Source organism: Pseudomonas sp. P4_C8 (genome assembly GCF_056401975.1).
On the sequence record NZ_JBFUIH010000067.1, the window covers coordinates 1 to 50,717 of the forward strand.

50 protein-coding genes and 2 pseudogenes are annotated in these 50,717 nt (G+C 57.5%); 27 read left to right on the plus strand and 25 right to left on the minus strand.

Features of this window, described 5'->3' with window-relative positions:
• Window positions 1-321 precede the first annotated feature (321 nt).
• From AC1DWM_RS27775 to AC1DWM_RS27795, 5 genes are all read right to left on the minus strand, one after another.
• Window positions 322-864 (minus strand): MepB family protein, encoded by a 543-nt coding sequence (locus tag AC1DWM_RS27775; RefSeq protein WP_223516253.1) that lies wholly within the window; start codon window positions 862-864, stop codon window positions 322-324.
• Complete coding sequence (locus AC1DWM_RS27780; RefSeq protein ID WP_223516245.1) at window positions 861-2,327, minus strand: S41 family peptidase; 1,467 nt, start codon at window positions 2,325-2,327, stop codon at window positions 861-863. The genes AC1DWM_RS27775 and AC1DWM_RS27780 overlap by 4 nt, the downstream gene beginning before the upstream one ends.
• An 84-nt stretch (window positions 2,328-2,411) precedes the next feature.
• Window positions 2,412-3,278, minus strand: coding sequence for a carboxylate/amino acid/amine transporter (locus AC1DWM_RS27785; protein WP_223516243.1), 867 nt, complete (start codon window positions 3,276-3,278; stop codon window positions 2,412-2,414).
• Window positions 3,279-3,600: 322 nt separating this feature from the next.
• Window positions 3,601-4,200 (minus strand): FMN-dependent NADH-azoreductase, encoded by a 600-nt coding sequence (locus AC1DWM_RS27790; RefSeq protein WP_223516241.1) that lies wholly within the window; start codon window positions 4,198-4,200, stop codon window positions 3,601-3,603.
• A gap of 231 nt (window positions 4,201-4,431) precedes the next feature.
• Window positions 4,432-4,746, minus strand: a complete 315-nt coding sequence (locus AC1DWM_RS27795) for a 3-phosphoglycerate kinase (RefSeq protein WP_223516232.1) — start codon at window positions 4,744-4,746, stop codon at window positions 4,432-4,434.
• A gap of 49 nt (window positions 4,747-4,795) precedes the next feature.
• Between AC1DWM_RS27795 and AC1DWM_RS27800 the strand changes: the two genes are divergently transcribed.
• The 5 genes and pseudogenes from AC1DWM_RS27800 (at window position 4,796) to aqpZ (ending at window position 10,002) form a co-directional block, all read left to right on the plus strand.
• Window positions 4,796-5,719 (plus strand): PA3225 family LysR-type transcriptional regulator, encoded by a 924-nt coding sequence (locus tag AC1DWM_RS27800; RefSeq protein ID WP_150713769.1) that lies wholly within the window; start codon window positions 4,796-4,798, stop codon window positions 5,717-5,719.
• A gap of 14 nt (window positions 5,720-5,733) precedes the next feature.
• Window positions 5,734-6,539 (plus strand): annotated as a pseudogene (locus tag AC1DWM_RS27805) (alpha/beta fold hydrolase).
• 3 nt (window positions 6,540-6,542) lie between these two features.
• On the plus strand, window positions 6,543-7,100 hold the full coding sequence (locus tag AC1DWM_RS27810; RefSeq protein WP_223516228.1) for a peptidylprolyl isomerase: 558 nt from the start codon (window positions 6,543-6,545) through the stop codon (window positions 7,098-7,100).
• 85 nt (window positions 7,101-7,185) lie between these two features.
• Window positions 7,186-9,018: an ABC transporter ATP-binding protein gene (locus AC1DWM_RS27815; protein ID WP_223516226.1), complete on the plus strand. Its 1,833-nt coding sequence runs from the start codon at window positions 7,186-7,188 to the stop codon at window positions 9,016-9,018.
• Between the two features lie 285 nt (window positions 9,019-9,303).
• The gene (aqpZ, locus tag AC1DWM_RS27820) at window positions 9,304-10,002 is read left to right on the plus strand and encodes an aquaporin Z (RefSeq protein ID WP_223516217.1); all 699 of its coding nucleotides are present in this window, start codon (window positions 9,304-9,306) and stop codon (window positions 10,000-10,002) included.
• Between the two features lie 15 nt (window positions 10,003-10,017).
• Here the strand turns inward: aqpZ and AC1DWM_RS27825 are convergent, their stop codons facing one another.
• A complete protein-coding gene (locus AC1DWM_RS27825) occupies window positions 10,018-11,142 on the minus strand; it encodes a GNAT family N-acetyltransferase (RefSeq protein ID WP_477796649.1) in 1,125 nt (374 codons plus the stop codon).
• Window positions 11,143-11,445: 303 nt separating this feature from the next.
• Here AC1DWM_RS27825 and AC1DWM_RS27830 point away from each other — a divergent pair, with 303 nt between their 5' ends.
• Window positions 11,446-12,777, plus strand: a complete 1,332-nt coding sequence (locus tag AC1DWM_RS27830) for a putative porin (protein WP_477796650.1) — start codon at window positions 11,446-11,448, stop codon at window positions 12,775-12,777.
• A gap of 131 nt (window positions 12,778-12,908) precedes the next feature.
• On the opposite strand, the gene AC1DWM_RS27835 is transcribed toward AC1DWM_RS27830, so the two are convergent.
• The 5 genes from AC1DWM_RS27835 to aceK all read right to left on the minus strand — a co-directional run bounded on the left by AC1DWM_RS27835 (window position 12,909) and on the right by aceK (window position 20,998).
• A complete protein-coding gene (locus AC1DWM_RS27835) occupies window positions 12,909-13,145 on the minus strand; it encodes an anti-sigma factor family protein (protein ID WP_477796651.1) in 237 nt (78 codons plus the stop codon).
• On the minus strand, window positions 13,139-13,753 hold the full coding sequence (locus AC1DWM_RS27840; protein ID WP_452627754.1) for an RNA polymerase sigma factor: 615 nt from the start codon (window positions 13,751-13,753) through the stop codon (window positions 13,139-13,141). The genes AC1DWM_RS27835 and AC1DWM_RS27840 overlap by 7 nt, the downstream gene beginning before the upstream one ends.
• A 21-nt stretch (window positions 13,754-13,774) precedes the next feature.
• On the minus strand, window positions 13,775-14,896 hold the full coding sequence (locus tag AC1DWM_RS27845; RefSeq protein ID WP_223516209.1) for a beta-ketoacyl-ACP synthase III: 1,122 nt from the start codon (window positions 14,894-14,896) through the stop codon (window positions 13,775-13,777).
• Window positions 14,897-15,177: 281 nt separating this feature from the next.
• Window positions 15,178-19,089 (minus strand): ATP-dependent RNA helicase HrpA, encoded by a 3,912-nt coding sequence (gene hrpA / locus AC1DWM_RS27850; RefSeq protein ID WP_477796652.1) that lies wholly within the window; start codon window positions 19,087-19,089, stop codon window positions 15,178-15,180.
• Window positions 19,090-19,279: 190 nt separating this feature from the next.
• On the minus strand, window positions 19,280-20,998 hold the full coding sequence (gene aceK, locus AC1DWM_RS27855; RefSeq protein ID WP_477796653.1) for a bifunctional isocitrate dehydrogenase kinase/phosphatase: 1,719 nt from the start codon (window positions 20,996-20,998) through the stop codon (window positions 19,280-19,282).
• Window positions 20,999-21,156: 158 nt separating this feature from the next.
• Here aceK and AC1DWM_RS27860 point away from each other — a divergent pair, with 158 nt between their 5' ends.
• Window positions 21,157-22,062, plus strand: coding sequence for a DMT family transporter (locus AC1DWM_RS27860; protein WP_223516194.1), 906 nt, complete (start codon window positions 21,157-21,159; stop codon window positions 22,060-22,062).
• Window positions 22,063-22,320: 258 nt separating this feature from the next.
• On the opposite strand, the gene flgE is transcribed toward AC1DWM_RS27860, so the two are convergent.
• The 4 genes from flgE to flgB are packed head-to-tail and all read right to left on the minus strand — an operon-like array spanning window position 22,321 to window position 25,276.
• Entirely contained in the window at window positions 22,321-23,649 is a 1,329-nt protein-coding gene (gene flgE, locus AC1DWM_RS27865; protein WP_223516192.1) for a flagellar hook protein FlgE, read from the minus strand.
• A gap of 31 nt (window positions 23,650-23,680) precedes the next feature.
• Complete coding sequence (gene flgD / locus AC1DWM_RS27870; RefSeq protein WP_477796654.1) at window positions 23,681-24,406, minus strand: flagellar hook assembly protein FlgD; 726 nt, start codon at window positions 24,404-24,406, stop codon at window positions 23,681-23,683.
• A gap of 15 nt (window positions 24,407-24,421) precedes the next feature.
• On the minus strand, window positions 24,422-24,865 hold the full coding sequence (gene flgC / locus AC1DWM_RS27875) for a flagellar basal body rod protein FlgC (protein ID WP_123432836.1): 444 nt from the start codon (window positions 24,863-24,865) through the stop codon (window positions 24,422-24,424).
• A gap of 3 nt (window positions 24,866-24,868) precedes the next feature.
• A complete protein-coding gene (gene flgB / locus AC1DWM_RS27880; RefSeq protein ID WP_223516188.1) occupies window positions 24,869-25,276 on the minus strand; it encodes a flagellar basal body rod protein FlgB in 408 nt (135 codons plus the stop codon).
• 359 nt (window positions 25,277-25,635) lie between these two features.
• On the opposite strand from flgB, the gene AC1DWM_RS27885 reads away from it, so the two are divergent.
• Window positions 25,636-27,348: an S-type pyocin domain-containing protein gene (locus AC1DWM_RS27885; protein WP_223516186.1), complete on the plus strand. Its 1,713-nt coding sequence runs from the start codon at window positions 25,636-25,638 to the stop codon at window positions 27,346-27,348.
• Window positions 27,345-27,617: a hypothetical protein gene (locus AC1DWM_RS27890; RefSeq protein WP_223516184.1), complete on the plus strand. Its 273-nt coding sequence runs from the start codon at window positions 27,345-27,347 to the stop codon at window positions 27,615-27,617. Before AC1DWM_RS27885 ends, AC1DWM_RS27890 begins: the two co-directional genes overlap by 4 nt.
• A 228-nt stretch (window positions 27,618-27,845) precedes the next feature.
• On the opposite strand, the gene cheR is transcribed toward AC1DWM_RS27890, so the two are convergent.
• Both cheR and AC1DWM_RS27900 read right to left on the minus strand, forming a co-directional pair.
• Window positions 27,846-28,673 carry a protein-glutamate O-methyltransferase CheR gene (cheR, locus tag AC1DWM_RS27895; protein ID WP_223516182.1) on the minus strand — a complete coding sequence of 276 codons (828 nt, stop codon included), beginning with the start codon at window positions 28,671-28,673 and terminating at the stop codon, window positions 27,846-27,848.
• 46 nt (window positions 28,674-28,719) lie between these two features.
• Window positions 28,720-29,652 (minus strand): chemotaxis protein CheV, encoded by a 933-nt coding sequence (locus AC1DWM_RS27900; protein ID WP_223516180.1) that lies wholly within the window; start codon window positions 29,650-29,652, stop codon window positions 28,720-28,722.
• 81 nt (window positions 29,653-29,733) lie between these two features.
• On the opposite strand from AC1DWM_RS27900, the gene flgA reads away from it, so the two are divergent.
• The 4 genes from flgA (at window position 29,734) to AC1DWM_RS27920 (ending at window position 32,343) form a co-directional block, all read left to right on the plus strand.
• Entirely contained in the window at window positions 29,734-30,495 is a 762-nt protein-coding gene (gene flgA / locus AC1DWM_RS27905; protein ID WP_477796655.1) for a flagellar basal body P-ring formation chaperone FlgA, read from the plus strand.
• A gap of 166 nt (window positions 30,496-30,661) precedes the next feature.
• Window positions 30,662-30,988, plus strand: coding sequence for a flagellar biosynthesis anti-sigma factor FlgM (flgM, locus tag AC1DWM_RS27910; RefSeq protein ID WP_027923951.1), 327 nt, complete (start codon window positions 30,662-30,664; stop codon window positions 30,986-30,988).
• Between the two features lie 48 nt (window positions 30,989-31,036).
• Window positions 31,037-31,504: a flagella synthesis protein FlgN gene (locus AC1DWM_RS27915; protein ID WP_223516176.1), complete on the plus strand. Its 468-nt coding sequence runs from the start codon at window positions 31,037-31,039 to the stop codon at window positions 31,502-31,504.
• Between the two features lie 92 nt (window positions 31,505-31,596).
• The gene (locus tag AC1DWM_RS27920; RefSeq protein WP_223516174.1) at window positions 31,597-32,343 is read left to right on the plus strand and encodes a flagellar brake protein; all 747 of its coding nucleotides are present in this window, start codon (window positions 31,597-31,599) and stop codon (window positions 32,341-32,343) included.
• Between the two features lie 67 nt (window positions 32,344-32,410).
• Here the strand turns inward: AC1DWM_RS27920 and AC1DWM_RS27925 are convergent, their stop codons facing one another.
• The 5 genes from AC1DWM_RS27925 to chrA all read right to left on the minus strand — a co-directional run bounded on the left by AC1DWM_RS27925 (window position 32,411) and on the right by chrA (window position 39,071).
• On the minus strand, window positions 32,411-33,778 hold the full coding sequence (locus AC1DWM_RS27925; RefSeq protein WP_477796656.1) for an MFS transporter: 1,368 nt from the start codon (window positions 33,776-33,778) through the stop codon (window positions 32,411-32,413).
• A 69-nt stretch (window positions 33,779-33,847) separates the two neighbouring features.
• A complete protein-coding gene (locus tag AC1DWM_RS27930) occupies window positions 33,848-35,089 on the minus strand; it encodes a glutamine synthetase family protein (protein WP_477796673.1) in 1,242 nt (413 codons plus the stop codon).
• Between the two features lie 199 nt (window positions 35,090-35,288).
• A complete protein-coding gene (locus AC1DWM_RS27935) occupies window positions 35,289-35,981 on the minus strand; it encodes a sensor histidine kinase (RefSeq protein ID WP_477796657.1) in 693 nt (230 codons plus the stop codon).
• Window positions 35,978-37,582, minus strand: coding sequence for a tetratricopeptide repeat-containing response regulator (locus tag AC1DWM_RS27940; RefSeq protein ID WP_223516169.1), 1,605 nt, complete (start codon window positions 37,580-37,582; stop codon window positions 35,978-35,980). The genes AC1DWM_RS27935 and AC1DWM_RS27940 overlap by 4 nt, the downstream gene beginning before the upstream one ends.
• A 151-nt stretch (window positions 37,583-37,733) precedes the next feature.
• Window positions 37,734-39,071, minus strand: coding sequence for a chromate efflux transporter (gene chrA, locus AC1DWM_RS27945; RefSeq protein WP_223516167.1), 1,338 nt, complete (start codon window positions 39,069-39,071; stop codon window positions 37,734-37,736).
• A gap of 310 nt (window positions 39,072-39,381) precedes the next feature.
• On the opposite strand from chrA, the gene AC1DWM_RS27950 reads away from it, so the two are divergent.
• Entirely contained in the window at window positions 39,382-40,608 is a 1,227-nt protein-coding gene (locus AC1DWM_RS27950) for a tyrosine-type recombinase/integrase (RefSeq protein ID WP_477796658.1), read from the plus strand.
• Here the strand turns inward: AC1DWM_RS27950 and AC1DWM_RS27955 are convergent.
• Entirely contained in the window at window positions 40,588-41,121 is a 534-nt protein-coding gene (locus AC1DWM_RS27955) for a hypothetical protein (protein ID WP_477796659.1), read from the minus strand. The genes AC1DWM_RS27950 and AC1DWM_RS27955 overlap by 21 nt on opposite strands.
• 157 nt (window positions 41,122-41,278) lie before the next feature.
• On the opposite strand from AC1DWM_RS27955, the gene AC1DWM_RS27960 reads away from it, so the two are divergent.
• From AC1DWM_RS27960 to AC1DWM_RS28010, 11 genes are all read left to right on the plus strand, one after another.
• A complete protein-coding gene (locus tag AC1DWM_RS27960; protein WP_477796660.1) occupies window positions 41,279-41,479 on the plus strand; it encodes a helix-turn-helix domain-containing protein in 201 nt (66 codons plus the stop codon).
• Window positions 41,476-41,703: a hypothetical protein gene (locus AC1DWM_RS27965; protein WP_477796661.1), complete on the plus strand. Its 228-nt coding sequence runs from the start codon at window positions 41,476-41,478 to the stop codon at window positions 41,701-41,703. The genes AC1DWM_RS27960 and AC1DWM_RS27965 overlap by 4 nt, the downstream gene beginning before the upstream one ends.
• Window positions 41,700-41,828 (plus strand): hypothetical protein, encoded by a 129-nt coding sequence (locus tag AC1DWM_RS27970; protein WP_477796662.1) that lies wholly within the window; start codon window positions 41,700-41,702, stop codon window positions 41,826-41,828. The genes AC1DWM_RS27965 and AC1DWM_RS27970 overlap by 4 nt, the downstream gene beginning before the upstream one ends.
• Window positions 41,825-42,085, plus strand: a complete 261-nt coding sequence (locus AC1DWM_RS27975; RefSeq protein ID WP_477796663.1) for a hypothetical protein — start codon at window positions 41,825-41,827, stop codon at window positions 42,083-42,085. The genes AC1DWM_RS27970 and AC1DWM_RS27975 overlap by 4 nt, the downstream gene beginning before the upstream one ends.
• Window positions 42,086-42,170: 85 nt before the next feature.
• Window positions 42,171-42,500 (plus strand): hypothetical protein, encoded by a 330-nt coding sequence (locus tag AC1DWM_RS27980; protein ID WP_477796664.1) that lies wholly within the window; start codon window positions 42,171-42,173, stop codon window positions 42,498-42,500.
• Window positions 42,500-42,808 (plus strand): hypothetical protein, encoded by a 309-nt coding sequence (locus AC1DWM_RS27985; protein ID WP_477796665.1) that lies wholly within the window; start codon window positions 42,500-42,502, stop codon window positions 42,806-42,808. The genes AC1DWM_RS27980 and AC1DWM_RS27985 overlap by 1 nt, the downstream gene beginning before the upstream one ends.
• 3 nt (window positions 42,809-42,811) lie before the next feature.
• Window positions 42,812-43,300: a hypothetical protein gene (locus tag AC1DWM_RS27990; RefSeq protein WP_477796666.1), complete on the plus strand. Its 489-nt coding sequence runs from the start codon at window positions 42,812-42,814 to the stop codon at window positions 43,298-43,300.
• Entirely contained in the window at window positions 43,297-43,524 is a 228-nt protein-coding gene (locus AC1DWM_RS27995; RefSeq protein ID WP_477796667.1) for a hypothetical protein, read from the plus strand. The genes AC1DWM_RS27990 and AC1DWM_RS27995 overlap by 4 nt, the downstream gene beginning before the upstream one ends.
• Window positions 43,517-43,648 (plus strand): hypothetical protein, encoded by a 132-nt coding sequence (locus AC1DWM_RS28000; RefSeq protein WP_477796668.1) that lies wholly within the window; start codon window positions 43,517-43,519, stop codon window positions 43,646-43,648. Before AC1DWM_RS27995 ends, AC1DWM_RS28000 begins: the two co-directional genes overlap by 8 nt.
• On the plus strand, window positions 43,636-44,511 hold the full coding sequence (locus tag AC1DWM_RS28005; protein ID WP_477796669.1) for a toprim domain-containing protein: 876 nt from the start codon (window positions 43,636-43,638) through the stop codon (window positions 44,509-44,511). The genes AC1DWM_RS28000 and AC1DWM_RS28005 overlap by 13 nt, the downstream gene beginning before the upstream one ends.
• Window positions 44,498-46,303 (plus strand): DUF927 domain-containing protein, encoded by a 1,806-nt coding sequence (locus AC1DWM_RS28010; RefSeq protein WP_477796670.1) that lies wholly within the window; start codon window positions 44,498-44,500, stop codon window positions 46,301-46,303. The genes AC1DWM_RS28005 and AC1DWM_RS28010 overlap by 14 nt, the downstream gene beginning before the upstream one ends.
• 550 nt (window positions 46,304-46,853) lie before the next feature.
• On the opposite strand, the gene AC1DWM_RS28015 is transcribed toward AC1DWM_RS28010, so the two are convergent.
• Both AC1DWM_RS28015 and AC1DWM_RS28020 read right to left on the minus strand, forming a co-directional pair.
• On the minus strand, window positions 46,854-47,933 hold the full coding sequence (locus AC1DWM_RS28015; RefSeq protein ID WP_477796671.1) for an AI-2E family transporter: 1,080 nt from the start codon (window positions 47,931-47,933) through the stop codon (window positions 46,854-46,856).
• Between the two features lie 177 nt (window positions 47,934-48,110).
• The gene (locus tag AC1DWM_RS28020) at window positions 48,111-48,452 is read right to left on the minus strand and encodes a potassium channel family protein (protein ID WP_452627776.1); all 342 of its coding nucleotides are present in this window, start codon (window positions 48,450-48,452) and stop codon (window positions 48,111-48,113) included.
• 394 nt (window positions 48,453-48,846) lie between these two features.
• Between AC1DWM_RS28020 and AC1DWM_RS28025 the strand changes: the two genes are divergently transcribed.
• Together AC1DWM_RS28025 and AC1DWM_RS28030 are read left to right on the plus strand one after the other, a co-directional pair.
• Window positions 48,847-50,403: an efflux transporter outer membrane subunit gene (locus tag AC1DWM_RS28025; protein WP_477796672.1), complete on the plus strand. Its 1,557-nt coding sequence runs from the start codon at window positions 48,847-48,849 to the stop codon at window positions 50,401-50,403.
• A pseudogene (locus AC1DWM_RS28030) lies at window positions 50,396-50,717 on the plus strand (HlyD family secretion protein); the annotation flags it as partial. The gene AC1DWM_RS28025 and the pseudogene AC1DWM_RS28030, both read left to right, overlap by 8 nt.

The following is a 50,717-nucleotide window of genomic DNA, read 5'->3' on the forward strand; positions in this document are numbered from 1 at the left end:
CGCTCCAGCCCCTGCTAGAAAACATTGACCCCAGGTCAGACCGTCGCGGATTGATGCCTGCGCTCCTACCGGCCTTCGAGGCCTGAATGTAATCGGCATACCGTGAGCTCAACCAATGTTGGCCAGAAGCCAAAGATGGCTTCCTCGAATAGGCCTTATACATAGATGCAACCGGGTAGCAGTGTTTGAAAAGCAGGTAGACAGTGGGGGCGAGTCCATACATAGGAGCGAGCTTGCTCGCGAAGGCGGAGTGTCAGTCGATATGGATGTTGGCTGCTACATCGCTATCGCGAGCAGGCTCACTCCTACAGGGTCAGGTGTCTATTTTCCGAAGAGTCGGCACACCTGATCCACGTCTGCGCCGCCGTCCTGTTCAAGCGCGAGGAAATACTTCAGCTGCCATTGCTGCGTCTTGATCGCCTGTTTTGCGACAGGTCTGGCCCACGGCGGATAGACGCGAATTGCGCGCTTGCCACCGTCACCGTCAATCGACATGACCCCTTTGGCGGCCAGTATTTTTTGATCAAAAACAAACTGTCCGCGGTGCGTGTCATCAGCAACGCTCACCACCACAAAGGCGACGCCATCGCCGGTGTCGAACGGGGCAATCTCGCTGGTCGACGTCGGCCGCTTCCATAGCGTAACGAACTGGCCAATCTTGGTCGGCGTGGTCTTCGCCACACGGAAGACCACTTCCTGGTCATCGAGGCCAAGACGGCAGGCTTCGTACTCGGCACTCTCCGGCTCGCGTTGAGCCTCCTGCGTCAATGTCAGGCCTGCTGGTTTGTACACCTGCTCGATGGCGGTGAGCAGTTCGTGTGGAAGGTTATCGTTGTGCTTGAGGAATGGCGCTGATCGGATCATAAGTTATTAAGTACCCACTTTTGGACTGCCGCTGTGTCATTTATATCGCCATCAAAAACAAATGACGGATCATAACTTTGATTATTCCCCCGCGCTCGCCCCCGCCATACTTTTAACGGTATCCAGAACTGTGCACCACTCGGCAGCACTTGAGAGCCTATATCAATATAATCTGTATCRCCGCTCGTTGACGCCCCTAAATGGACAACCCCCGGAATGGAAAGTACGACGTCCACAAAGTCTAGACAGGCACTCGCGCAAAATGAGTCAGTCACCAGTGCAAGCTTACCTTTAAAACCTCGGGCATTGAATCCTCTCGAACCCTCTTGATCGACAGAGGAAGTGCTCGGTTGTCGCAACCAGTCTTTTTTCTCCTGAAGCGCTAGTTCCATCGACCTGGTTAAACTAAAAACAAAATTATAAGCTTCACTATTGCCTCCGTAGTCACGCCCCATGGTAGTGAGAGCATTATTGAGCGTTGTGAGTGCAAAAGGAGAAACCCGCCACATTGCATACGCAGATGACTCATCCAGGCTTTTTACCATTTGCGAGCCTAGCAAAGCAGAAAGTATTTCAGTACCAACTAAACTGTTACCGCCGCGATTGCCTCGTGTATCAAGCACAACCAGTTTGGCATCATCAATACTCTTGATGACGTCGAGCATTTTATCGAGGGAAGCGTTCTCGGCTGCTGACGGCATAAAGTTTGATACATGTATCCAATATCTCCCGCCCCCTAAATTCTGGAGCGATTGGAGTGGTTGAGGCTGGCGCAAAAAAGCGTCCAATTGCCCGCGATCTTCTTGCCACAATAAATTAAAATTTTGTCTTACTCCATTAGGCAGAACAACCAGACAGCTTTTGGATAAGACCCTCGCCAGCACGGGATAGTTGGCATCATCGACAGTTAGCTGCTTAGCCAAATGCAACCAAGTCGATTTCAGATCAAGGCGACGATCAACATAAGGAGATATTTCACTCTGGAGTATCTCGCGAACTGACTTGTTATCACACGATATAACCTTGGAACCAATCGGCGGCAACGGTACAGACCAATTTTTAGCGAGCTGTTTTACAACGAAATTCTGCCCCTGCATCTCCAAAATGAAACCCGCCCAAGAAGAGTTTCCTTGATCGGGTTGATTCAGCCCTACGTGTCCATCCTTGAAGCCCGCAATGTAAAAATTCAGCACGGCTTGAGAGTCTTTCCTTGAGTTGACGCGTTCAGACAGCTGACTTGCTTCCAAATAACCCCGTTCAACCCAATCTGTAAAAACCTCATTATTACTATCAATAGCGCCTGGATGAGAAGTCACTATCCGTTGCCGCATGACAGAAAGATCATTGATAGTTAGATTCTTCCAATCTTTTGTAGGTGGTGGCTCTTCGGCTTCAACGTCCGGCCCCGTCAAGCCAGCACACAGGCAGACAGCCAACGCTATTTTTTTGTACGCAGTTTTCATGCAGGCATTCCCTTAGTTCACTTCTCCATGGCTGACCAGCTGAACCTCTGCCTGCTGGCCCATCCGCTGCAACTGCGGCAGCACCTACACGAATTTGGCTGCGCGCCTGATCCCCAAACGACTGATCCACACCGCCATCAAAATCACCGACCCACCGAGGAACAACCGCCCCAATTCCTCATGCTGATTCCAGATCAGCAGATTGATCAGCAACCCCACGGGCACATGCAGGTTGTTCATCACCGCCAGCGTTCCGCCGTTGACCATGCAGGCGCCTTTGTTCCACCAGTACAACCCCAATGCAGTCGAGACCAGGCCGAGGAATACCAGCACGCCCCATTGCAGTGGCGCTTCGGGCAGGAAGTTCTGTTTGCCGAACAGCAGAAACGCCGGCAAGGCCACCGCCAATGCACCTAAATAGAAGTAACCGAATCGGCGGTAGTGCGGCAGATCGCTCGGATGGCGCGCCACCAGATGTTTATAAAGCACTTGCCCGGCGGCGTAGGTGAAGTTGGCCAGTTGCAGCAGCAGGAAACCCATGAAGAAATCCGGGTTGATCCGGTCGTAGCGAATCACCGCCGCCCCCATCACCGCCACCAGCGCAGCAATCAATGCCCACGGATTGAAACGCCGGTTCAGCGCATCTTCGATCAGGGTCACATGCAACGGCGTGAGGATGGTGAACAACAACACTTCCGGCACTGTCAGCACGCGGAAGCTGAGGTACAGGCAAACGTACGTCACGCCGAACTGCAACGCGCCGATCAACAGCATGCCGCGCATGAATGCCGGCTCCACCGAACGCCAACGCGTCAGCGGAATGAACACCAGCCCCGCCAGCACCACGCGCACCAGGACCGCGAAATAACTGTCGACGTGACCGGCCAGGTATTCGCCGATCAAACTGAAGGAAAACGCCTGGATCAGCGTGACAAAAAGTAGATAGCCCATGCTCGCCTCGTTTTGAATGGCGGCGACGATAGCGGGTTTTACCGATCACTGCGAATCGTCAGGCGACACACAACCCTGTAGGAGCTGAGCTTGCTCGCGATAGCGGTGTACCAGCCCTCATCGCGAGCAAGCTCAGCTCCTACAGGGTTATGTGCGCGCCCATCAAATCGTGGGCGAAAAAAAGCCCGATCTCGCTAAAGCGTTCAATCGGGCAACAGCACTCAGGAGCAATAAGTGCAAAGGGAGGTTCGATGCGCGTAAAGCCTTGAAGGGGTTGCGCCAGGTCACTTGAACATCAAGGGATTATCTGGCGATTAAAGCCTCATGCCACCTGGGAAAGCTTGGCGTTGGCCTGGTTCAGGCCCTTCTCGTGGAAGTCGCCGCCCAGGTTCATGCCTTCGGCGTGAATAAAGGTCACATCATGGATACCGATGAAAGCCATGACCTGACGCAAGTACGGTTCCTGGTGATCCGCGGTGCTGCCGGCGTAGATCCCGCCGCGAGCGGTCAACACGTAGGCACGTTTGCCGCTGAGCAGACCTTGCGGGCCGGTGTCGGTGTATTTGAAGGTCACGCCCGCACGCAGCACATGGTCGAGCCAGGCTTTAAGCGTGCTGGGGATGGCGAAGTTGTACATCGGGGCAGCCATGACCAGCACGTCGGCGGCCAGCAGCTCATCGGTCAACTGGTTGGAGCGCTCCAGCGAAGCCTGTTCGAGGTCACTGCGTTGCTCGGCAGGTTTCATCCAGCCGCCCAGCAGATTGATATCCAGGTGCGGCACCGGCTTGACGGCCAGGTCACGCACGGTGATCTGGTCGGCCGGATGAGCCGTTTTCCACTGGCTGATGAAGGTCTGGGTCAGTTGACGGGAAACCGAGTCTTGCTGACGGGCGCTGCTTTCGATGATCAGAACGCGTGACATGGGATGTAGGCTCCATCTGAGAATGCTGTAAGGCGATGGAGTGAAGATTAAACAGAGTCATATCGATGAAAAAGCGCAAAAAACTGCTATAACCCATCAATTAATTCGTTTATAAGCTGAGCATACCCCTGTAGGAGCTGAGCTTGCTCGCGATAGCGGTGTGTCAGCCGACATCAAATTAAATGACACACCGCTATCGCGAGCAAGCTCAGCTCCTACAAGGGATTGAAGTCATTTAGGTGTGCAGGTCAGCTCAATGCGCAGCTTGATAATGCTACGGGTGAACTTGGCGGTGGCGTCTTTGTGTTTTCCCGCCGGCACATCGATCTTGCGAGTACGCGGTGCTTCCGGGCCATTGCTGAAAACCGCTTTGCAGCTCGCATCAACGTCGCCGTAGTTAGCCACCCGGATGGAGCCCATGTCGTTATCCGTGTCGTAGGTGGTGTAGTCGATCTTCATGCCGTTGAGGTTTTTCTGCACATCAATCGGATAAGCAAACGCCGTCAGCGGCAGCATCGCCAGCAGCACACAACAAAGCTTTTTCATTCAGCAGTCTCCATAAAGGGCTGCCAGCTTAGGACAAGAGGAGCCATTCATGAAAGCGCCCCGCGTGACCCTTGATCAATGGCGAACGTTGCAGGCCGTGGTCGACCACGGTGGTTTCGCCCAGGCCGCCGAAGCGCTGCACCGCTCGCAATCGTCGGTGAGCTACACCGTGGCACGCATGCAGGACCAACTCGGTGTGCCGCTGTTGCGCATCGACGGGCGCAAAGCCGTATTGACCGAAGCCGGTGGCGTGTTGCTGCGTCGCTCGCGGCAACTAGTGAAACAGGCCAGTCAGCTGGAAGACCTGGCCCATCACATGGAACAAGGTTGGGAAGCCGAAGTGCGGCTTGTGGTCGACGCGGCGTACCCGAGCGCTCGCCTCGTCCGCGCCTTGACCGCGTTCATGCCACAAAGTCGCGGCTGCCGGGTTCGTCTGCGCGAGGAGGTGCTGTCGGGCGTAGAGGAAGTCCTGCTCGAAGGCGTAGCCGATCTGGCGATCACTGGTTTCAGCATCCCGGGTTACCTGGGGGCGGAGTTGAGCGATGTCGAATTCGTCGCAGTGGCCCACCCCGAACATGCGCTGCACCGCCTCAACCGAGAATTGAACTTCCAGGACCTGGAAAGCCAGATGCAAGTGGTGATCCGCGACTCCGGGCGGCAGCAGCCGCGCGATGTCGGCTGGCTCGGTGCCGAACAGCGCTGGACCGTCGGCAGCCTGGCCACCGCCGCAACGTTTGTCAGCAGCGGACTGGGGTTCGCCTGGCTGCCCAGGCACATGATTGAACGGGAACTCAAAGAAGGCACGCTCAAGCTGCTACCGTTGGATCAGGGCGGCAGTCGTAACCCGAGCTTTTATCTGTACTCGAACAAGGACAAACCCCTGGGACCGGCGACGCAGATTCTCATTGAACTACTGCGCACCTTCGACACCGCACCGCTGGACGCGCCTTTCGCCGCCCCTGAACAAGCCTGACAAGGAGTGAATGCATGGCCTATTTCGAACACGAAGGTTGCAATCTGCACTACGAGGAATACGGCCATGGCACGCCGTTGCTACTGATCCACGGCTTAGGGTCCAGCACGCTGGACTGGGAAATGCAGATCCCGGCACTGTCCGCACGCTACCGGGTGATCGTCCCGGATGTACGCGGCCACGGTCGTTCCGATAAACCCCGCGAGCGCTACAGCATCGCCGGCTTCAGCGCCGACGTGGTCGCGCTGATCGAGCATCTGAACCTCGGCCCGGTGCACTACGTGGGGCTGTCGATGGGCGGCATGATCGGTTTTCAACTGGCCGTGGATCAACCGCAATTGCTCAAGAGCCTGACCATCGTCAACAGTGCGCCAGAGGTCAAACTGCGCAGTCGAGACGATTACTGGCAGTGGTTCAAACGCTGGAGCCTGATGCGCGCCCTCAGCCTCGGCACCATCGGCAAGGCCCTCGGCGGCAAGTTGTTCCCGAAACCGGAACAGGCGGATCTGCGACGAAAGATGGCTGAACGCTGGGCAAAAAACGACAAACATGCTTATCTCGCCAGCTTCGATGCCATCGTTGGTTGGGGTGTTCAGGAACGACTTTCGAAGGTCACCTGCCCAACCCTCATCGTCAGCGCCGACCGTGATTACACGCCGGTCGCGCTGAAGGAATCCTATGTAAAACTACTGCCCGATGCACGGCTGGTAGTGATTGCCGATTCGCGCCACGCCACCCCGCTGGACCAGCCCGAACACTTCAACCACACACTGCTCGAGTTTCTCACCGCAGTCGACACCACCTCACTCAGGATCACTGACCCATGCTAAAGAAAATCGCCCTCGTCGCCGGCTCCGTACTGTTTGCTGCCAACCTGATGGCTGCAACGCCCGCCAAGGCGCCGCACGTTCTGCTGGAAACTACCAACGGCCAGATCGAAATCGAACTGGACCCGGTCAAGGCGCCGATCAGTACCAAGAACTTCCTTGATTACGTGAACAGCGGCTTCTACAACAACACGATTTTCCACCGTGTGATTCCTGGGTTCATGGTCCAGGGCGGCGGCTTCACCCAACAAATGGAACAAAAGGTGACCAAGGACGCGATCAAGAACGAACACAAGAATGGCCTGGTTAACGTTCGTGGCACCTTGTCCATGGCACGCACCTCGGCGCCTGATTCGGCCACCAGCCAGTTCTTTATCAACGTCAAGGACAACGATTTCCTCGACAACGGTGATGGTTATGCCGTGTTCGGTAAAGTCGTGAAAGGGATGGACGTGGTGGACGTCATCGTCAACTCGCCAACCACTACCCGTGGCGGCATGAAGGACGTGCCCGCCGATCCAGTGTTCATCAAGTCAGCCAAAGTCATCGACTAAGCTTCACAGGAAGTCTTGAGCGGCTGCCGGCCACCGGCGCCGCTCACATTGTTCAAAGGAGAGCCCGTGCGCGGGCGGAGAACTGATGCTTTATCGCCGTTTTGAAAAACTGATCGACGTATTCCGCGATGCACCGACGGCAGCCCCTCCGGATCGGGTTTTCCCTTTCTATACCTATTACCTGAAGCAGGTCTGGCCGAGTTTCGCCGCCCTGCTGATCGTCGGCCTGTTTGGCGCGCTGATCGAAGTGGCGCTGTTCAGCTACCTGAGCCGCATCATCGACCTCGCCCAGGGCACGCCCAACGTCAATTTCTTCAAGGAACACGGCATCGAACTGGCCTGGATGGCGGTGGTGGCGCTGATCCTGCGTCCGGTGTTCGTCGGCCTGCATGACCTGCTGGTGCACCAGACCCTGAGCCCCAGCATGACCAGCATGATTCGCTGGCAGAACCACAGTTACGTGCTCAAACAGAGCCTCAATTTCTTCCAGAACGACTTCGCCGGGCGCATCGCCCAGCGCATCATGCAGACCGGCAACTCGTTGCGCGATTCGGCGGTGCAAGCAGTGGACGCGCTATGGCACGTGCTGATCTACGCGATCAGTTCGCTGGTGTTGTTTGCCGAAGCCGACTGGCGCCTGATGATCCCGCTGCTGAGCTGGATCGCAGCCTACATGGGTGCGCTCTATTACTTCGTGCCACGGGTCAAAGAGCGTTCGGTGGTGTCTTCCGATGCGCGTTCCAAACTGATGGGGCGGATCGTCGATGGCTACACCAACATCACCACGCTGAAACTGTTCGCCCACACCAATTTCGAACAGCAGTACGCCAAGGAAGCCATCGAAGAACAGACGGTCAAGGCGCAACTGGCCGGCCGTGTGGTCACCAGCATGGACGTGGTCATCACCAGCATGAACGGCTTGCTGATCGTCACCACCACTGGCCTGGCCCTGTGGCTGTGGACGCAGTCGCTGATCACCGTGGGTGCAATTGCCCTGGCCACGGGCCTGGTGATTCGCATCGTCAACATGTCCGGCTGGATCATGTGGGTGGTGACCGGCATCTTCGAAAACATCGGCATGGTTCAGGACGGCTTGCAGACCATCTCTCAACCGGTCAGCGTGATGGATCGAGACGAGGCCAAACCATTGGCCGTCGCCCGTGGCGAGGTGCGTTTCGAGCACGTGGATTTCCACTACGGCAAGAAGAGCGGGATCATCGGCGACCTCAATCTCAACATCAAAGCGGGTGAAAAGATCGGCTTGATTGGACCGTCCGGCGCCGGTAAATCAACCTTGGTCAACCTGCTGTTGCGCCTGTATGACGTAGAGGGAGGACGAATCCTCATCGACGGCCAGAACATCGCTGAAGTCGGCCAGGAGAGCCTGCGAGAACGTATCGGCATGATCACTCAGGACACGTCGCTGCTGCACCGCTCGATCCGCGACAATTTGCTGTACGGCAAACCCGACGCCACCGATGCCGAACTCTGGGAAGCGGTGCACAAGGCTCGCGCCGACGAGTTCATCCCGTTGCTCTCGGATGCCGAAGGTCGCACTGGTTTTGATGCGCATGTGGGTGAGCGTGGGGTGAAACTGTCTGGCGGTCAGCGTCAGCGGATAGCGATTGCCCGCGTGCTGCTCAAGGATGCGCCGATCCTGATCATGGACGAGGCCACATCGGCCCTCGATTCGGAAGTGGAAGCGGCAATCCAGGAAAGTCTGGAAACCCTGATGCAGGGCAAAACCGTGATCGCCATCGCCCACCGTCTCTCGACCATTGCCCGGATGGACCGCTTGGTGGTGCTGGAAAACGGCAAGATCGCCGAAACCGGAACACACGCAGAACTGCTGGCCCATGGCGGGTTGTATTCACGGTTGTGGCAGCACCAGACCGGGGGCTTTGTCGGAATCGATTAATTCGCGATCCCCCTATCCCCTGTGGGAGCGAGCCTGCTCGCGATAGCGGTGGGTCAGTCAACAGGGATGTTGAATGTGCCGGCCCCTTCGCTGGCAAGCCAGCTCCTACAGGGGACCGTCTTCATGCAAAAAACCGCCGCAGCCTATCAACCACGGGCTCTGGCGGTTTTTTATGGCACTGGAATTCTGAAAAAACCCTGCTGTACTCAGCCAAGGTTCTGGTGATGGTTCTGCAGTCCATCTGCTGGATGCGATAGGCAGTAAAACCTCGAAAGGGCACGCTCTATGTCTCTATTCAAACGTTCAGCGACAGAGTTGGTAGGTACGTTCTGGCTGGTGTTGGGGGGGTGTGGCAGTGCGGTGCTGGCCGCCGCCTTCCCGGATGTAGGAATCGGTTTACTGGGGGTGGCCCTGGCGTTTGGGTTGACGGTGCTGACCATGGCGTTTGCTATCGGCCATATCTCCGGTTGCCACCTCAACCCGGCAGTGTCGCTGGGGCTGGTGGTCGGCGGACGGTTCCCGGCCAAGGAGCTGCCGGCTTACATCATTGCTCAGGTGATTGGCGGGGTGATTGCAGCGGCTTTGCTGTACTTCATTGCCAGCGGCAAACCCGGTTTCGACCTGGCCGGCGGCCTGGCATCCAACGGCTATGGCGAACACTCCCCCGGCGGCTATTCCATGGTGGCAGGGTTTGTCTGTGAACTGGTGATGACGGCGATGTTCATCCTGATCATCCTCGGCGCCACCGACAAGCGCGCCCCGGCAGGACTTGCGCCCATCGCCATCGGCCTGGGGCTGACCCTGATCCACCTGATCTCGATCCCGGTCACCAATACCTCGGTCAACCCGGCGCGCAGCACCGGCCCGGCACTGATTGTCGGTGGCTGGGCCATTCAACAGCTGTGGATGTTCTGGGTCGCACCGCTGCTGGGCGCGGTGATCGGCGGCATAACCTATCGCTGGCTGGGCAAAGAAGGTACCTAAAGCCTCGGACGAGGATCAGTCTTGCCGGTAGGGCAAGGCGGTCCTCGCCTCTTCTGCATACGCCAGCACCCCAACGCGCTCTTGTTGCAGGAAGTCTTTGACCGCCGCTTTCAGACCCGCGTGACGCAGGTAATGCCAGGAATGCGTGATCACCGGTTCAAACCCGCGAATCAATTTGTGCTCGCCTTGGGCACCGGCGTCAAAACGTTGAAAGCCATTGGCAATCGCATAATCCATGCCCTGATAGAAACAGGTTTCAAAGTGCAGTCGATCAAACTCCGCCAGACAGCCCCAGTAGCGACCGTAAAAACTGTCACCCCCCACCAGACTGAAGGCCATGGCCACCGGCCGTGAGCCTTGTTTGGCCAGCACCACACGAATCGATTCCGGCATGCGTTCGGCCAACAGGCTGAAAAACTCGCGCGTCAAATAAGGCCTTTGCCGCCGCACCGCGTAGGTATTGGCGTAGCACGCGTAGACAAAATCCCACTGCACCTGATCCAGCTGCCGACCTTCAAGCCATTCGAAATCAATGCCCTGCCCCGCGACTTGCTCACGCTCTTTGCGCATCTGCTTGCGTTTACGTGAACTCAGGACGTCGAGGAAGTCCTGAAAATCCCGATAGCCGCGATTCTGCCAGTGATACTGACAGCCAATTCGCTGCAACCAGCCGGGCTGTTCGGCCAGTGCCGCGTCGGTGAACGGGTCGGTGAAGTTGATGTGCGCGCTGGAAAGCTCCTCGATCTCAAGGTAGCCCGGCAGGCTTTTGAGTAGCTCGAAACCGTCCTCGACGCTGGACGCCAGCAAGCGCGGGCCGCTGACGGGACTGAAGGGCACGGCGGTCAATAATTTGGGGTAATAGTCGATGCCGGCCCGCGCACAGGCATCCGCCCAGGCATGATCGAACACGTACTCGCCATAGGAATGCCACTTGCGGTAACTGGGCAGTGCGGCGATCAGTCGATCACCCTCGACGTGCAACAGATGCTCGGGTTGCCAGCCGGAATGCGGACCGACACTGCCGCTGTCTTCAAGGGCACTGAGAAAGGCATGGCGCAGAAATGGCTGACGCTCAGGTACGAGCGCATCCCAGGTATACGGTGCTATTGCCGAAAGTTTTTCTAAACGTTGCAGCGGCATCAACTTCCTCTCCACTTCTTGCGTAAAAGCTTCGCGAGTATCGCTTAACGAAACCCAATCCACACGCACTCCACAGCCAATCCACACCCGCGCTTCGCCATCAGGCCTCTGAAGAGAGTGTCCAGACAGACTTTTTATCGTCATCTGGGCGCCATTACTTTGACGCTGATTTGTAATAATCAATCGCAATACTTGCGCATGTTTTTATAGCGCCTAGTTATATATGGCGATTGTTTACCGTCCATCAATGGTCGGTTGTGCCCTGGATGGCTCAGTCATCCACTCTCATCTTCGGAGATTGATATGCGTCTTGCTTCCACGAAAACTGCGGCCGGCCTGTTTGGCGGGCTAATGCTGGCCATGAGCGTTCCGGCCAGCGCCGCAGTCGACGCCAAACTGCTCGACATGCTCAAGGCCAACGGCTCGATTACTAACGCCCAATACAGCGAACTGCAAGCCGAGCTGACCAAGGAACAGAAGGACCAGCAAATCGCTCGACAGGCTCAGCAAGAGACCAACGAGCAAATCGCAGCGACGGCGAAGAAAACCACTGAACTGAGTACCTTCGACCAGAAACTCGCGTGGGCTGCCAAGACCCAATTCAAGGGCGACATGCGTTTCCGTCAGGAAACTATCCAGAACGATGACGCGCCTAACAACAAAGACAAGAACCGTCAGCGCATTCGTGCCCGCTTGGGTGCCTACAGCGAAATCAACCCGCAAGTCGACACCGGTATTCGTATTGCCACCGGCAACAACGACGACGCTCGTTCCACCAATCAGGACTTGGACAACTACTTTGACAAGAAGCAGATTTGGCTGGACCTGGGTTACATCGACTACCACCCCGACGCCATCAAGAACCTGCACCTCGTTGGCGGCAAGATGCCGCAGCAATGGGTGAGCATGGGCGACGTCATCTGGGATAGCGACGTCAACCCGGAAGGCCTGGCAGTGACTTACAAGTACCCGCTGAGCGGCAGCACCGAGCTGTTCGGTAGCGCCGGTCACTACACCCTCAAGGACAACGTCGACGGCGAAGGCGTGCAATTCAAAAACGATCTGCGTCTGTACGCAGGCCAATTGGGTGGGCGCTTCGCTATCACTGACAACCTGAAAATGACCCTGGGCGGCAGTCTCTACGCCTACGATAACGATGAAGACAGCGCTTGCCCTACCTCCGGCACCACCACTGCACCGTGTGCACTGGCCGTCAATGGCAACAGCCCGGGCGAAGAATTCAACCTGTACGAAGGTTTCGGTCAGCTGGACATTGGCGGTCTGCCAATGCCGTTGTCGCTATACGGTCAGTACGTCAATAACACCGAAGCCAGCAATGACCAGGACACTGCCTGGTTGGCCGGCGTCAAGACCAAGTTCTACGGCGTTGCAGTGGACTACAACTACCGTGATGTACAGAGTAACTCGGTGGTCGGCGCCTTCACCGACTCCGACTTCGCCTACGGTTACACCGGTTCGCGCGGCAGCAAGTTGAAAGTGAGCTACGAGCTGGACAAGAACTTCACCCTCGGCGCCACGTACTTCTTGGCTAACTCTGACCAAATCAACGCCAGCACCAACAAGAAAGATTCGGACATCAACACCCTGCAACTGGATGCTGAAGCGAAGTTCTGATTTACCCCGCTATATGACTCGGGCAAGGAAGCCGGTTGCTTTTACAGTCTGGCGTGGATGGATTGATCCCCATCATCCGTTCGATACATCCACGCAAGGCTGTTTCTTGATCCCCGCAATGAATCCCTCTGCTACGGAATGTCCTTGCGACGTTCGGCAGTGAGACGTTCGGCCAGCGCATCGGCGTCCGGCACCGTTTCTTCGGGCATGGCGCGCAATGTCGCCTGCATCAGCCGCATCTGACGAATGAAGCGCCGGCAATTAGGGCAGAACATCAGGTGATGACGCACCATCAGCCGCTCACGAAAACTCAACTGACCGTCAAGATAATCGCTGGAGCATGCCACTTGTTCCTTGCAGGTCAACATTCCCCGGTCTCCTCAAAATGTTCCACCGTCGCAAACACCTTCAACCGCGCCCTGTGCAGCAGCACGCGAACATTGGAGAGCGAGATTTCCAGAAGATTACAGATTTCTTCCAGCTCCAGCCCCTGACGCTCGCGCAATAACAACACGCTGCTTTGCAGTTCCGACAGACTGAGCAGCGTGCGTTCCAGGCATTCACGCAGCTCGTTTTCGGTCAGCAGCGCTTCCGGGGTGTCCTGGTGCCAGGCAAACGGCGCCACCAGCCAATGACCATCGCCCGGAGAGAAACGATCGTCATCGATGGTGCCGTGGGGCGACGGAAGGTCATCAAGCAAAACCTCGCGGCGGTTTTGCTTGTAGCGACCTTTGGCCGAGTTGGCGGTAATGGTCAGCAACCAGGTCTTGAGACTCGAACGCCCCTCGAATCCTTTGAGATTGCGCACGACCGACAACCAGGCGTCCTGCACCACTTCGTCGGCATGCCGGTTGCCGACAATCGCATAGGCCACCGCACGCATCGCACTCTGGTAAGTGCTGACCAATTCCTTATAAGCCTTCTGCTCGCCCGCCAACAGACGGTCGAGCAATCGGGTGTCGTCAGCGACAGCCATGTATACCTCTCATCCGTGAGCTCAACGCTTGCGCAGAATCACGCTACCAATCGAATAACCGGCGCCAAACGAACTGAGCACGGCCAGCGAACCGGCGGCCAGATCATCCTGATTCTTGTGAAACGCAATCACCGAACCTGCGGAGCTGGTGTTGGCGTAGGTGTCGAGAATCACCGGTGCTTCTTCTTCGGTGGCCTCGCGACCCAGCAGTTTCTTGACGATCAGGTGGTTCATGCTGAGGTTGGCCTGGTGCAGCCAGAAGCGCTTCACGTCGCTGATGTTCAGCGCATTCTCTTCCAGGTGCGTCGCGATCAGTTCGGCAACCATCGGGCACACGTCGCGGAACACCTTGCGGCCTTCCTGCACGAACAGTTTGTCCTTGGCACCGATGCCCTCTTCCGCTGTGCGGTTGAGGAAGCCGAAGTTGTTGCGGATGTTGTTGGAGAACTTGGTCAGCAGCTTGGTGCTGACGATGTCGAACTGGTACTTGGACGTCGCCAGGTCAGCACGTTCGATGATCACGGCCGTGGCAGCGTCGCCGAAGATGAAGTGGCTGTCGCGGTCGCGGAAGTTCAGGTGACCGGTGCAGACTTCCGGGTTGACCATCAGGATGGCCCGGGCCTGGCCCAGTTGCACGCTGTTGGTGGCCGCTTGAATGCCGAAGGTTGCCGAGGAGCAGGCAACGTTCATGTCGAAACCGAAACCCTGGATGCCCAGCGCTTCCTGGACTTCGATGGCGATGGCCGGGTAGGCGCGTTGCAGGTTGGAGCAGGCGACGATCACGCCGTCGATGTCCGCGGCGGTCTTGCCGGCGCGCTGCAAGGCTTGTTCGGCGGCGCCGATAGCCATTTGGCAGAGTACCGACCATTCGTCGTTCGAACGTTCCGGCAGGCGTGGCGCCATGCGTTGCGGGTCGAGAATGCCGTCCTTGTCCATGACAAAGCGGCTTTTGATACCGGAGGCTTTCTCGATAAACGCCGCGTTGGATTCGATCAACGCTTCGACTTCGCCACGGGCGATGGCCTCGGCGTTGTCGGCGTTGAATTGAGCAACGTAGGCGTTGAAAGACTGCACCAGCTCTTCGTTGGAGATGCTATTGGCCGGGGTGTACAGGCCAGTGCCGCTGATGACGACGTTATGCATGGTTGTTTCTCTAATCTGTTCAGGCAGAAAGCATTGGCACCGACGTACCAACACACAAGGGGTCTGTTCCCGTCATGGGAAGCCAACCAGGCATCGCTTTATTCCGATCCCCCGAACCTTGAAGGGCTCAAAACCGCGGAACCGGCGTTTATAGGCGCGAAGTTTGCCATAAACATTGGGTTTTGGCGCCTTTTGCGAGATGAAGTACCTCCCCCAACTGTAGGAGCACGGCTTGCCGGCGATGGCGTCTTTGATGCCGCCATCGCGAGCAAGCTCGGCTCCTACAGTTCGACCTGGGTCCACTGTTTGTTCAGGCGCTTGTCGGAGATCGGCACCTTGGTCCCCAATTGCTGGGCAAACAGCGAAACCCGGTATTCCTCCAGCCACCAGCGATAGAGTTCCAGCTGCGGATCACGCTTGCCTTCCTGGGCGTGTTTACTGGCGCGGGCCTGGTATTGGGTCCAGAGGCCGGACAATTCGCCGCTCCACACCCGATCCCGTTGCACCTGAGCACCGATTTTCTCGAAACGCTGCTCGACCGCTTTCAGGTAACGCGGCAATTCCTTGAGCCACACCATCGGCGTTTCACGGACAAAGCCTGGATACACCAGATGACTGAGCTGCTGCTTGATGTCGTTCAGGGCCACGGCTTGCGCCAGGTCGATCTTGCCCTTGAAGCGTTTTTGCAGACCATGCCAGAGCTTGAGGATTTCCAGCGTCAGCTTCGCCAGACGCTCGGCGTGGTCAGTCCAGCCACCGCGCTTGCGCTCGGCCAACGCCGCCAACCCGGCGCCATCGCGCGGCAACGGTTCTTCACCCTCGAGAATGCAGCTGTCGAGACTGGCCAGCAGAATGTCTTCCACCAGACTATCGATACGCCCCATGTCGCGGTACATCAGGCCCAGTTCCGTGAGCCCCGGCAATTTGCCGCGCAGGAACTTCGCCGGTTCCGCCAGTTGCTGCATCAGCAAACGTTGCAAGGCGCGGCGATGCTGGAACTCGGCTTCAGCCGGCGTCGAGAAACGCCCTTCCTTGACCGTGCCACCTTCTTCCACCAGCGCCGGGTAGACCGTCATCGACAGCCCGGCGATCTTCTGCTGGGTTTTCTCGGCAACCGCGGCAAAGACTTTCGCTTCTACCGGCTGCTGGCTTTTCGCGGATTGCGGTACAGCCAACGCCGCCTGACTCGCTTCAGCAAAACGCGCGGTCAGTTCGGCCAGATCACGCCCTTCGCCAAGGAACTTGCCCTGGCCGTCGACGATTTCCAGGTTCATGCGCAAATGGCTGTCGACCTGCTGCGACGCCTCGGCCCACGCTTCATCGCTGACCCGCGCGCCGGTCATGCGCAGCAACTCGCGGCCCAACGCCTGAGGCAACGAACCTTCGGCGAACGTCATGCGCTGCAACGCCGCTTTGACGAAGTCCGGCACCGGCACAAAATTCTTGCGCAGTGCCTTGGGCAGGTTGCGCACCAGCGCGATGCATTTGGCTTCGATCACACCCGGTACCAGCCACTCCAGACGTTCCGGTGGCAGCATCGGCAGCAACGGTGCCGGTACGCGTAAGGTCACACCGTCGCGTGGATGATTGGGTTCGAAGTGATAACTCAGCGCCAGTTCCAGATCGCCGATGTGCAAGGTGTCCGGGTAATGCATGGCGGTGACTTCGCTGGCCTCGCGGGCCAGCACGTCTTCTTCGCGCATGATCAGCAGCTGTGGGTCTTTCTGGCTGTTGACCCGATACCAGCTGTCGAAGGTCGCGGTCTGGTGGATCTCCGCCGGCAATCGCGCATCGTAAAAGGCGAACAGGGTTTCTTCGTCGGCCAGAATGTCGCGACGGCGGGCCTTGGCTTCCAGTTCGTCAAGTTGTTCCAGCAGTTGCGCGTTGGCCGTCAGGCATTTGGCCCTGGATTGAATTTCGCCACGCACCAGGCCTTCACGAATGAAAAACTCACGGGACACCACCGGGTCAATCGGCCCGTAATGCACTGGCCGACGGCCGACCACGATCAGCCCGAACAAGGTGATCTGCTCGAAGGCCACGACCTGACCGCGCTTCTTCTCCCAATGCGGTTCGAAGTGGTTTTTCTTGATCAGGTGCCCGGCCAGCGGCTCGATCCAGTCGGCGTCGATCTTGGCGACCATGCGCGCATAGAGTTTGGTGGTTTCCACCAGCTCAGCAGTCATCAGCCATTGCGGGCGTTTTTTACCCAGCCCGGATGACGGGTGAATCCAGAAACGCCGCTGACGGGCCCCCAGGTAATCGCCTTCATCGGTTTTCTGACCAATCTGACTGAGCAGGCCCGAAAGCACGGCTTTGTGCAGTTTCGGGTAGTCCGCCGGCTCTTTGTTGATGCTCAGCTGCATGTCGCGGCAGATCAGGCTCAACTGGCGGTGCGAGTCGCGCCATTCGCGCAGACGCAGGTAATTCAGGAAGTTCTTGCGACACCAATTGCGCAACGGGCTCGCCGTCAACGCCTGGCGTTGTTCTTCAAAACCGCGCCACAGATTGACCAGCCCGGCGAAGTCCGAGTCCACGTCTTTCCATTGTGCGTGGGCCTGATCCGCCGCTTGCTGACGCTCCGGCGGACGCTCGCGCGGGTCTTGAATCGACATGGCGCTGGCGACGATCAGCACTTCCTGCAAGCTGCCGAGTTTCGCCGCTTCCAGAAGCATGCGGCCCATGCGCGGGTCCACCGGCAAGCGCGCCAGATTGCGTCCCAGCGGGGTCAGCTGGCTGTTGCGGTCCACCGCCGAGAGTTCTTGCAGCAGGTTGAAACCGTCGCTGATCGCCTTACCGTCCGGCGGTTCGATAAACGGGAAATCGGTGATCTCGCCGAGGCGCAGGTGCAGCATCTGCAAGATCACGGCGGCAAGGTTGGTGCGCAGGATTTCCGGGTCGGTAAATTCCGGACGGCCAATGAAATCGTCTTCACCGTAAAGGCGAATGCAGATACCGGGCTCGACCCGACCACAGCGACCTTTACGCTGGTTGGCGCTGGCCTGGGAAATCGCTTCGATGGGCAGGCGCTGGACCTTGGCGCGGTAGCTGTAACGGCTGATGCGCGCGGTACCGCTGTCGATCACGTAACGAATGCCCGGCACCGTCAGCGAGGTTTCCGCGACGTTGGTCGCCAGGACGACGCGGCGGCCTGGGTGCGACTGGAAAATCCGCTGCTGCTCGGCCGGCGACAGGCGTGCGTACAACGGCAGGATTTCAGTGTGCTTGAGCTGGGCCTTGCGCAGCATGTCGGCCGCGTCACGAATCTCGCGCTCGCCGGGCAGGAACACCAGCACATCACCGGGGCTCTTGCGCTCGCTGCGTTCGAATGCGGCTATTTCGTCCAGGGTGGCGAGGATTGCCTGGTCCACGGTCAAGTCATCCTCGACGCGGTTGCCCTCTTCGTCCTGCTCCAGGGTCAGCGGGCGATACCAGGTTTCTACCGGGAAGGTGCGGCCGGAGACTTCGACAATCGGCGCGTCATCGAAATGTTTGGAGAAGCGCTCCAGGTCGATGGTTGCCGAGGTGATGATGACTTTCAGGTCAGGGCGACGCGGCAGCAGGGTTTTCAGGTAACCGAGCAGGAAGTCGATGTTCAGGCTGCGTTCGTGGGCTTCGTCGACGATGATCGTGTCATAGCGTTCGAGGTAGCGGTCGTTCTGGGTTTCCGCCAGCAGGATGCCGTCGGTCATCAGTTTGATCAGGGTGTTGGAATCGCTCTGATCCTCGAATCGCACCTGATAACCGACCAGCGCGCCCAGTGGCGTCGCCAGTTCTTCGGCCACGCGGCTGGCCACGCTGCGGGCGGCGATTCGACGGGGCTGGGTGTGGCCGATCAGGCCATGCTGGCCGCGACCGATTTCCAGGCAGATCTTCGGCAACTGGGTGGTTTTACCCGAGCCGGTTTCGCCGGCGATGATCAGCACCTGATGCTTGAGCAGCGCTTCTTTGATTTCGTCGCGCTTGGCGGCAATCGGCAAACTGTCGTCGTACCGAATCACCGGCAGGCTGGCCCGCCGCGCCAACACCTGATCACAGGATGCCTGCATCCGCGTCACCCACAGGGCCAGCTTGGCCTCGTCAGGTTTCTTGCGCAGCTCAAGCAACTGCCGCCGCAGCCGGTGGCGGTCGGCAAGCATGGCGTGATCGAGGTTTTTCAGCAGTTTGTCGATGGAGGGCGATTCGTCGGTCATCGGGTACGCAATTCAGTCGTCTAGTGGCGCAGGGGGGCGATTGTCGCAGATTTGGCGGTACAAATGAGYGCGGCGATTTTTCGAATGGCCACTGTTCCCTGTAGGAGCCCGGCTTGCCGGCGATTGCGATCTTACGGACGCCATCGCCGGCAAGCCGGGCTCCTACAGGTTTGTGGTYGCCCAAACGAGGTTATTCGTTATCGAGGCCCTTGCGCCGATACGGGAACACGTCGATCACTTTGCCGGYGCGAATCGCYTCTTGMAGGCTTTTCCAGTAATCGGCGTTGTACAACTCACCATGCAACTGATCAAACAGCCGCCGCTGCCCCGAATCGGCAAACAGAAACGGCGGAAACTCTTCAGGAAACACATCCAGCGGCCCGATCGAATACCAGGGCTCCGACGCCATCTCGTCTTCCGGCGTGCGCGGCTGCGGGATGTGCCGGAAGTTGGCCTCGGTCAGGAAGCAAATCTCGTCATAGTCATAAAACACCACGCGACCGTGGCGGGTGACGCCGAAGTTTTTCAGCAACATGTCGCCGGGAAAGATGTTCGCCGCCGCCAGTTGCTTGATCGCCAGGCCGTAATCTTCCAGCGCCTCGTGCACCTGCGCCTCGTTGGCGTTTTCCAGGTACAGGTTCAACGGCGTCATCCGCCGTTCGGTCCAGCAGTGGCGGATCAGCACGGTGTCACCTTCCACCGACACCGTGGACGCGGCGACTTCGAGCAATTCCTCCAGGCACGCCGGGTCGAATTTGCTCAACGGGAAACGGAAATCGGCGAACTCCTGGGTGTCGGCCATGCGCCCGACGCGGTCGACGCTTTTTACCAAGCGGTATTTCTCGATCACTGTGGCGCGGTCGACGTTTTTCGACGGCGAGAAACGGTCCTTGATGATTTTGAACACGGTGTTGAAACCCGGCAGGGTAAACACGCTCATGACCATGCCGCGCACACCGGGGGCCATGATGAACTGGTCGTCGGTGTTGGCCAGGTGATTGATCAACGCCCGGTAGAACTCGGACTTGCCGTGTTTGTAGAAACCGATCGAGGTGTACAGCTCGGCGATGTGCTTGCCCGGCAGAATACGCTTGAGGAAACCAATGAACTCCGCCGGTACCGGCACGTCGACCATGAAGTACGAACGGGTGAACGAGAAGATAATCGACACGTCCGCTTCATCGGTAATCAGCGCATCGATCTGAATCCCGCGACCTTCGCGGTGCAGCAGCGGAATCACCAACGGCCACTGTTCGTCGTGGGTGTAAATGCGCCCAACCAGATACGCCCCTTTATTGCGATAAAGCACCGAGGAAAACAGTTCGACGCTCAACTCCGGGTCTTTGCACACCCAGTCCGGCAGGTTCTCGCGCAGTTGCGCTTCGAGGCGGCTCAAGTCACCGGCCAGGTCGGCGTAATCCTCGCTGAAGCGGTAGTCGGCAAATATGCTCGCCAGCATGCCGGACAATTGACCCTGAGGTTTGTAGGTGCGGGTTTGTGCAGCGCGGGCCCGACGCAGGCTCGGGCGGGTGGTGTGGATGAACATGCAGCCGTCGCTGATCAGGTCATGGCTGAACAAACCGCAGAAAATCGAGTTGTACCAGGTCTCGGAGAGTTCATCGTCGAAGCGCAGGTCGATCAATGTGATGTACGCGCTTTTGACCAGCGGCCAGCAGCTGACATCCAGCGTGTCGGCGTCAAACGCGATGCGCAGCCGTTCCACCGTTTCGCTGACTTTTTCTTCATAGAGATTGATCCGCGCAGCTGACGCGACTTGCGTCTCCTGCCATTTGGCCTGCTCGAAACGGGCCCGTGCGCCGTCGGTGATCTGACGGAAATGCTCGCGGTAATCGTCAAAGCCATCGAGGATCATTCGGGCGATATCGGCGGCTGGCCATTGCTGCGGCATGGGTGAGACCTCTGCGGGAATTCGTGAGCCCTGAGCTTAGCCAGTGAACCGGGTGCAGGAGAAGCGTAATTTTTCGCTCGGATTATTTGCCCGTTTTTCGGTTGCCATCGATCTGGCGCTCAGCAACACTCTCGTCCCCATCAAGGAAGGAGAGCACCGTGAACCCCGTCGATATCGTCCGTTTACTGTCACTGGCGGCCATTTGGGGTGCGAGCTTTCTGTTCATGCGCATCATCGCCCCAGTGATTGGCACAATCCCCACTGCGTTTTTCCGCGTGTCGATTGCCGCTGCCGGCTTGTTGGTGATTCTCGGGTTGATGCGCATCAGCTGGGATTTCAAAGGCAAACTCAAGACAGTGATGCTACTCGGGGTGATCAACTCCGGAATTCCGGCGACGCTCTATTCCGTGGCCGCCCAAGTGCTGCCGGCCGGGTATTCGGCCATTTTCAACGCCACCACACCGCTGATGGGCGTGCTGATCGGCGGGTTGTTCTTTCATGAACGACTCACCGCCGCCAAGCTCGGCGGAGTATTCCTCGGATTGTTCGGTGTTGGCGTGCTGACTCGCGCGGGCCCGGTCGCGTTCGACATGCAATTGCTGATGGGCGCCCTCGCCTGCCTGCTCGCCACCACCTGTTATGGCTTTGCCGGTTTCCTCGCCCGCCGCTGGCTGGATCAGGCCGGCGGACTCGACAGCCGTTTGTCTGCGGTAGGCAGCATGCTGGGGGCGACGCTGTTTCTGTTGCCGCTGTTCGGGTACAGCGTGATCAGCCATCCTCCAGCGAGCTGGGGTGGCTGGAATGTCTGGTTGTCGTTGCTTGGGTTGGGGCTGGTGTGTACCGCGCTTGCGTACATCATTTACTTCCGTTTGCTCAGCTCGGTCGGGCCGGTGAAGTCGATGACCACGACCTTCCTGATCCCGCCGTTCGGGGTGTTGTGGGGAGCATTGTTGCTGGATGAGCCGTTGTCCATGGCGCATATCTATGGCGGGGTATTGATTGCAGCGGCGTTGTGGTTGGTGTTGAAGCCTTCGGTGAAAGTGGCTGAGGTGGCTGCCAGGTAGTTTTGTGGTGCTGACGATGACGCCATCGCGGGCAAGCCTTGCTCCTACAGAGTTTATGTCTGCCGCGTTTGTTGGACACGGCACCAATCTTGTAGGAGCAAGGCTTGCCCGCGATGGCGTCAGCTCGAACAACTACAAAGCTGAGAGCCGGCTCGCGATAAGGCCAATACAGACAACCAGGATGTCAGGACCCGAGACAAATCCCGCCCATAAAAAAACCCCTCTTACGAGGGGTTCTTCAAGTAGCGCTATCAGGCATCAAGCCATTTGAATGATGGTCTGCATGATGGTGCTTTCGGTGGAGATAGTCTTGGCGTTCGCCTGGTAGTTGCTCTGCGCCTTGATCAAATCAACCAGTTCGTTGGTCAGGTTGACGTTGGACTCTTCCAGCGAGTTGGACACGATTGAACCCAGCGTACCGGTTTTCGGTGCATCGACGCCGGCCACGCCCGAAGAGTAGGTTTCTTTCCAGCGGGTACCACCAATTGGCTGCAAGCCTTGTTCGTTGGCGAAGCTGGCCACGGCTACCTGGCCGACGGCCTTGGTTTGCCCGTTGCTGAAATTGGCGGTCATGACACCGCTTTCGTCGATGGTCAGACTGGAAATCTGGCCAGTGGCATAGCCGTCCTGGTACTGCGCAGTACGTGCGGTCGGTGAAGCGTACGAAGTGGTTTTACCCATGTCGAACGCAACACCGCCAGCAGCGGCGTCCGAGCCGTTCAGGGCCCAGGTTGGCGGGTTGGCGTTGGCGTCAACCACCACGCCCGGCTTCCAGCCTGTCATGGTCAGCGTGGTACCGGTCAGCGTCCATCCCGTGGCTGGAGGTGGAGGGGTCGTCAGCGTATTGATGCTGCCATCCGGATTGAAGGTGATGTCCGCTATCATCGGCTCCGGTGGGTTTTGCGTCGGGTCGCTTGGGCTGCGGCCGTCCATGTAGGTGTAAACAGTCCAGGAGTTGGCCCCCGGATTTTTTACGTAGTACTGGTCCATCGAGTGCTTGTTACCCTGCGTGTCGTACACAGGGGTGGAAATGGTTTTGTTGTAGCTGTTGGTGTCTTTGACGTTGAACGGCGTCACGGTTGGAAGTGCGTCCGAGGAGTTCAGGTTCATCGTCTGATCGACACGAGTGGTCGCATGCGGTGTCAGGTTCGACGTATCGATTTTCAAGTCGGTCAGCACGCCGTTGATGATCTTGCCGTTGGCGTCTACGCCATAACCCTGCAAACGGTTGCCGTTGTTATCGACCACGTAATTTTCGGCGTCAGTCTTGAACGTGCCGGCACGGGTGTAGCTCATCGAACCGTTGTCGCTGAGGATGAAGAAACCGTTGCCCTGGATACCCATGTCCAACACGTTGCCGGTGTTGCTCACGTCGCCCTGGCTGAACTGCTGGGAAACGTTGGCCAGGCGCACGCCGTTGCCGATGGTCTTGCTGCCGGTGCCCAGGCGGGTGGCCGAGTACACGTCTTCGAATTCTGCACGGGAGGATTTGAAACCGGTGGTCGCGACGTTGGCGATGTTGTTGCCGGTTACGTCCAGTTGTTTGTTGGCGGCATAGAGACCGCTAAGGCCGATATTGAAAGACATATTCCACTCCTTTGTGCCGTGTTAGTCGGCTCTATATACCGATGGTTTGTACTTTGGACAGGGCAACACTGCCCAGGCCGGCCAGGTTCAGCATCAACTCACCGCCGGTCTGGCTGATGGTCACGCTGTTGACGGTTGCCGGCAGGTAAGTCACCAGCGAAGTCGCCTGGCTGTCGTAAGTCGCGGTGGCGGCGAACTTGTACGTTCCGGCCGCGGCCACTTCGCCCGCATCGTTCTTGCCGTCCCAGATAAAACTGGCGTTGCCGGCTGGCTGGCTGCCCAGGTCGATGGTGCGAACGACTTTGCCATCGGCATCGGTGATCTTGACCGTCACCGGGTCCGTCGATGCCGGCACGACTGCCGTACCGTTGAAACTCTTGGAGGTATCAACCACTGCGGTGTCGGTCTGGGCGATAACCGAGCGGCCTACCAGCGAAGAGGCTTGCAACGCTTGCGAGGAGTTGTAATTGCCGGCAATGCCGCTGACCGTATCGTTCAGCGTGGTGATGCCTTCCAGACTGCTGAACTGCGCCAACTGAGCGACGAACGCGCCGTTGTCCTGCGGTTCAAGCGGGTTCTGGTTTTTCAGCTGGGTCACCAGCAATTGCAGGAACGCGTCTTTGCCCAACTCTTTTTTACCAGCGGCACTTTGGGTCGCTGAAGCCAGACCATCACTGCTGGTATTGTTGGTCTTGACCGAAGAATTGGCCAAAACATCATTGAGGCTCAAGCCACTGGTCGTATCGATAACACTCATCAGAGTCGCCCCTTATCACTGACCGAGAGTCAGGACCTTCTGCATCATGGTTTTGGCGGTGTTCATCATTTCGGCGTTGGTCTGGAACGAACGGCTCGCGGAAATCATGTCGGCCATTTCTTCGACGACGTTGACGTTCGGGTAGTAGACGTAGCCCTTGGCATCAGCAGCCGGATGGTTCGGCTCGTAGCGCGCTTCAAGGTTGCTCTGGTCTTCGACCACGCCCAGTACTTGCACGCCTTGACCGGCAGCGTCCTGGCTCTGGAACAGCGAATCGCTACCGCCGTTCTGGCCGCCCTGGAACATGGTGGCGAACACCGGGTGACGGGCGCGATAGGTCTGGTCGATGCTCGACGAAACGGTTTCGGCGTTGGCGATGTTCGAGGCCACGGTATTCAAGCGAGTGGTTTGAGCACTCATGCCGCTACCGGCAATGTTGAAAACACTGGATAGGGACATGACTTACTCTCCGCGCAGGGCTGATACCAGCCCTTTGAATTTGCTGTTGAGCAGGGTGAAGCTGGCCTGGAAGCCGACGGCGTTTTCCGCGTAGTTCGACTGTTCCAGCTGGGCGTCCACGGTGTTCTGGTCGATCGACGGTTGCATCGGCGTGCGATACAGCAGCGACTCGTCGCCATTGCCCAGGCCTTCAGCTTCGATGTGACGGCTGTTGGTCATGTTCAAGGCAAAAGTACCGCTCTTGGTTTTCTCGTTTTGTGCGGCGAGCACTTTCGAGAAGTCCAGATCCCGAGCCTTGTAGTTCGGGGTGTCGGCGTTGGCGATGTTGTTGGCCAGGACTTCGGCACGCTGAGCGCGAAAGCCCAGGGCTTGTTCGTGGATACCGAGCGCTTTATCGAAGCTGATGCTCATGTCGGGAAACCTTCGGGTGACCTGATTTTTCGTAACAGAGACAAAGCAAGCGGCGTGCCAAATAAAAAAAGCCCATAAACCGGGGCTTTGCGGGGAGTGGCAAGGCGGCAATGCCAGAAAAGCGGCAACCGGTCTCCGCCATCTGCCGCTTTTCTGCCGCTTTCTCGAATCGTGCGCCGGTCGTTGTAGGAGCTGGCGATGACTGCTACGCAGCCAAATACAGCCCGCTCACATTGTAATTACCCAATCTTCAATCACGACATCAACAGTAAATATTCTACTGTTGATGTGGCGCCCTTGTTGCGGCATAACTAGGCGCTTCTGCTAATTGGAATTCAAATCATGGCAAGGAATGCCGCATGCAAAAATCTATCGATATATCAAATTTTGACAGCGCTCTGAATTGGAATGGAGCTATTCCGACGATTACTGTGGCTCACAAAATTGAAACCATCAACCAAGAGCGCGACGCATATGCACAGTTGGTAGCCATAGCACATTCGGTGCAAGATCAGATAGGAAGTGTTTTTTCGAATGGCACGTCGGGCGTGCGAAATGAAATAGAGGGGCGCATAGGCTCGTCTACTGATACCCACCCATTCAATAAACTGGAGGACGCCTTAAAAAAGAAAGCCATTATTGTCAAGCTCCTGCAACAAATTAGAATGAGTAGCAGCTGGTATGAAGCAGATAGTTTTTTTGGCATAGATGCATTGTCATTGGACAGTATGGAAAGTGCCGAGTTATTCGCGGCTTATTTGGATACAGTAGAACACGAGGAGGAGCGCCGAGCCTATTACGAAAACTTTCTGAAATCTCTGACAGCCGCCTACATTAAACGAATCCTTGTCGAGGCTGTTTCCATTTTAGAGGACGCTTCTCCAGCTATAGATGCTGCGATCCATTCTGCCTTGGCTAGAGGTGAAACTGCCTACAGTTTCAATTTAACCCTTAGTCAATCCGCGCAGGTGGTCACTGTGGCGGGTGCCGCTACTCTCCAAAACGCGGACGGTTGGACCTTCGAGGCAGCCATCCGTAAAAGCATTTTGTTGTTGACAGGGCTGGGGGACGTACTTCTCAGTCGAGCGACGGCGATTGGGATCGGGGCTTTGCTCTATTCACCCGCTCTGGGTAACGGCGAGCGTTATCCTCAAACGGCTCTCAAACTATCTGGCAGTACAGTCTTGCCAGATGCACCGTCTAACCTGAATGAAATCGCCGCTACCGAAGGAACCATCGATCTTCCCTACCGGATTTATGGTGACCTTGGCCAATACACCCTCGTTGCAACACCGGCGGGAGGGAGCATTTCATCAGCGGTGCCAGTTCGGGCGCTGGAGTTCGACCAGAAGACTAACAGCTACAGTTTCACCTCCGCCGACACACCGCCCATCACCCTCGGTTTTCCAATTATCCACTGGGAAAGCAGTTCGACAACTTCACCTGCTAGACCAGTGGAAGTACCGCATTACAGTGGCGTTGAACTGTTGCCACTACTCGTGCGGCCCGAACCATTGCCTGCGTTCGAGTTACCCGACTTCAGGGATTGTATTTACTGCTTTCCGGTCAACAGCGGCTTGCCGCCGATTTACATTGTTTTCAATAGTCCTTATGAAGGGGCTACCACGAGAGGGAAGTACAGCGGTCGATTTTTCAATCCTGCCAAAGCTGGAGGCCCAATTCTGGATTTGGATTGGACCAATGCTACCGTGACGAAAGCGGGTATTGACCTTGTCAAATTGCATACGGGCCGCTTCGACCCTTCGGACGCCAATGCCATCATGGTTGACCGATTGGAAAAAAATCTGCGAGGTGAATTGATAACTACGGCTATCGACAAACGTTTCTATACTCATGAGCTGAGAGAGCTTGAACGTTTCAGAGCATTAGGTGTGGCGGATGGTGTAAAGCCGAATGATGGCGGTGTCATTTGGAATAATACTCACGCCGCAACACTAGAAGACTACAAACTAAAGGGTGAGTTTGAGTTGCTCTACACGCCTGAAGCTATAGAAGCAGATAACAAGCAGACAGAGAGAGAATACAAACAGTTGGGAGGGGCAAAGCAATGAGTGTCATAACAACCATCGTGCTCAACGAGAAACCTGAAGAGGTAATTCTATTTCTTACCAAAAATGAACTAGGTATCGATCTTCCTCGGCTTGACGGGCTTTATAATCGGGCTAGTTGGGCGCATGTGGGAGACAACATGGGATTATTGCATCTTGTTTGGAAAATGCGTGACGCTGGATTTGTAAAAATGGATGGAACCGGGATTAGGAGGGGCCCTAACTGGAGAGAACCGATATTCATGGTAGAGGGGAAATATACTTTTGATTGATATTGCCAAGCGCCTGTCATCTTCATGGGAGGGCGACAAGCAATATCTATTGTTCAAGGATGTCCGGACCCCTGATCTGATGACGGGCTTGAACTGCACATGAAAAAAATCCGATGCCGATACAGGCATCGGATTTTGATTTCTTGCGGCCAAAGGTCAAGCGAAAGGGCTTAACTGATCGGCATTAGCCCCTGAGGACTCCCGTTTTTTTGTATTGCCGGTGAACAATCACTTCGCCTGGTAAATGATCCCCGGGCTGCACTGGACCATCTGGTAATGATCCGGCAAACCGTTCAGCGCTTCGGAAGCGCCGAGGAACAAATAGCCACCTGGCTTGAGCGTGCTGTGAATGCGCAACAGGATGTCTTTCTTCACCTCGGCGGAGAAGTAGATCAGCACGTTGCGGCAGAACACGATGTCGAATTTGCCCAGAGCTGCGTAGCTGTCCAGCAAGTTGAACGAGCGAAACTCCACCCGGCTCTTGATCGGCGCCTTGATCGCCCAGCGCCCTGGCCCTTTCGGGTCGAAGTAACGCTGAAGGCGCTCGGGCGACAGACCACGGCCAATCGCCAGGCTGTCGTACTCGCCGGTCTTGCAGTTGGCCAGCATGGTGCCGGACAGATCGGTGGCCACAATCTGCGCGCCCATCTTCAATTGGCCCAGGTTGACGCGTTCGAACTCATCGATGGACATCGACAGCGAGTAGGGCTCCTGACCCGACGAACAGGCCGCCGACCAGATCCGCAAGCGCTGACCGGGTGCGGCTTTGATCGCTTCCGGCAACACCTTGTTCTTCAACACTTCGAAGGGATAGGTGTCACGAAACCACAACGTTTCGTTGGTGGTCATGGCATCCACCACCATCTCGCGCAAACCGCTGCGTGGCTGGGTCTGAATACGCTGGACCAGCTCACCCAGCGACTTGATGCCCTGCTGTTCCATCAGTTTGTTGAGACGGCTCGAGACCAGGTACTGCTTGTTTTCACCGAGCAAAATGCCACAGGCTTTTTCCAGGAAGACCCGGAACTGTTCGAAATCCAAATTACCCGTAGACAAAGATGCCGCCTCTTAAATCGTGTGAACCACCGGGGGCAGAAGGCCCCTAGCTGATGTCTGCTGCTCTGATCCGGTCGACTACCCGGGATGCCAGGTCATCAGGACGGAACTTGGCAAGGAAGTCATCGGCACCGACTTTCTTGACCATCGCCTGATTGAAAACCCCCGACAACGAAGTATGCAGGATGATATGAAGCTTTTGCATGCGAGGGTCGTTGCGGATCTCGGCCGTCAGCGTGTACCCGTCCATCTCCGGCATCTCGATGTCGGAAATCATCATCAGGAACTCTTCTTCCGGCTTTTTCCCTTCGTCGACCAGCTTGCGCAGGTAATCCAGTGCTTGCTTGCCGTCGTTCAACGCCACCACTTCAACGCCGACGGTTTGCAGGCAACGAGACACCTGTTTGCGCGCCACCGACGAGTCATCGACCGTCAAGACCTTCAAGGACAAGGCCTTGTGCTGGGTTTCGACATCGACCACACCGACCGAAATCGCTTCCGGTGTCGGCGCTACTTCCGCCAGCACTTTTTCGACGTCGATGATTTCGACCAGCTGGTTGTCGACCCGTGTCACAGCCGTCAGGTAATGATCGCGCCCCGTGCCCTTGGGTGGCGGATGAATCTCCTCCCAGTTCATGTTGACGATGCGCTCCACCGAGCGCACCAGGAAACCCTGGGTCTTGGTGTTGTACTCCGTGATGATCACGAACGGACTGCTTTGATCTTTCAACGCGCCGGAGCCGGTCGCCATCGCCAGATCAAGAATCGGAATGGTCGCCCCCCGGATACTTGCCACACCGCACACGACAGGACTGGATTTGGGCATCAGCGTGAGTTTGGGGCATTGCAGCACTTCCCGAACCTTGAACACGTTGATCCCATAAAGCTGCTGGCCGTCGAGACGGAACAACAACAGCTCAAGGCGATTCTGCCCTACCAGTTGCGTGCGCTGGTTTACCGCATCCATTACACCAGCCATGCACCGACTCCTACACAACGCTTGAGTGTGTTGCGACGCGCTGTCATCACAAAACGGCACGGCGCTTGCTTTTTAACGCTTATGAACACAGAACCGACATTTTTTCGACGCCTGACATCAATCGCTCGCCAATGGCTTTGTGCGATATCGGCCGTCTGCCTGTTCAACGCTGGCAGCCCTGCCCTTGCTGACGCAGTTACCTTGCCTGACATGCTTATCGGCGTCACTCAGGGCTTTCTTGAGTTCACAGTCGAAGACTATTTGGCGACCAGCCAAACCGAAGGTCGCTATGAGATTCAGGTCAATCAGCTCGATCCGCGTCTGCGCATGCCATTGTGCGACAAGGAATTGACAGCCACTTTAGAGAGCCCGGCGACCCCGATTGGCCGGGTCACGGTCAAGGTCCGTTGCGACAGCACCACCCCCTGGACTGTCTTCGTACCCGCTCAAGTCCGCCTGTTTCGCGACGTCGTCACCACCACTCGGCCGCTCAAGCGAGCCGGCTTTATCGAGCAGGGTGACGTGGTGCTGCGCGAACGAGACATCAGCCTGATCAGCCAGGGGTACTTCACCTCTATGGATCAGGCGATCGGACAGAAACTGACCCGACCAACGGTCACCGATCAGGTCCTGACGCAGGTTCATCTCGAACAGGCCGAAGTCATCACCAAGGGCGACCAGGTGGTGATTACCGCCCGCAGTGGTACGCTCAGCGTGCGCATGCCGGGCGAAGCCCTGTCGAATGGAGGCTTGCGTGAACAGATTCGGGTGAAAAACCTCAACTCCCAACGGGTCATCAAGGCGCAGGTCATCGCGCCGGGCCAGGTGGAAGTGGCCATGTAGAGATCTCTGTGGGTGAAAACATGGCGCTGACCGTGGCTGTTCCCTAAACTGTGCCGCACGCAGGAAATGCGCCGGCGCATGCACGCTCATTGATAAATGGGCCTAAAGTTTTTGCAGGGAGAGCCGAAAACATGGCAAGCGTCCAAATTCCCAGAGGTTTTTTATCATGGTCATCGATTTCAGCCGTTTGAACAGTTCCTCGTCACTTACCGGCAGTACGCGTACCAGCGCCAACAAGGACACTGCCGAAGCCGGCAAATCCGCGCCGCTGAATACCCCGGCCGAACAGGCCAGTACCGCCAAAAGCGGGGAATCGGTACACCTCAGCAATGAGGCTCAGCAGTTGCAGAAGGTCACTGACAAGCTGCGCGATCAACCTGCCGTCGATAACGCCCGCGTGGCCGAGTTGAAAGCAGCGATTGCCGATGGCAGCTATAAAGTCGACAGCAACCGTGTAGCCAGCAAACTGCTCAACTTCGAAGCCCAGCGCTAGGCCACGGCCTGCGCCAGGCTTTTGGACGCTTAAAACCCAAGGCCAGCCATGCACGACACTAATTTACTGCAACTGATCATCGACGACTTTGCTCCAGCGCAACACTTGCTGGAATTACTGCAAACCGAGTCCCTCGCCTTGCATGGTCGCGACATGCCACTGCTCGAAGACATTCTGGCGCGCAAACAGGCAATGATCATTCTGCTCGAACAGCATGGCCGCAAACGCAGCGAAATCCTCGCCAGCCTCAACCTGCCCACCAATCGCCAGGGCCTGGAGCAACTCGCCAGCCAATCAAGTGTCGGTGAGCAGCTGCTGGAGCAGAGTGACGCGCTGACAGCCCTGCTGACTCAGTGCCAGACAATCAATGTCAATAATGGCCAGTCGATCCTGATTCAGCAGGCCGCCACGGCCAATCAGCTGAAAATCCTCACCGGCGGCGAACCACCTGCGCTTTACGATGCCCGCGGATCAACCTCCAAGTTAGCAAAGCCACGCCCGCTCAGCCAGGCTTGAACCTGTCGATGAGTTCGCTCTATCTAGGCGCGCCACATGCTGGCAATATACTGGCAATGCGCAAACATATTTTGTCCGGAGAATGATGAACCGTGTCCAATGCCTTAAACGCGGAAGATGCTCCACAGCCACCCAAGGTGCTTTCCACACCAATGGAGATCGCTGGCAACCTTCGGCAACTACAAGAGAGTCATGACCCGCTGATTATTACGTTCCATGAACGCAACCAGCGTTTCCAGAGCTATCTGGTAGATGTCGATCGTGACGCCGACATGATCGCCCTGGACGAAATGGTGCCCCGCGATGGCGAACGCTATCTGCTGGCGGGCGAATCGTTTCGGGTCGAAGGCTTCCATGAGGGCGTGCGCATCGCCTGGGAAAGCAACGGTCCACTGAGCATTGACGAATCCGACAACACGCGCTGCTATCGCGGCAAACTCCCCGACCAAGTGGTTTACCACCAGCGCCGCAACGCCTTCCGGGCGGCATTGAAGCTGGCGCAACTGGTCGAGGTCGAACTGGGCGGTGAAAAGCTCAAATCGCCGATCAGCGGCAAGCTGCTGGATATTTCCGCCACCGGCTGCAAGCTGCGCTTTGACGGTGACATCACTGGCAAACTGCAATTGGGTCAGGTCTACGACCGCTTCGTTGCCGCCCTGCCCTTCGGCAGCATGACCACACCAGCGGAATTGCGTTACCTGCACTTCGAAGAAAAGATCTCCACCACCTTCGCCGGTATCCGCTTTCACAACATGAGCGGGATGGTGCAGCGTCAGGTCGAGCGGTTCGTGTACCAGCTTCAGCGTGAAGCACGGCGCTTCGACAAAGACGACTTCTGATACGACGCGTCAACAAAAAAACGGGCAGTCCCTTGCGGTGACTGCCCGTTTTTTTATGCATCAAAAATCAGGGTCTGGCTTCAGTAAAACTTTGTTCGCGTCCTGAGTCCGGATCTTCCCGTGGCGTCGGATCTGCTTCCGGTTCCGGCTCTGAATCCGACTCCGGATGGGGCGGGCTGTGCATCTGCTCCTGCACGACCTGCTCATCGACACGCGGGTCAAGACACGCCACCAGCGGCGAACTCGACATGCTGTCCGGCATGGCCACGTGATGCAGCGGCGCATCGTCGACCTGATGCAAATTGGTGACCGCTTTCGGGCGGATCCGCCACACCAGCACCAGCGCGAAGAAACTGAAAAATGCATAGAGCATGTGGCTGCCGAACAGCTTCATCAGCACCCCGGCGACCAGTGGCCCGATGCTGGCGCCGACACCGTAAGTCACCAGCAGCATCGCCGTCAGCGAGACCCGGCGATCTCCTTCGACGTGGTCATTGGAGAATGCTACCGCCAACGGATACAGGCAGAACTGCACCAGCGAACACAGGAACCCGGAGATGAACAACACCTCAATCGGCACGGTCTGCAAGATCGCCAGCGGCAACGCGGCCAAAGCCAGGCTGAAGGCAAAACAGCGAATCAACAGCGCCCGGTCATAGCGGTCAGACAGCCACCCTAACGGCCACTGCACCAAAAGGCCGGCAAAAATGCAGCTACCCATGAACAGGCCGACCTGTTCGTTGGACAACCCCTGCTGGGACGCATACAACGGCGCCAGACCGTAGAACGACCCTACGATCAACCCTGCCCCCAACACCGTACTCAATGACTGCGGCACGCGCTTGATGAAGAAGCGCGGCTCCATTGGGGCCGGGTGCAACGCCGCCGGGTGAATTCGTCGAGTGAGTGCCACCGGCACCAGGCACAGGGCGAAGCACAAGGCGACCAGCATCAGCAGTTCCAGGCCCAGGCCGGGGTGCATGACCAGTATCAGCTGACCCAGTACCAACCCCAGATAAGACGCGATCATGTAGCCGCTAAATACCTTGCCGCGCATGTTGGCATCGGCTTGTTCGTTGAGCCAACTCTCGATGACCATGTACTGGCACATCATGCCCAGACCGACAATCACCCGCAGGAACAGCCAGGCCGGCAGCCAGTCAGTCAACCCATGGCCCAATACCGCCGCGCCGACGATCCCGGCGCACGCGGCATACGCACGTATATGCCCGACCCTGGCAATCAGTCGGTGACCGATCTTGCCGCCCAGCACCAGGCCGAAATAGTTGGCCGCCATCAACGCACCGACCCACAAGCTGTCGACGTGATCGGCTGCCAGGCGCAAGGCCAGGTAAGTGCTTAACAGGCCCGAGCCGATCAACATCATCAGCGAGGCGAAATACAGCGCTCGAAAGGATTTCCAGATTTGGCGCATCGGCGTTCCGAGCGGCTCCTTGCAGTGGGGATCAGACTACCGAAACAATAGACTGAAGACGACGAAGCGTCAGGCCTGGGTTGCTAAAACACGCCGTTCCCAGGGGGTAATTTCATCAAAGAAGCTGGTCAGCTCCATGGACTTCGAAGCGATGTAGCCTTCGATGAACTCATTGCCAAACAGTTCCTTCGCCAATTGGCTACGTTTCAGACGCTCAAGAGCCGCATGCAAGGTACACGGCAACGAAAGATTATCTGGCACTTCAAACTCACCCTGGACCGCCTCGCTGGGCTCCAGCTGGTTTTCAATGCCGTACAACCCGGCGGCAAGGCTGGCCGCGATGGCCAGGTACGGATTGGCGTCGGCCCCCGGCAAACGGTTCTCGACCCGACGAGCGACCGGTGAACTGGCCGGAATGCGCAACCCGGCGGCACGATTGTCGTGGGACCAGCAGGCATTATTCGGCGACGCGTACGGGTGGCACAAGCGCTGATAAGAGTTCACGTTCGGTGCGAACAGCGCCGTGAAGTCGGCCATGCTGGCCTGCAGACCGCCGATGAAGTGACGGAAGATGGCAGTCGGCTGACCGGCCTCGTCGCTGAACACGTTACGCCCGGTGGCGATGTCGACAATGCTTTGGTGAATATGCATCGAACTACCCGGCGTGTGCGCCAGCGGCTTGGCCATGCACACCACGTTCAAGCCATGCTTGAGCGCGACTTCCTTGAGCAGGTGCTTGAACAGAAACGTCTGGTCGGCCATCAGCAGCGGATCGCCGTGCAGCAGGTTGATCTCGAACTGGCTCACACCCATTTCGTGCATAAAGGTATCGCGCGGCAAGCCCAGCGCCGCCATGGATGCGTAGACTTCCCTGAAGAACGGCCGCAAGCCGTTATTGGAGCTGACACTGAACGCCGACTGACCGACCTCACGACGACCGTCCAGGCCCAGTGGCGGCTGGAACGGTTGAGTCGGGTCGGGATTGGGCGCGAACACGAAGAACTCCAGCTCGGTCGCCACCACCGGCGCCAGACCGCGAGCTGCGTAGCGCGCGATCACTGACTTGAGTTGGCCGCGGGTCGACAGACTTGAGCTTTCACCGCTCAATTCATCCGCATCACAAATGGCCAACGCCCGAGGCTGCTGGCTCCAGGGCAAGCGATAGATGTGCGCAGGGTCAGGCACCAACGCCAGGTCGCCATCATCGCTGCCGTAAAAACGTACAGGTGGATAGCCCCCCATGATGCATTGCAGCAGCACACCCCGCGCCAACTGCAACCGACGTCCTTCAAGGAAGCCCTTGGCCGTCATGACTTTGCCCCGAGGCACGCCATTCAAGTCCGGCGTGACACATTCAATCTCATCAATGCCCGCCAATCGCTGGGCGAGTGAACGATGTCCATCGGTAGTCATGACGCAATCCTTCGTTGTGCGAGCCGCAAACGGCGACCCGTACAAAATAGGCTCCACCTGTTCAGAATATCAAGCAGCGCCACACAATAAAGAACCGTCAGGGCAGGTAAAGGCTGAACACACCGCCGCCCAACGGGCCGCCATTGCTGAGCCGGGTGCTTCCGCCGACACCATTGCGCTGATGCAGCGCGGCGATCCGCCCGGCAAAGTACAGGCCCAGACCGGTGCTACTGCTGCTGTAATTGATGCCCGGCACATAGTCAGCCTGAAACTCGATCATCTCGGCTGGATAACCGTCGCCATCGTCGTTGATGGTCAGCACCAACTGGCCGCCCTCGTCACTGACGCTGATCAGCAGTGACTCGCGCGCGTAACGAATGGCGTTGTTGATGATGTTGGCCAGCACCGAGGCAACCAGCTCGCGGTCGAAGAAACCCAGCGGGCACAACGGGTCGACTTCATAGGTCGCGAGAATGCCGCGACTGGCGAACACCTCTTGATGGCTCGCCAGTTGCGCTTCGAGAAAGTCATCCAGATCATGGTAGGCCGGTTGCACCGGCAGCTGATTGACGCCTAGCTTGTACAGGCCCAACAACTGCACCAGCATGCCATTGAGGTGCGCGAACTCATACTCGATGACGCCCTGCTCCGGGCTGTGCTGCGCCGGATCGGGCAAGCGGGCCAGCCACTGGCTGTGAGCCTGAATCAGCAAGGCCAACGAGTTCTTCATGTCGTGCACGGTGGAAGCAATCACCGTCGAGAAATCCAGTGCCGGGTTGGCTTGGCTCATCCGCCGAACGCCTTGATTTTCAGTTTCTGATAGCGCGGATAACGCGCGTCGGTATCGGGCATCAATCCGACCATTTTCAGGCAGACCCGACATTCTTCGATTTCGGCCGACGGCACACTGGTATCAGTACCGTGCAGCAGCGACTGCGCCATGTTCAGGGCAATACTGATGTTTTTCGGCTGCATCGCCAGCGCTTTGCGAAATACCGCACGGGCCTCCACCAAGTTGCCGGTCTTGTACACCCGCACGCCCTGACGGTTAAGGTCGGCCGCCGCGCTGCTCGAACTGAGGATCGTCGGGTCATCGGTCAGTTTGGCGATGCCCTTCATCACCACCGGATCGTCACCGTAGATTTCCGCGCAGTTTTTCAACATCGACGCACCGGCACCCGCCTGACCAAGCATTTGCAACTGCTTGGCTACCAGCAGCGCCGCCTCGGCACTCATGAATTGTTCCATACCGTCGAGGCGCATCATTGCTTGTTCGGTGAGCTTCTCGGCAGTTTCGGCATCGTTGAGCAACAGGCTGGTGGCTTTCATCAGACGCGCACGAATCTGCAAGCCCGGGTCGCTAGGATTCTCCTTGGCCACCAGGCTGAGCGTCGTGTTGATTTCCAGGCGGGTGCGGGTATCCAACCCTTTCTCGCTGCCTTTGCAGATCAAGGCGTGGGCCAACCCCAGATTGCTTTCCGCATCCTTGAAGCGCGACTGAGCGCCTTGGGACACCGCCTGGCGATAAGCCCGGGAGGCAGTGTCGAAATCTTCGTTGGTCATCGCCAGTTTGCCCAACAGCGCTTGCCGACGCACCGCCAGTGGCGACAGGCGAATGGCCTCTTCCAATACTCTCTGTGCGCCCCGGGTGTCGCCTTCGACCACCAGCACGTCGGCCATGCCGTCATACAGCGCCGGCATCATCGGAAACACTTTCAGGGCTTTTTCGTAGATGCCCTTGGCCTGGCTGACCTGGCCACGCTTGAACAGCAACTGGCCCAACCCGGCAAACGCCCACGGCAACGGCCGATCAGCAATGATGCTGTCGTAGAGGCGCTCCAGCGCTTCGTTCTGATTCAAGTCGCGCAATGCATCCGCGCGGTAGCGCAGGCACAGCGGCGAATAACGGATGTCCTTCTTGCACAGCTCGATACAAGCATTGAGCACTTCAAGCGGCTTGCCACGGTCGAGTGCTTGCAGGATCGGCTTGAGCAAATTCTTGCGCTGCTCCAGACGCTCCAGGCGCTGAGCCAGGCCAGAACGGTTGAACGGCTTGGTCAGGTAGGCGTCCGGTTCGTGCTCCAGCGCACTGAGCACCATGGCCTGGCTGGTTTCGGCAGTGACCATGACAAACACACTTTCATGGCTGATCAGCTTCTCGATCATCAAGTCTTCGAGGACCTGTTGACCGTTCTTTTTACCGTCGCCGAGATGGAAATCCTGCAGGATGAAATCGTAGGACTTCTGCGAACACATACGTAGCGCCTGTTCGCCCGTGTCCGCGGTATCCACGTCCTTGACGCCCAGCTCACGCAGCATGGACCTGACGGAACTGCGGAAATCCGAGAAATCATCGACGATCAGAAAACTCTTTTGGTGATACGACAGCATCGAAGATTTCCAGGCAATGTTAAGAAGAAGAGCATGACCGTACGGGTTATCGGCCAACAGTACCGTTACCTTTAGACTGAGAGGGCTCATCTACCGGGCGATTTGGCGGGCCCGACGCCCGCCAAAGACTGTTATCTGACTCTCACTTCATTTAGCGCAGCAAATGCACGGCCAGGCCGACGACCGCACAGGCCATCAGCACCTGAATCACACCCCGCTTGAAGCGGAACAAGGCAATTGCCGCTGCAATCGCGATCAGTGCAGAGGGCCAATCGAGGCTGCCGCTAAAACCCTTCGGCCAAAGCACGTGATAGCCGAAGAAACACGCCAGATTGAGAATCACACCAACGACTGCTGCCGTAATCGCAGTGAGAGGTGCGGTGAACTTGAGCTCGTTATGGGTCGATTCCACCAACGGGCCGCCCGCCAGGATGAACAGGAACGAGGGCAAGAAGGTAAACCAGGTCACCAGGGAGGCTGCGACAGCTCCAGCCAGAAAAACGTGATCGCTACCGAACACCTGTGCGACATACGCCCCGACAAAGCTGACGAACGCCACGACCATGATCAACGGTCCGGGTGTGGTTTCACCTAGCGCCAGGCCATCGATCATTTGTGTCGGTGTCAGCCAGCCATAATGGCCGACTGCACCTTGATAGACATAGGGAAGTACGGCATACGCACCGCCAAATGTCAGCAGCGCCGCCTTGGTAAAGAACCAGCCCATCTGGGTCAGGGTGCCTTCCCAGCCATACAATGCGGTCAAAACCCCCATCGGCAATGCCCACAGTGCGGCGCCAATCAGTGCGAGCGATACCAGTTTCAACCAGCTGAATCGGGCATGTTCCGGGGTCGGGGTGTCGTCATCGATCAAGGCCGGGCCGAAGGACTTTTTGGCGGCGCCATGACCACCGACCCTGAACTTCTCGGGCGCCAGGCGGCCGCCGACATAGCCGATCAGCGCGGCGCCCAGAACGATCAACGGGAAGGGAAGATTGAACGCGAAGATTGCGATGAATGAAGCGGCCGCTATCGCCCATAGCCAATTGTTTTTCAATGCCCGAGAGCCGATTCGATGGGCCGCCTGCACGACGATGGCGGTTACGGCAGGCTTGATGCCATAGAAAAGCCCAGCCACCACAGGCACTTCGCCGAAGGCGATGTACATCCACGACAAAGCGATCAGGATGAACAATGAGGGCAGCACAAACAGCACGCCAGCAACCACCCCGCCCCAGGTTCGATGCATCAGCCAGCCGATATAGGTTGCCAACTGCTGAGCCTCTGGCCCTGGGAGCAACATGCAGTAGTTGAGGGCATGCAGGAATCTACGCTCGGATATCCAGCGCCGCCGCTCCACCAGTTCCTGATGCATGATCGAGATCTGCCCCGCCGGCCCACCGAAGCTGATGAAGCCGAGCTTCAACCAGAACCAGAACGCCTCACGAAAACTGATCGCTTGCGGCCTCGACAGCTCTTCTTCATCCATGGGTGTCAAAGCCTCTGGAAACGAATCAGCAGGTAGTGTGCGAGCGGGTACCAGGTACTAACAGAAAGGCATTCTGATTCTTTTGACGGAGCGCAAACCCATTCAGGTTTCAAACGCTACGTTGCGCAAGGCGCCATGAAATAGATGGTGTCCCAGGGCAGGTTCGAACTGCCAACCTTCCCCTTAGGAGGGTCAAATTATGCCCAACAAAACCAGCCATTACCCCGCATTCATTAGGCCAAACCGTCCGGTTGCGTCTCTTCGTACTGGCTGGTACTGTGCTTTTCGCTGGTATCCTGCTGGTACGGACATGAAAGCCAAAATCACACAGAAACTAATCAACAGCCTAGCACCCCAAGAGAAGCACTACCGCGTCTTCGACACGGACCAGCCAGGCCTGTTCATCAGAGTACAACCAAGCGGGCATATGTCCTATATGGTTTCGTGGGCGAGGAACCGGGAACGCTCGTTAGGGCGCGTTGGAAAGCTAACGCTGGCCCAGGCGCGCACCGATGCTGCACGCTACCTTGCCGATGCCCACGAGCACGGCGAGCCGCTGGCAGTGACCCAAGGCCGCAAAGGCGCGGGACTCCCAACGCTACGGGCATTCATTGATGACACGTACCTACCGTGGTTCAAGGCGCACCACAGGGGGTATGAAAAAACACTGCACACTCTGGATAACAACTTCGATGCGATCATGCCCCAGCGCCTTGACGCAATCACGGCCCGCGATCTGGAGCAGCTCCGTACGGACTGGCTGAACTCCGGCAACAAGGCATCCACGGCCAATAGGAAGATGGGGGCTATCAGTGGCGTGTTCTCCCGCGCCGTCGATTGGGAATATCTACCCTCCTCGCCCCTGGACAAGATCAAGCCACTGAAAGTCGATACCAAAGGCCAAGTCCGTTACTTGTCTAAAGATGAAGCCCGCAACCTTAGAAACGCACTGGAGGCTCGAGAGTATCGAGCTTGCTTAGAACGTGACAGCGCAAACCAATGGCGTTCAGAAAGACGAAAAGAGTTGTATCCAGACCTGCGAGAACTTGCATTTACCGACCATCTGAAACCGATGATTATAGTATCGCTTAATACCGGAATGAGGCGTGGCGAATTGTTCAGCCTAACTTGGCCGATGGTAAACTTCGAGACTAAGACAATTACAGTCGGCGGCGACACTGCAAAGACTTCTGAAACTCGCCACGTACCGATGAACGCCGAAGTATTCAACACATTTAAGACTTGGAAGGATCAGAGCGGAGAATCGGCTTTTGTATTCCCGGGGTTGGAAGGTGGCCGGATGGAAGATGTTAAAAGCGCTTGGCTCAAGCTGCTACAGGAGGCGTGCATCGATGGGTTTCGTTGGCATGATATGCGCCACGACTTCGCGTCACGCCTAGTGATGGCTGGCATACCGCTTAATACCGTTCGGGATCTACTGGGGCATACGGATATCAAAATGACCCTCCGCTACGCCCACCTTGCCCCTGATGTGAAAGCAGCCGCGGTGCAGATGCTAAGCACCATTAGCAATTGAAATAAAAGACTCAAAGGTAAAGTTAAAAGATGGATTTTTAACTCTAAACTCATGCCACTTCTCTAAAACCCCCTCATACTTTTCCAATTTGGCAATATCAAGCGCAGGCGACTTGAAAGAAGGGTTAAATAAAGCACTATGATCCTGCTCATCAAAAACCTGGGTAATACCTGAAAATATATCCAAGTTATCCAATATAGTTAGAATTATAAATTTGTCTTTTGTCGATACTGCTGACGGTGCTAAAAAATATAATCTAATTTTAATCAGGGCAGCTATTTCGTGTTCCGCAGATGTTATCGCGTCTTCTAAGGATATAAGGCCATCGCAGCCAGGTATAGGTTTTGCCGCCTCTCCCGGCATCACGAGCTGTTCCTGCGCCGAATGATAAATTAGCTGTTCAAGCATCGAAGTCGCAGAAAGCTCCCGAACCGCGGTCAGCGCCTCGATGCGCAACTTTATCCCGCGATCAACTCGCAACGAGATTGTCTCTGTGCGCTTGCGCTTAGCCATGGCCGGCATTCCGTAATCTGTTGTGTGAGGCAGAAGAGATTGCCATACAAAGCTCCTGATACGCAACGCCACGTAATGACACAGTTTTGTATTGACACTTTATCGTACTGCCAATAATCTTCGATCTCTGCAACCAAACCACCAGAGATAGAAAGCCATGAGCCAACCGCTACAAGCGACACCTCTGGCAGTCGGTCCGGAAGAAGCCGGCCGCATGACCGGCCACAGCCGCAGTGCCATTTACCAAGCCATCGCCGTCGGCGCCCTTAATGCCTTCAAGTCTGGAAAGCGCCGCCTAATCTTGGTGCGCGACCTGGAGTCTTGGATTAACAGTGTTGCAAAGGCGAACGCCCGATGAACGCGCACGATCATCTGCTTCAACCTGTGCGCCTGCGCCGCCTGATATACAACGCAATGGAAGACAAAGCGCTGATCGAGGCCGACACCGATACCGGGTACATCGTTATTGATATGCACGAGCTTGATGCGATGGAGGGGGGCGACGTGATGAGCGTCTTCTCCCCTGAAGAGCTAGCCATCATCGACTGCTTTCTGACCGCTGCTGCGAGGACTTTCGAATGACCATCAAACTGTTTGACCGCGCCGGCCTTGTGCTGGGCCGGCTGACACTAGCTGCAACGGTAAAACTGATCGATCTGGAAGCGCTCAAGAGCTTGGGCGCAGTCCGAGTGGAGGTGGCGAAGTGAGTAAGGCTATGACCACATGCCAAACGCTGGCAATGATTACAAGTGAAGCAATTGACCAGCTTCGTTATCACAAAGAACACGCCTGTTGGCTGGAAGCACTCATGCGAGCTATCAGGACCGATATGAAAACAGGCTCCCACGGCGCAGCAGCCCTTGCTGAGCTTGGGCAGTATCTGGCTTGTGCTTTGGCGAATTACATAGACCGTCAGGCAGAGCATTTTCAAAATGCACTGGACTCAGCGGAAGGCGGGAAATGAAGCGAGAAGAGAAGAAGCCCAAAGCGGTGTTCGAGCACCGCCCGGGTAAAAACACATTGGGTAGCACCAACGCGAGGATTCAATCGTGACAGATTCGAAATCTGACGGCAACGGCAATAAATTGGTGCGGCTTCAGGCTATCGAGCCCCAGATTCTTCTGGACTCGGTTTTGGATGCCCGAGAAATGTGCTCAATGAACTTCGCTAGGCAGGAGTTCGACAACCTGGTGCGCATTCTGGTGCCCATGATTGATCCATTGTTGTGCCATGAGGGCAACACCATCGCCTGCGACATCGCTCGGAACATCGAACAGGTCCGCATCTTTAGCGGTAATTTCTGCTGGCGGCATCGTCACCTTGGCACCTCCTATGGTGTGGTTGGTAAACGGAGCCGAATCGACGCAGGTGGTGAGTAATGAATACCCTCAACTGCACGCCTGATAAACCGATTGTCGACCTGAACAGCGATCAACTCCGCACGCTGATCGACCTCATTGAAGTCGAGCGCAACCACGCTTCCCACTGGTGGACGATGCTCAACGAAATGCGCTGCCGTGGTGAGTTGCCGCATTGGGTGAAAGAACAAGAAGTCGGGGTTGCCCCGGATCATGACCGTTGGTTAACAGATTGCTCCTACACCAACAAGGCGTTGTTCGGGCGTGCCTATGTGCACGGAGAAACCAGCCAGCAGATGTTTCGCTGCCACCCTGACCTGAGGGGCTAACTCATGACCAATTTTCAACACTGCCAATCGGCGGTGACGCTCTCGGCTTGCCCGAAGAAAGACACCGAGCGCAATTCCACGGCTCATCCAATCAGCTTTTTCTTCGTCCAGGTCGCAGATGGTCGCGGCGCTTTCGGCTTCCAAATTTGCCTTACCGACGGCGATTTGGCGCGCGAGTTGTTAGAGGTGTTAGGGCGCGATCTGCTGGGTCGACACATAACGCTCCACTCCCTGGCCAGCCCAACGGAAAACGTTAAAGACCTCGCCGTCTTTCAGTGTATGACAACGCGAATCAAGCAACTGCTGGAGCGCTGCTTACATGAGCCGTCGCAAGGCCGAGCGTTTCTTGTGGCTTACGTGGAGACCTGGCGCCAACAGATGCCTTTGAGCGTCATAGCCTCATTTTTGGAGCATGCGAAATACCAGGCGGATCACGACGAGTACAGCTATCTGCCGCTTCACCAGGCAGCGATTGGGAGGGCTTACCCATGAGTACCGCCAAGCTGTTTTATGTGGTCCATCCGAAGGTCCACAAGGCATTGCTCGGGCCATTTCTGACCGAGGCTGACGCTCAGTGCGGTGTGGTGATCATGCGCAGTCTTGGCGCCATGGTCATGTCCGTTCAGGTCGATCACCTGGACGACATCGCCCGCGGGCATGCAGTGAGTAACGGCAAGGTATGCCGCGCCTTCGCAGGAGTTGGTCACCGTGAATAATGCCCCTGTTCACCACACACCACATCCGCCATCAGGTCCGGAACTCGTGCTGCTGATCGTACTCGTTCTGACAGCACTCATCGGCATGGACAATCTGCTGGAGGTGCTGCAATGGATAGTGTGATGCTGTTCCGTGACGCCCTTCAAGATGTCTACGGCCCGCTGGATTGGGTGCCGGAGCCAGACGGTGCGATTCATCGTTTCCATGTTCCCGGCGACAAGCAGGGCAGCGAAAACGGCTGGTATGTCTTGTACCTGGACAATATCGCCTCGGGTGCCTTCGGCAGTTGGAAAGACGGCGGCACTCGCACCTGGTGCAGCCGTGAACCGGTCGATCATCGCGAGGCGGTCGAGGTGCGCCAGCGGATCGAGCAGGCCAAGCGCCAACGCGAAGACGAGCAACAACAGCGCCAGCTCAAGGCGGCACTCCGTGCTCAGCGTTGGTGGCGTGATGCCCGGCGCGCTGATCCCGCCCACCCGTACCTCATCGCCAAAGGCGTCCGTCCGCATGGCCTGCGCCAGCGTGGTGACGCCTTGCTGGTGCCGCTGTATGTGGCGGGCGAGCTGATCAACCTGCAGCGCATTGCCAGCGACGGCAGCAAACGCTTTCTGGCGGGTGGCCGGATCAGGGGCAGCTATTCGCCTTTAGGCGTCATTGTGCCGGGCCAGCCGCTGTGCATCTGCGAAGGCTGGGCCACGGGCGCCACGCTGCACCAGCACGGTTACGCCGTGGCCTGCGCCATGAACAGCGGCAACCTCAAGCCGGTAGCACTCGCTCTGCGCTCCCGTTACCCAGAGCAGCCAATCCTCATCGCCGGCGACGACGACCGGCTCACCGACGGCAACCCTGGGCGTACGGCTGCCAATGCCGCCGCCGCGCTCGTAGGTGGCCAAGTGGCGTTCCCAGAGTGGCCAGAAAACGCCCCCGCAGACCTCACCGACTTCAACGACCTCTCCAACTGGAAACGCGCCCATGTCCCTGCCTGACAGCAACGTCATCAGCCTTCGGCCTGATGCGCCGACCGTTACGCCTGAGCGTCCCTGCTGGGCCGTGTACGAACACTGGGTCACCAATGAGAAGGGCCGAAAACTGCGCCCGGGTGTGTACCGTCACGGCTTCAAACGTGCAGCGGGCCAAGATGAGGATGACGCCGACAACGACACCAACGACCGCCCGATCATTGATGAATGGATCGCCAGCCCGGTGACCGTGACAGCGAGAACCACCAACAGCGACGACGGCAGCGAGGGCCGTTTGCTGCGCCTGTTCACCGACAGCGGCATCAAGGAGTGGATCATTCCCATGGAGGTGTTCGGCGGCAGCGGTGAGGATGCCCGCCGCCAGTTGTTCGGCATGGGCGTCATCATTGCGTTGAAGAAGCGCGCCGCCTTTATGGAGTACCTGTTGGAGCAACGCCCGGAAGAAGTCTTCGCCACCACGGGCCGTCCGGGCTGGCATGAGTCGGGCGCTTTTGTCTTGCCGGGGCGCACCCTCGGCAGTGACAAGGTGCGTTATCAGGCCAGCGGCAAAGGCCAGAACCTGTTCAGCGTGCGGGGCGAGCTGGCGCTCTGGCAAAGTGAAGTCGCCGCCAAGTGCGCGGGTAATCCGGTGCTGACGCTGGCGATTGGCTGTGCGCTGGCCGGACCGCTGCTGAGTCTGGTTGGCGTGCTCGGCGGCGGCGTGCATCTGGTGGGCGACAGCTCCAGCGGCAAGTCGTTGGCGCAGTTGATTGGCTCCTCGGTGTGGGGTGACCCGGGCGTGTTTGCCGCCAGTTGGGACATGACCAAAGGTGGCTTGGAGATCGAGGCGGCCGGGCGCAATGACACCCTGTTGCCGCTGGACGAAATCAAGCGCGCCGATCCGAAGCGTGTCCAGGAGATGGCCTACTCGCTGGCCAACGGTCAGGGTAAAGGCACCATGACCCGCGAGCGTGAAGGCCGGGCCAAACTGAGCTGGCGCCTGCTCACCCTCTCCAGTGGTGAGCGCTCCCTCTCCGAGCACGCCGCCATTTCCGGCAATGCCGCTCACGCCGGAGCTGAATTGCGCATGGTCGATGTGAACGCCGGCACGCGCGCCCACCGCGCCTTTGATGAGTTGCACGGTCTGGAGGGGGCCGACTTTCACCGCCTGCTCACCGTCGCCGTGAGTGCCCACCATGGCCACCTGGGCTCCGCCTTCGTCGAGCAGCTACTCGCCAGCGACGACCGCCCCGGCCTGCTGGAACACTTCGCCAATGTGCGCGCCAAGTTCGTCGAGGACAACGCCCAAGCCGGCCGTGTGGCCGATCGCTTCGCCGTGATTGCCCTGGCCGGAGAAATGGCCATCGCCTATGGCCTGTTGCCTTGGGCACCGGGAAGCGCCCTGACCGACTGCCAGTTGCTGTACGGCGAATGGCTGGCGCGGGTCGGCAGCGGCAATGCCGAAGACCGGCAAATCCTCGCCGGCATCCTCGACTTTATCGACAAACACGGCAGCAGTCGCTTCTCCGATGTGGATGACCACACCCCGGACACCAAGGTGTTCAACCGGGCCGGCTACTGGGAGGTATCCCTGGGTAAACGTCTGTACCTGTTCAACAAGTCGGCACTGGTCGAAGCGGCCAACGGCTACGGCCTCAGTCGTGTGGTCAAGGCGCTGGATGGAGTAGGGGCTTTCGCCAAGCGCGACACCGACAGAGAGAGCCGCAAGACCAAAAAATATCGCCTGCCCGGTGGCGGGTCGGCGCGCCTGTATGTCGTCGATGCCGAAGCCATGGACCCGGAGGCCGCCAATGTATGACGACCCAACTCCAATGGCCGACTTCACAGGAACCTAGTTTTGTGGGGAACGCGGGGAACAGTGGGAACAGCCAATGTTTCCTGGGCTTTAGGGCGTTCCCCCTTATAGAGATGTTGGGGAACAGGGGGAACACACACCTGTTTTTCTATAAACGACCCTGCCTCTGCCCAGCAATCTGGCTGGAGGTGTTGCGGGGCCTGGTCCTGTCGGAGGTGCGCGGAGCATTGGACTTAGCAACAACACCAACAGTGCTTTGATCACACTTTTGTCTCCTGCCATGGACGCTAGATGATGGGTCGTGTATTTGGGATGAATCAGCTGTAGCGAATGTCGCTGAAGTAAAAATTGCCACCAGCAGCGCGTCCTTATCGCCCTGACCATAGGGCTCGCGACGATAAGCACGTCGCTTGCCGGGCATGCGCAGCCCCTGTACTTCAACGTAGTCAGAAATACAATGAGCGGCGGGCAGGCCACCGCTCACACTCGTCAAGAGGGCGGTGCGTACTGTGCTGAAGCTGCTCCAGCGTACGCCACCACCGAGTTGCGGACTTTATCCTTCTGCTGGTTGATCCTGCACCCACTGCCAGAATAATTGGTAGCCCACCGCAAGCACCACCGGGCCTATGAACAAGCCCAGGATGCCGCTCGTGACCATGCCTCCCAGCGCGCCAATCAGCACGACCGGCATCGGCACATCCACACCCCGTCCCAGCAACAGCGGTTTGAGGACGTTGTCCACCAAGCCGGCAACGAACACAAAGACGGCGAAGATAATGGTCCTCGTGTTGGGCCCCTCGGTGGCCATGACATAGGCGATCACCGGCAGCGTAATCAGTGTGGCCGGTAACTGCATGATGCCCAGTAGCAATACGCCGATGGCCAGCAGACCAGCACCCGGGATACCTTTGAGCACGAAGCCCAGGCCCACCAGCAACATCTGGATGAAGGCAATGCCGACCACGCCGAGCGCAACTGCGCGAATGGTTGCGGTGCACAACTCGGCGATTTTCGGCCCCTTTTCAGTACCGCTGATGCGCGACGCAATATCTACCGCACAGCGGCTGCCAGCCTTACCATGCGCCATGAAAATACCGGCGATGATCAAGGCAACAATGAACATCAGCAAACCTGCCCCGACGCCGGCAATTTTGGTCAACAAGCCCAAACTCACGCCTTTGATTTGCGGCAAGTACTTCGCCACCAGGACGGGAAGATCGGTTGAGGCCTGTGCCCATAATGCCGAGACAGATTTACCCACTAGTGGCCATGTGGCGACTGTGTCGGGCGGCGGCGGGATATGGAAGACCCCCTCCTTCACAAGGTCGATGACCTGTCCGACCGACGAAGCAATCGAGGTGCCCAACAGATAGACTGGCACCACCAGAATAGCGATGGCAATCAGTACAATCGCCGTTGCAGCTCGCCCTTCACTGCGTCCCAGCGACCCCATGATTCGCAGTTGCAACGGGTAGAGCGTGATCGCCAGGATGACCGACCACAGCATCAGATCGCGAAACGGACGGAATATTTCGAAGCAAAACAGAACCAGAACAACAATCAACCCAGCACGAATAAGGACATCGAGCATGCTGCGGGTCAACGATTTTGCGGACAGAGGTACGGGCATCATAGATGTATCCTTGTTGATAGCAGCACAGGTAGGGAACCATTAGCCCTGCATAGACGACGGCCATTCAACAGTGCGACGGCATCCTCCGCCCCACCTGTCACAATGCCGTGAAATAGAAAAGTAACCGAGTGTGTAACTAGTTCTGTGTAATCGGTCGTTCTGCGCGATGCGGCGGCCTTACTCATCGGATTTGGCCGCCTGCGCGGTGACTTCAATGGCCCGAATACTGATCGCCGCAAAGATCGCCGTCATCAGAACGCCGTGAAAACCGAGCACGATGGCAAGGACACGCGAGGTGGCCAGTTTGGGTACCAGGTCGCCATAACCGATGGTCAAGCCAGTGACAAAGGCAAAGTAGATACCGTCAAATGGGCTCCATTCTTCCAGGTGACTGATGATCAGACCGAGCACTACGATCATAAACAGGAGGAGGGAAAAAATCGGCCAGACAACACGAAAGTAAAACCATACCGTTTTGTAGAACTCGCGGCGGACGTGCCTCGCATAAGAAATATGCATGCAATGGGTTCCTGGGATTTAGCGGCATTAGAAATGCGTGACGTACTCACACCCAATAGCGTGACACAAGCGCCAGACTTAGGAACTAGTCGATATGTGCACGAAGCTGTTTTCGATGGCCGACTAAAATCACTGACCAAATTCAAGAGATAGTAGAAACGAACTCAACAAGTGAAGTGAAAAGTAAGGAAAGAAAGGAAAGAAAGCGCGCGTACGCTCGAAACCCATCACTTGATCATCCGCCGCAAACTCTACATCGACAAACCGACGACGCTGGTCAAATACGCGATCGATCACGGAATCATTTTGCAGCAAGAAAAAAAAACGCTGGCCACTCGATAACGCCCTCGGACGTGTAAGCTCCCGCGATCTTTTTTTGGCTGGACACAGCGCAATGCCTCCAGGTCGCCCCCTAAAGTTGCAGCCAGGCCATCTCATTCTGCTGGGGGCGCTGGCCCTGAGCGGTTGCATTCGGTTGGGACCGGACTTCCAGCCTCCGGGCGAAGAGTGGATCAAACATTGGGACACCCCGGCCCTCGAACAATCCAGCCAACGCGGGCCCAGTCCGGATCTGCGACAGTGGTGGCATGTCTTCAACGACCCGGTGCTCGATCAACTGATTGCGCAAGCGGATGCCTACAACTCCAGCCTTAAAATCGCCGGTTTGCGCGTCATGGAGTCCCGCGCCAAGCTGGGCATTACGCAAGCCGGGCTGTACCCGCAACTGCAGCAAGTCAGCGCGGACAGTTTGTACATTGACCGTCACCAATATGGTGGCAACAATCCGCAAGACAGCAATTTGTGGCAACACAGCGGCGGGTTTGACATCGGTTGGGAGCTCGACTTCTGGGGGCGTTTCAGTCGCGCCATCGAGTCGGCCGATGCGACTTACTTTTCCGCCCAGGCCAACTATGAAGACGTCCTGGTCTTGCTGCGTGCCCAGGTGGCGGACACCTATTATTTGCTGCGCACCACAGACTCCCGTTTGCGCGTCGCCCGTGAAAATGCCGCGCAGCAAAAGCGCAATTACGAGATCACCGAAAAACTGTTCAACAGCGGCCAGGATGCCGAACTCGATCTGCAACAGGCCAAAACCCAATACTTGGGCACGTTGGCCAGTATTCCTAACCTCCTGGACCAGTTGCAACGCACGCGCAACGCCTTGGCCGTGTTGATCGGGCAACCGCCGGGCAGCCTGCCACAGGTGATCGATAACAATAGCCTGGTCCCGCTGGTCGATCGCGCCGTGCTGCAAGATGTGCCGTCCAGTTTGCTGCTGCGTCGGCCTGACGTACGCGCCGCCGAACTCAACGTCGCCGCCCAAGGTGCGCTGGTCGGCGTGGCCGAAACCGACTTCTATCCATCGCTGACACTGCTCGGCAGCATTGTCTGGTCGGCGGACTCTCTCAATGGCACCTCCAGCAGCCTGGACCTGATCGGTGGTCCCAGTCTGCGCTGGAATGTATTCGATCACGGGCAGATCGCCAACAACGTGCGCGTCCAGGACGCGCGGTTGCAGCAGTTGATCGAAGCCTACCGCGATAAAGTTCGCCAGGCCGCTCGCGAAGCCGATGATGCGGCTAACGGCCTGATCCAGTCATTGGAGAGCGAACGCATCCTGCGCGACGCCGGAGGGGCTGCCGAACGTTCGCTGGTGCTGGCCAGCGTGCAATTCCGGGAAGGTTACGCCGACTTCCAACGGGTGCTGGACGCTCAACGCGCGCTGCTCGAACAACAGGACAATTACCTGCTGGCACGCGGCAATGCAGTCAGCAATGTCATCGCCCTCTACAAGGCCTTGGGCGGTGGTTGGTACACCCCTCAGCCGTATGTGGACTCGGCCACCCGCCAGGTGATGGAAGAACGCATCGACTGGGGCCACATGCTTGACGATCCCGCCGCCGCACTGCCCGTTTACCCGCTGCCAGCCAAGGAAAATAGCCATGAGTGAAGCCTCGCAACCCTCCCCCGACGCCAGCGAACCGGTAGCGGCCGACCCGGTGAAAAAAGGCATCAAATGGGTGTTGATACTGATCATCCTGAGCCTGGTCTGGTACTTGTTAGCCGACCGGTTCACGCCGTATACGCAACAAGCGCGTGTGGGCGCATTCGTCATTCCGGTGGCGTCGGAAGTCGCGGGCAAGATGATCCGGGTGAACGTACACAACAATCAGACCGTCAAGGCCGGCGAGGTGCTCTTCGAGGTGGACCCGGCGCCCTATCAGATTGCCGTCGATCGCGCCCGCGCCGACCTTGAGACTGCAC

Bases quoted from the DNA above. Each gene is read 5' to 3' on its own strand.
- flgB (WP_223516188.1), bottom strand. From the start codon at position 25,276: ATGAGCATCAGCTTCGATAAAGCGCTCGGTATCCACGAACAAGCCCTG.
- AC1DWM_RS27955 (WP_477796659.1), bottom strand. From the start codon at position 41,121: ATGGCTAAGCGCAAGCGCACAGAGACAATCTCGTTGCGAGTTGATCGC.
- flgC (WP_123432836.1), bottom strand. From the start codon at position 24,865: ATGTCCCTATCCAGTGTTTTCAACATTGCCGGTAGCGGCATGAGTGCT.
- AC1DWM_RS27840 (WP_452627754.1), bottom strand. From the start codon at position 13,753: ATGGCTGTCGCTGACGACACCCGATTGCTCGACCGTCTGTTGGCGGGC.
- AC1DWM_RS27830 (WP_477796650.1), top strand. From the start codon at position 11,446: ATGCGTCTTGCTTCCACGAAAACTGCGGCCGGCCTGTTTGGCGGGCTA.
- AC1DWM_RS27935 (WP_477796657.1), bottom strand. From the start codon at position 35,981: ATGAGCCAAGCCAACCCGGCACTGGATTTCTCGACGGTGATTGCTTCC.
- aqpZ (WP_223516217.1), top strand. From the start codon at position 9,304: ATGTCTCTATTCAAACGTTCAGCGACAGAGTTGGTAGGTACGTTCTGG.
- AC1DWM_RS27930 (WP_477796673.1), bottom strand. From the start codon at position 35,089: ATGACGGCCAAGGGCTTCCTTGAAGGACGTCGGTTGCAGTTGGCGCGG.
- AC1DWM_RS27785 (WP_223516243.1), bottom strand. From the start codon at position 3,278: ATGGGCTATCTACTTTTTGTCACGCTGATCCAGGCGTTTTCCTTCAGT.
- flgD (WP_477796654.1), bottom strand. From the start codon at position 24,406: ATGAGTGTTATCGATACGACCAGTGGCTTGAGCCTCAATGATGTTTTG.
- AC1DWM_RS27885 (WP_223516186.1), top strand. From the start codon at position 25,636: ATGCAAAAATCTATCGATATATCAAATTTTGACAGCGCTCTGAATTGG.
- AC1DWM_RS27915 (WP_223516176.1), top strand. From the start codon at position 31,037: ATGCACGACACTAATTTACTGCAACTGATCATCGACGACTTTGCTCCA.
- AC1DWM_RS27890 (WP_223516184.1), top strand. From the start codon at position 27,345: ATGAGTGTCATAACAACCATCGTGCTCAACGAGAAACCTGAAGAGGTA.
- flgM (WP_027923951.1), top strand. From the start codon at position 30,662: ATGGTCATCGATTTCAGCCGTTTGAACAGTTCCTCGTCACTTACCGGC.
- flgA (WP_477796655.1), top strand. From the start codon at position 29,734: ATGAACACAGAACCGACATTTTTTCGACGCCTGACATCAATCGCTCGC.
- AC1DWM_RS27940 (WP_223516169.1), bottom strand. From the start codon at position 37,582: ATGCTGTCGTATCACCAAAAGAGTTTTCTGATCGTCGATGATTTCTCG.
- AC1DWM_RS27950 (WP_477796658.1), top strand. From the start codon at position 39,382: ATGAAAGCCAAAATCACACAGAAACTAATCAACAGCCTAGCACCCCAA.
- AC1DWM_RS27835 (WP_477796651.1), bottom strand. From the start codon at position 13,145: ATGTTGACCTGCAAGGAACAAGTGGCATGCTCCAGCGATTATCTTGAC.
- AC1DWM_RS27960 (WP_477796660.1), top strand. From the start codon at position 41,279: ATGAGCCAACCGCTACAAGCGACACCTCTGGCAGTCGGTCCGGAAGAA.
- AC1DWM_RS27970 (WP_477796662.1), top strand. From the start codon at position 41,700: ATGACCATCAAACTGTTTGACCGCGCCGGCCTTGTGCTGGGCCGGCTG.
- AC1DWM_RS27990 (WP_477796666.1), top strand. From the start codon at position 42,812: ATGACCAATTTTCAACACTGCCAATCGGCGGTGACGCTCTCGGCTTGC.
- AC1DWM_RS27800 (WP_150713769.1), top strand. From the start codon at position 4,796: ATGAAAGCGCCCCGCGTGACCCTTGATCAATGGCGAACGTTGCAGGCC.
- AC1DWM_RS27795 (WP_223516232.1), bottom strand. From the start codon at position 4,746: ATGAAAAAGCTTTGTTGTGTGCTGCTGGCGATGCTGCCGCTGACGGCG.
- AC1DWM_RS27995 (WP_477796667.1), top strand. From the start codon at position 43,297: ATGAGTACCGCCAAGCTGTTTTATGTGGTCCATCCGAAGGTCCACAAG.
- AC1DWM_RS27925 (WP_477796656.1), bottom strand. From the start codon at position 33,778: ATGCGCCAAATCTGGAAATCCTTTCGAGCGCTGTATTTCGCCTCGCTG.
- AC1DWM_RS28010 (WP_477796670.1), top strand. From the start codon at position 44,498: ATGTCCCTGCCTGACAGCAACGTCATCAGCCTTCGGCCTGATGCGCCG.
- AC1DWM_RS27790 (WP_223516241.1), bottom strand. From the start codon at position 4,200: ATGTCACGCGTTCTGATCATCGAAAGCAGCGCCCGTCAGCAAGACTCG.
- hrpA (WP_477796652.1), bottom strand. From the start codon at position 19,089: ATGACCGACGAATCGCCCTCCATCGACAAACTGCTGAAAAACCTCGAT.
- AC1DWM_RS28015 (WP_477796671.1), bottom strand. From the start codon at position 47,933: ATGATGCCCGTACCTCTGTCCGCAAAATCGTTGACCCGCAGCATGCTC.
- chrA (WP_223516167.1), bottom strand. From the start codon at position 39,071: ATGGATGAAGAAGAGCTGTCGAGGCCGCAAGCGATCAGTTTTCGTGAG.
- AC1DWM_RS27900 (WP_223516180.1), bottom strand. From the start codon at position 29,652: ATGGCTGGTGTAATGGATGCGGTAAACCAGCGCACGCAACTGGTAGGG.
- AC1DWM_RS27965 (WP_477796661.1), top strand. From the start codon at position 41,476: ATGAACGCGCACGATCATCTGCTTCAACCTGTGCGCCTGCGCCGCCTG.
- flgE (WP_223516192.1), bottom strand. From the start codon at position 23,649: ATGTCTTTCAATATCGGCCTTAGCGGTCTCTATGCCGCCAACAAACAA.
- AC1DWM_RS27775 (WP_223516253.1), bottom strand. From the start codon at position 864: ATGATCCGATCAGCGCCATTCCTCAAGCACAACGATAACCTTCCACAC.
- AC1DWM_RS28020 (WP_452627776.1), bottom strand. From the start codon at position 48,452: ATGCATATTTCTTATGCGAGGCACGTCCGCCGCGAGTTCTACAAAACG.
- AC1DWM_RS27815 (WP_223516226.1), top strand. From the start codon at position 7,186: ATGCTTTATCGCCGTTTTGAAAAACTGATCGACGTATTCCGCGATGCA.
- AC1DWM_RS27825 (WP_477796649.1), bottom strand. From the start codon at position 11,142: ATGCCGCTGCAACGTTTAGAAAAACTTTCGGCAATAGCACCGTATACC.
- AC1DWM_RS27985 (WP_477796665.1), top strand. From the start codon at position 42,500: ATGAATACCCTCAACTGCACGCCTGATAAACCGATTGTCGACCTGAAC.
- AC1DWM_RS27810 (WP_223516228.1), top strand. From the start codon at position 6,543: ATGCTAAAGAAAATCGCCCTCGTCGCCGGCTCCGTACTGTTTGCTGCC.
- AC1DWM_RS28005 (WP_477796669.1), top strand. From the start codon at position 43,636: ATGGATAGTGTGATGCTGTTCCGTGACGCCCTTCAAGATGTCTACGGC.
- AC1DWM_RS28025 (WP_477796672.1), top strand. From the start codon at position 48,847: ATGCCTCCAGGTCGCCCCCTAAAGTTGCAGCCAGGCCATCTCATTCTG.
- AC1DWM_RS27845 (WP_223516209.1), bottom strand. From the start codon at position 14,896: ATGCATAACGTCGTCATCAGCGGCACTGGCCTGTACACCCCGGCCAAT.